The organism is Vreelandella zhanjiangensis DSM 21076 (genome assembly GCF_000377665.1).
GTDB classification, from domain to species: Bacteria; Pseudomonadota; Gammaproteobacteria; order Pseudomonadales; family Halomonadaceae; genus Vreelandella; species Vreelandella zhanjiangensis.
Map to the genome: position 1 here is coordinate 230,687 of NZ_KB898646.1, position 57,142 is coordinate 287,828.

General features: G+C 54.5%; 53 protein-coding genes (1 of these 53 only partly in view). 29 read left to right on the plus strand and 24 right to left on the minus strand.

The window, feature by feature from the left end; all coding sequences use genetic code 11:
* Window positions 1-76: 76 nt before the first annotated feature.
* The 3 genes from D467_RS0100905 to D467_RS0100915 are packed head-to-tail and all read right to left on the minus strand — an operon-like array spanning window position 77 to window position 2,818.
* Complete coding sequence (locus D467_RS0100905) at window positions 77-469, minus strand: RidA family protein (RefSeq protein ID WP_018915618.1); 393 nt, start codon at window positions 467-469, stop codon at window positions 77-79.
* Window positions 466-1,953, minus strand: coding sequence for an N-acyl-D-amino-acid deacylase family protein (locus tag D467_RS0100910; RefSeq protein WP_018915619.1), 1,488 nt, complete (start codon window positions 1,951-1,953; stop codon window positions 466-468). Before D467_RS0100910 ends, D467_RS0100905 begins: the two co-directional genes overlap by 4 nt.
* Window position 1,954: 1 nt before the next feature.
* A complete protein-coding gene (locus D467_RS0100915; protein WP_026285547.1) occupies window positions 1,955-2,818 on the minus strand; it encodes a MurR/RpiR family transcriptional regulator in 864 nt (287 codons plus the stop codon).
* Between the two features lie 122 nt (window positions 2,819-2,940).
* Here D467_RS0100915 and D467_RS0100920 point away from each other — a divergent pair, with 122 nt between their 5' ends.
* Window positions 2,941-4,149: an amino acid deaminase gene (locus D467_RS0100920; protein WP_018915621.1), complete on the plus strand. Its 1,209-nt coding sequence runs from the start codon at window positions 2,941-2,943 to the stop codon at window positions 4,147-4,149.
* On the opposite strand, the gene kduD is transcribed toward D467_RS0100920, so the two are convergent.
* The 5 genes from kduD to D467_RS0100945 form a co-directional block, all read right to left on the minus strand.
* Complete coding sequence (gene kduD, locus D467_RS0100925) at window positions 4,146-4,898, minus strand: 2-dehydro-3-deoxy-D-gluconate 5-dehydrogenase KduD (RefSeq protein WP_018915622.1); 753 nt, start codon at window positions 4,896-4,898, stop codon at window positions 4,146-4,148. The two genes, D467_RS0100920 and kduD, sit on opposite strands and share 4 nt — an antisense overlap.
* Before the next feature lie 68 nt (window positions 4,899-4,966).
* Window positions 4,967-5,656 carry an HAD family hydrolase gene (locus tag D467_RS0100930; RefSeq protein ID WP_018915623.1) on the minus strand — a complete coding sequence of 230 codons (690 nt, stop codon included), beginning with the start codon at window positions 5,654-5,656 and terminating at the stop codon, window positions 4,967-4,969.
* A complete protein-coding gene (locus D467_RS0100935) occupies window positions 5,649-6,626 on the minus strand; it encodes a 2-hydroxyacid dehydrogenase (protein ID WP_018915624.1) in 978 nt (325 codons plus the stop codon). The genes D467_RS0100930 and D467_RS0100935 overlap by 8 nt, the downstream gene beginning before the upstream one ends.
* A gap of 50 nt (window positions 6,627-6,676) precedes the next feature.
* Window positions 6,677-7,645, minus strand: coding sequence for a sugar kinase (locus tag D467_RS0100940; RefSeq protein ID WP_018915625.1), 969 nt, complete (start codon window positions 7,643-7,645; stop codon window positions 6,677-6,679).
* Between the two features lie 38 nt (window positions 7,646-7,683).
* Window positions 7,684-8,694: a LacI family DNA-binding transcriptional regulator gene (locus tag D467_RS0100945; RefSeq protein WP_018915626.1), complete on the minus strand. Its 1,011-nt coding sequence runs from the start codon at window positions 8,692-8,694 to the stop codon at window positions 7,684-7,686.
* Window positions 8,695-8,890: 196 nt separating this feature from the next.
* Here D467_RS0100945 and D467_RS0100950 point away from each other — a divergent pair, with 196 nt between their 5' ends.
* The 3 genes from D467_RS0100950 to D467_RS0100960 are packed head-to-tail and all read left to right on the plus strand — an operon-like array spanning window position 8,891 to window position 12,254.
* Window positions 8,891-10,399, plus strand: coding sequence for an amidase (locus D467_RS0100950; RefSeq protein ID WP_018915627.1), 1,509 nt, complete (start codon window positions 8,891-8,893; stop codon window positions 10,397-10,399).
* A gap of 44 nt (window positions 10,400-10,443) precedes the next feature.
* Window positions 10,444-11,253 (plus strand): methyltransferase domain-containing protein, encoded by an 810-nt coding sequence (locus D467_RS0100955; protein ID WP_018915628.1) that lies wholly within the window; start codon window positions 10,444-10,446, stop codon window positions 11,251-11,253.
* The gene (locus D467_RS0100960) at window positions 11,250-12,254 is read left to right on the plus strand and encodes a methyltransferase (RefSeq protein ID WP_018915629.1); all 1,005 of its coding nucleotides are present in this window, start codon (window positions 11,250-11,252) and stop codon (window positions 12,252-12,254) included. Before D467_RS0100955 ends, D467_RS0100960 begins: the two co-directional genes overlap by 4 nt.
* Before the next feature lie 20 nt (window positions 12,255-12,274).
* On the opposite strand, the gene D467_RS0100965 is transcribed toward D467_RS0100960, so the two are convergent.
* On the minus strand, window positions 12,275-13,030 hold the full coding sequence (locus tag D467_RS0100965) for a FadR/GntR family transcriptional regulator (RefSeq protein WP_018915630.1): 756 nt from the start codon (window positions 13,028-13,030) through the stop codon (window positions 12,275-12,277).
* 227 nt (window positions 13,031-13,257) lie between these two features.
* Here D467_RS0100965 and D467_RS0100970 point away from each other — a divergent pair, with 227 nt between their 5' ends.
* From D467_RS0100970 to D467_RS0101010, 9 genes are all read left to right on the plus strand, one after another.
* The gene (locus tag D467_RS0100970) at window positions 13,258-13,998 is read left to right on the plus strand and encodes an SDR family oxidoreductase (protein WP_018915631.1); all 741 of its coding nucleotides are present in this window, start codon (window positions 13,258-13,260) and stop codon (window positions 13,996-13,998) included.
* Between the two features lie 22 nt (window positions 13,999-14,020).
* A complete protein-coding gene (locus D467_RS0100975; protein ID WP_018915632.1) occupies window positions 14,021-14,863 on the plus strand; it encodes a fumarylacetoacetate hydrolase family protein in 843 nt (280 codons plus the stop codon).
* Window positions 14,864-15,069: 206 nt separating this feature from the next.
* The gene (locus tag D467_RS0100980; RefSeq protein ID WP_018915633.1) at window positions 15,070-16,107 is read left to right on the plus strand and encodes a zinc-binding alcohol dehydrogenase family protein; all 1,038 of its coding nucleotides are present in this window, start codon (window positions 15,070-15,072) and stop codon (window positions 16,105-16,107) included.
* Window positions 16,104-17,741 carry a UxaA family hydrolase gene (locus D467_RS0100985; protein WP_018915634.1) on the plus strand — a complete coding sequence of 546 codons (1,638 nt, stop codon included), beginning with the start codon at window positions 16,104-16,106 and terminating at the stop codon, window positions 17,739-17,741. The genes D467_RS0100980 and D467_RS0100985 overlap by 4 nt, the downstream gene beginning before the upstream one ends.
* A complete protein-coding gene (locus tag D467_RS0100990) occupies window positions 17,738-18,889 on the plus strand; it encodes a mannitol dehydrogenase family protein (protein WP_018915635.1) in 1,152 nt (383 codons plus the stop codon). Before D467_RS0100985 ends, D467_RS0100990 begins: the two co-directional genes overlap by 4 nt.
* 48 nt (window positions 18,890-18,937) lie before the next feature.
* Entirely contained in the window at window positions 18,938-19,924 is a 987-nt protein-coding gene (locus D467_RS0100995; RefSeq protein ID WP_018915636.1) for a C4-dicarboxylate TRAP transporter substrate-binding protein, read from the plus strand.
* Between the two features lie 58 nt (window positions 19,925-19,982).
* Window positions 19,983-20,456: a TRAP transporter small permease gene (locus tag D467_RS0101000; protein ID WP_018915637.1), complete on the plus strand. Its 474-nt coding sequence runs from the start codon at window positions 19,983-19,985 to the stop codon at window positions 20,454-20,456.
* Between the two features lie 11 nt (window positions 20,457-20,467).
* On the plus strand, window positions 20,468-21,751 hold the full coding sequence (locus D467_RS0101005) for a TRAP transporter large permease (RefSeq protein ID WP_018915638.1): 1,284 nt from the start codon (window positions 20,468-20,470) through the stop codon (window positions 21,749-21,751).
* Between the two features lie 184 nt (window positions 21,752-21,935).
* Entirely contained in the window at window positions 21,936-22,637 is a 702-nt protein-coding gene (locus D467_RS0101010; protein ID WP_244147790.1) for an SIMPL domain-containing protein, read from the plus strand.
* A gap of 454 nt (window positions 22,638-23,091) precedes the next feature.
* Here D467_RS0101010 and D467_RS0101015 read toward each other — a convergent pair whose 3' ends face one another.
* On the minus strand, window positions 23,092-23,961 hold the full coding sequence (locus D467_RS0101015; RefSeq protein WP_018915640.1) for an AraC family transcriptional regulator: 870 nt from the start codon (window positions 23,959-23,961) through the stop codon (window positions 23,092-23,094).
* 127 nt (window positions 23,962-24,088) lie between these two features.
* Between D467_RS0101015 and D467_RS0101020 the strand changes: the two genes are divergently transcribed.
* Window positions 24,089-25,234, plus strand: a complete 1,146-nt coding sequence (locus tag D467_RS0101020; protein WP_018915641.1) for an aminotransferase-like domain-containing protein — start codon at window positions 24,089-24,091, stop codon at window positions 25,232-25,234.
* Window positions 25,235-25,550: 316 nt separating this feature from the next.
* Here D467_RS0101020 and greB read toward each other — a convergent pair whose 3' ends face one another.
* On the minus strand, window positions 25,551-26,084 hold the full coding sequence (gene greB / locus D467_RS0101025) for a transcription elongation factor GreB (RefSeq protein ID WP_018915642.1): 534 nt from the start codon (window positions 26,082-26,084) through the stop codon (window positions 25,551-25,553).
* 189 nt (window positions 26,085-26,273) lie between these two features.
* Between greB and D467_RS0101030 the strand changes: the two genes are divergently transcribed.
* The 9 genes from D467_RS0101030 to D467_RS0101070 all read left to right on the plus strand — a co-directional run bounded on the left by D467_RS0101030 (window position 26,274) and on the right by D467_RS0101070 (window position 34,038).
* A complete protein-coding gene (locus D467_RS0101030) occupies window positions 26,274-26,918 on the plus strand; it encodes a tetratricopeptide repeat protein (protein ID WP_018915643.1) in 645 nt (214 codons plus the stop codon).
* Window positions 26,919-26,992: 74 nt separating this feature from the next.
* Window positions 26,993-27,667, plus strand: coding sequence for an NUDIX domain-containing protein (locus D467_RS0101035; RefSeq protein ID WP_018915644.1), 675 nt, complete (start codon window positions 26,993-26,995; stop codon window positions 27,665-27,667).
* A gap of 2 nt (window positions 27,668-27,669) precedes the next feature.
* Window positions 27,670-28,116, plus strand: a complete 447-nt coding sequence (locus D467_RS0101040; protein ID WP_018915645.1) for a DUF1249 domain-containing protein — start codon at window positions 27,670-27,672, stop codon at window positions 28,114-28,116.
* A complete protein-coding gene (locus tag D467_RS0101045; protein WP_018915646.1) occupies window positions 28,116-28,853 on the plus strand; it encodes a metallophosphoesterase in 738 nt (245 codons plus the stop codon). The genes D467_RS0101040 and D467_RS0101045 overlap by 1 nt, the downstream gene beginning before the upstream one ends.
* Window positions 28,854-29,028: 175 nt before the next feature.
* The gene (cysD, locus tag D467_RS0101050; protein ID WP_018915647.1) at window positions 29,029-29,991 is read left to right on the plus strand and encodes a sulfate adenylyltransferase subunit CysD; all 963 of its coding nucleotides are present in this window, start codon (window positions 29,029-29,031) and stop codon (window positions 29,989-29,991) included.
* Window positions 29,991-31,418, plus strand: coding sequence for a sulfate adenylyltransferase subunit CysN (gene cysN / locus D467_RS0101055; protein ID WP_018915648.1), 1,428 nt, complete (start codon window positions 29,991-29,993; stop codon window positions 31,416-31,418). Before cysD ends, cysN begins: the two co-directional genes overlap by 1 nt.
* Window positions 31,419-31,585: 167 nt before the next feature.
* The gene (locus D467_RS0101060; RefSeq protein WP_018915649.1) at window positions 31,586-32,149 is read left to right on the plus strand and encodes a type 1 glutamine amidotransferase domain-containing protein; all 564 of its coding nucleotides are present in this window, start codon (window positions 31,586-31,588) and stop codon (window positions 32,147-32,149) included.
* Window positions 32,150-32,211: 62 nt separating this feature from the next.
* The gene (locus D467_RS0101065; RefSeq protein WP_018915650.1) at window positions 32,212-33,282 is read left to right on the plus strand and encodes an App1 family protein phosphatidate phosphatase; all 1,071 of its coding nucleotides are present in this window, start codon (window positions 32,212-32,214) and stop codon (window positions 33,280-33,282) included.
* Window positions 33,283-33,363: 81 nt separating this feature from the next.
* On the plus strand, window positions 33,364-34,038 hold the full coding sequence (locus tag D467_RS0101070; RefSeq protein ID WP_018915651.1) for a zinc metallopeptidase: 675 nt from the start codon (window positions 33,364-33,366) through the stop codon (window positions 34,036-34,038).
* A 27-nt stretch (window positions 34,039-34,065) separates the two neighbouring features.
* On the opposite strand, the gene cmoB is transcribed toward D467_RS0101070, so the two are convergent.
* Window positions 34,066-35,058, minus strand: coding sequence for a tRNA 5-methoxyuridine(34)/uridine 5-oxyacetic acid(34) synthase CmoB (gene cmoB / locus D467_RS0101075; RefSeq protein WP_018915652.1), 993 nt, complete (start codon window positions 35,056-35,058; stop codon window positions 34,066-34,068).
* Window positions 35,059-35,802 (minus strand): carboxy-S-adenosyl-L-methionine synthase CmoA, encoded by a 744-nt coding sequence (gene cmoA / locus D467_RS0101080; protein ID WP_026285551.1) that lies wholly within the window; start codon window positions 35,800-35,802, stop codon window positions 35,059-35,061. It abuts the gene before it with no gap.
* Between the two features lie 100 nt (window positions 35,803-35,902).
* Between cmoA and pgi the strand changes: the two genes are divergently transcribed.
* The 4 genes from pgi (at window position 35,903) to serB (ending at window position 43,118) form a co-directional block, all read left to right on the plus strand.
* Window positions 35,903-37,600 carry a glucose-6-phosphate isomerase gene (pgi, locus tag D467_RS0101085; protein ID WP_018915654.1) on the plus strand — a complete coding sequence of 566 codons (1,698 nt, stop codon included), beginning with the start codon at window positions 35,903-35,905 and terminating at the stop codon, window positions 37,598-37,600.
* A 154-nt stretch (window positions 37,601-37,754) separates the two neighbouring features.
* On the plus strand, window positions 37,755-39,650 hold the full coding sequence (gene parE / locus D467_RS0101090) for a DNA topoisomerase IV subunit B (RefSeq protein ID WP_018915655.1): 1,896 nt from the start codon (window positions 37,755-37,757) through the stop codon (window positions 39,648-39,650).
* Window positions 39,651-39,656: 6 nt separating this feature from the next.
* Entirely contained in the window at window positions 39,657-41,909 is a 2,253-nt protein-coding gene (parC, locus tag D467_RS0101095; protein ID WP_018915656.1) for a DNA topoisomerase IV subunit A, read from the plus strand.
* 3 nt (window positions 41,910-41,912) lie between these two features.
* Window positions 41,913-43,118, plus strand: coding sequence for a phosphoserine phosphatase SerB (serB, locus tag D467_RS0101100; RefSeq protein WP_018915657.1), 1,206 nt, complete (start codon window positions 41,913-41,915; stop codon window positions 43,116-43,118).
* A gap of 73 nt (window positions 43,119-43,191) precedes the next feature.
* Here the strand turns inward: serB and D467_RS0101105 are convergent, their stop codons facing one another.
* From D467_RS0101105 to D467_RS0101135, 7 genes are all read right to left on the minus strand, one after another.
* On the minus strand, window positions 43,192-44,025 hold the full coding sequence (locus D467_RS0101105; protein WP_340139686.1) for a DUF6694 family lipoprotein: 834 nt from the start codon (window positions 44,023-44,025) through the stop codon (window positions 43,192-43,194).
* Window positions 44,026-44,199: 174 nt separating this feature from the next.
* Window positions 44,200-44,586 (minus strand): Na+/H+ antiporter subunit G, encoded by a 387-nt coding sequence (locus tag D467_RS0101110; protein WP_018915659.1) that lies wholly within the window; start codon window positions 44,584-44,586, stop codon window positions 44,200-44,202.
* A 40-nt stretch (window positions 44,587-44,626) separates the two neighbouring features.
* Window positions 44,627-44,896 carry a K+/H+ antiporter subunit F gene (locus D467_RS0101115; protein ID WP_018915660.1) on the minus strand — a complete coding sequence of 90 codons (270 nt, stop codon included), beginning with the start codon at window positions 44,894-44,896 and terminating at the stop codon, window positions 44,627-44,629.
* Entirely contained in the window at window positions 44,890-45,387 is a 498-nt protein-coding gene (locus tag D467_RS0101120; protein ID WP_018915661.1) for a Na+/H+ antiporter subunit E, read from the minus strand. The genes D467_RS0101115 and D467_RS0101120 overlap by 7 nt, the downstream gene beginning before the upstream one ends.
* Entirely contained in the window at window positions 45,384-46,895 is a 1,512-nt protein-coding gene (locus D467_RS0101125) for a monovalent cation/H+ antiporter subunit D (RefSeq protein ID WP_018915662.1), read from the minus strand. Before D467_RS0101125 ends, D467_RS0101120 begins: the two co-directional genes overlap by 4 nt.
* Window positions 46,892-47,224 carry a Na+/H+ antiporter subunit C gene (locus D467_RS0101130; protein ID WP_018915663.1) on the minus strand — a complete coding sequence of 111 codons (333 nt, stop codon included), beginning with the start codon at window positions 47,222-47,224 and terminating at the stop codon, window positions 46,892-46,894. The genes D467_RS0101125 and D467_RS0101130 overlap by 4 nt, the downstream gene beginning before the upstream one ends.
* Window positions 47,224-50,058 (minus strand): monovalent cation/H+ antiporter subunit A, encoded by a 2,835-nt coding sequence (locus D467_RS0101135; protein WP_018915664.1) that lies wholly within the window; start codon window positions 50,056-50,058, stop codon window positions 47,224-47,226. Before D467_RS0101135 ends, D467_RS0101130 begins: the two co-directional genes overlap by 1 nt.
* A 172-nt stretch (window positions 50,059-50,230) precedes the next feature.
* Here D467_RS0101135 and D467_RS18905 point away from each other — a divergent pair, with 172 nt between their 5' ends.
* A complete protein-coding gene (locus D467_RS18905; RefSeq protein ID WP_018915665.1) occupies window positions 50,231-51,115 on the plus strand; it encodes an ion transporter in 885 nt (294 codons plus the stop codon).
* Between the two features lie 29 nt (window positions 51,116-51,144).
* Here D467_RS18905 and D467_RS0101145 read toward each other — a convergent pair whose 3' ends face one another.
* The 3 genes from D467_RS0101145 to D467_RS0101155 form a co-directional block, all read right to left on the minus strand.
* On the minus strand, window positions 51,145-52,032 hold the full coding sequence (locus D467_RS0101145) for a ParB/Srx family N-terminal domain-containing protein (protein ID WP_018915666.1): 888 nt from the start codon (window positions 52,030-52,032) through the stop codon (window positions 51,145-51,147).
* 203 nt (window positions 52,033-52,235) lie between these two features.
* On the minus strand, window positions 52,236-54,302 hold the full coding sequence (locus tag D467_RS0101150) for a pyrroloquinoline quinone-dependent dehydrogenase (RefSeq protein WP_018915667.1): 2,067 nt from the start codon (window positions 54,300-54,302) through the stop codon (window positions 52,236-52,238).
* Window positions 54,303-54,312: 10 nt separating this feature from the next.
* Entirely contained in the window at window positions 54,313-54,678 is a 366-nt protein-coding gene (locus D467_RS0101155) for a hypothetical protein (protein ID WP_018915668.1), read from the minus strand.
* Window positions 54,679-55,000: 322 nt separating this feature from the next.
* Between D467_RS0101155 and D467_RS0101160 the strand changes: the two genes are divergently transcribed.
* Complete coding sequence (locus D467_RS0101160; protein ID WP_018915669.1) at window positions 55,001-56,116, plus strand: hypothetical protein; 1,116 nt, start codon at window positions 55,001-55,003, stop codon at window positions 56,114-56,116.
* Here the strand turns inward: D467_RS0101160 and D467_RS0101165 are convergent.
* On the minus strand, window positions 56,067-57,142 hold the 3' portion of the coding sequence (locus D467_RS0101165) for a four-carbon acid sugar kinase family protein (protein WP_018915670.1). The gene runs 136 nt beyond the window's last position; 1,076 of the gene's 1,212 nt are visible here — the last part of the coding sequence; its start codon lies beyond the right edge, outside the window; the stop codon is at window positions 56,067-56,069. The genes D467_RS0101160 and D467_RS0101165 overlap by 50 nt on opposite strands.

Consider the following 57,142-nt stretch of genomic DNA (forward strand, 5'->3'; position numbering starts at 1 on the left):
GCTGGGCTTTTTTTCTTGATCAGGCGGTAATCTGGCGCCGTACCCTTGCCGGGGTACGGCGCTTTTTTTGTGGTAACTAAACGCGATCAGCGCGGAAGCACTTCACGTCAACCTCGACCTTGCAATCCACCACCAGGTCTTGAACGCTGCAGATACGTGCCGGCGGGTTGTCGCCAAATATCTCCTTGAAGACCTTGTTGAAAGAGGTGAAATAACGCGCGTCCGTCAGCACGGTCGTTACGTGAACAACATCTTCAACGCCGTAGCCCGCTTCGTGCATGATGGCTATACAGTTGTTGAACGCCAGGCGGGTTTGCTCGACGATGCCGCCTTCAACAACCTCACCGTCGGTCATCGGCGTTTGGCCAGAGACATATAGCCAGCCGCCTGCCTCTACGGCGCGAGCAAAAGGTAGTTTCTGACCACCGGTGCCGACGCCGCCTTCGGTGCCATATCGGGTAATACTCATGATGTTTTCTCCTGCTTGGGTTGAGAGAGAGGGAAGTTTTGAGCAATACGCTCCGTGCGGCGTAACATTCGCCCTGAACGCTGGTCGGTAATAGCGCCCTGGTAATAGGCAAGCTTGCCATTCACTACGACCATATCGATGCCTTTAGCCGCCGCGATGGGGGCCTCGTAACTGGCTGTATCTTCCAGCACATCAAGATCAAAAAGGGTGAGATCTGCATAGGCGCCGATGCGTATGACGCCGCGATCCGTTAAACCAAAGTTGGCCGCTGAAAGGCTGGTCATCTTGCGCACCGCTTCTGTAAGCGGCATTAGGTTTAAATCACGGCTGTAGTGGGCCAGAACCCGTGGAAAGGCGCCCCACAGCCGCGGGTGTGGATGCGGATCATTAGGCAAGCCGTCGGAGCCCACCATGGAGAGCGGATGTGCCAACACTTGCTGCATATCCGCTTCGCTCATGTTGTGGTAAACCGCCCCAGCGGGCTGTAGCTGTTTGGCAGCGTCTAGAAGCGACATATGCCAGTCGGCAGCGATGTCTTTCAAGGGGCGACGCGCCTGCTCTGGATGGGGTTCTGACCAGGTGATCGTGATCTCGATCTCATCCGTTACCTGGCCAAGGTCCAGGGTCGAAGATCCTGCCGTATAGGGGTAGCAGTCGCAGTGGGCATGTTGATGTTGGGCGGCTATCTCAAGTTTACTCAGTGCTTGGCCTGCGCCTCCCCAGTTGCCAGCGCCTGCGCATTTAAGATGCGAAATGACTAAAGGAACCTGACCATCCCGAGCGGTTGTGAATGCCTCATCCATGGCCTCCAGTAGGCCCGCAAACTCATTACGCAGGTGAGTGGTATATACGCCCCCTGATTTGCCAACCGCCGCCACCAATGGCGCCATTTCAGTGGTTGGCGCATGTATGGCGTTGCGATACGCAAGCCCTGAACTAAGCCCCAGAGCGCCTTCATCCAGTGCCTGGCGTAGCAGGACCTCCATGGCAGAGATTTCATCTGCGCTGGCCGGGCGGGCAAAGCTGTCCATTACCTGGCTGCGCAAACTGGTGTGCCCGACCAAGGCCGCAACATTGATGCTCGGCTTGGCGGCGTCTACCGCATTGGCATAATTCGCGAAACTTGGGTAACGAAAATCTTCAAGGTTACCCAGTAAGTTCATTGGATCGGGGACGTGCTCGGCAAGTGTTACGGGGCTTGCACTGATACCACAGTTACCCACCACGACCGTGGTAACGCCCTGGGTTAGCTTTGGCAGCATTTCGGGCGTACGAATGACATTGGTATCATCGTGGGTGTGAACATCAATAAAGCCAGGGGCCAAATAACGCTCGTGGGCATCGATAACGGTGGTGGCCGTTGCATAGGGCATCTTGCCGATAGCGCAAATGCGCTCACCTTGAATGGCGATATCCGCACGAAAAGGCGGCGTACCAGCGCCATCCAGCACGTTGGCATTACGAATTAATACGTCGTAAACCATCTTAGTCTCCTAATGGCTGGCGGTTATCACCACCACGATGGTCATCCAGGCTCAGTTTGAGTCGGCGCAACTTAGTACGTGAGCGTTCGCGGTGTCGCATGGCAAGCTCAAGTGCTAATACGTCGATAACCGCGAGCATGGCGTAGCGTGAAGCCGAAGGGTGATAAATGAAGTCGGTTTCCCGCGAGGTGATTGGCAGCACAATGTCGGAGGTGGTGGCGAGCGGCGAATTCATCGCGGTGATAGCGATGACCTTCGCGCCGTACTGCTTGGCAATCTGCGCCGACTCCACCATTTCAGGGGTGTAACCGGTGACTGATAGCACGACCACTACGTCATCAGGCTCAAGCGTTGATGCCACCATGCGGGGCAAGAGTGCCTGAGGGTAGGCGCAGACCGCATAGCCAAGGCGCACCAGGCGAAACTGAAATTCCTGGGAAAGAATGCTTGAGCCGCCACCCGCGCCAAAAACGAGTATCTGGCGCGCGTTATCAAGCAGCTCAACGGCGCCTGCCACATCTGCCTGGGCGAGCAAGTCGCGGTTGAGCGCCAGCGTTTGGGTCGCAATGTCATACACCACGCTGGAGCTGTCTTCGGGCGTGGCTTCCTGAATAAACCGGCGTCCCGCGCCTAAGGCTTTCGTCAGGCGGGTTTTTAAGTCGCGTACGTTCGTACAGCCGATAGCGCGTGCAAAGCGAGTCACGCTAGCGTCACTCACTCCGGCGCGCTGGGCGATATCACCGATACTTGATTCGGTGACAAAATCAATGTCAGCAAAAATAAGCTCGGCGACTTTTCGTTCAGCGTCGCGAAGCGCGTTAAAGTCAGTAGTTATTCGAGACAAAATATCTATTTCTTGGCTCACCGTGAGCTCCTGATGGTTGCCTTGTTTAAAAAATATGTTAGTTTCTATCTTAAAGTCAATGTCTGTGAAAATAACTAACATAAGCGTGGTGAAACGCGCTTAAAATTCCAGGAGATGGGTATATGCAATCAATGGCGTCAGCAGTAGATAAAGGCAGCGTGGAGCTAGGCCCTAACCTGTTGGGGGGCGTCAGTCTGCCTGCCGCCGTGGTGCATGAAGGTCCGCTTGAACATAACGTGGCGTGGATGCAGCGCTTTGCCGAAGCCCACGGCGCCCGCTTGGCGCCCCATGGTAAAACCACCATGACCCCAGCGCTTTTTCATCGTCAGCTTCAGGCGGGTGCATGGGGGATTACCTTGGCGACGGCACCACAGTGCCGCGCAGCCTTTACTCATGGCATCACTCGGTTACTGATGGCTAACCAGTTGGTGGGGCAGGCGAATATGGCCATTGTCGCTAATCTGATAGAGCAAGGGGCAACGTTTTACTGTGTGGTGGATAGCCAGGAAAACGTACGCCAGCTTGGGCGCTTTTTTGCCAAGCGAGGTCTGATCTTACCGGTTTTGATTGAGGTGGGAGTGCCGGGTGGAAGGTGCGGCTGCCGTACCCAGCAACAGATACTCTCTCTGGCTGAGACTATTGCTGAAGAGCCCGCGCTGTCATTGGCGGGGTTGGAAGGCTATGAAGGCGTCGTGCACGGCGCTGATCCAGAAGCCGGTATTCGTGCTTACGCTAAATATCTAGTGGATGTGGCGGTAGAGCTTGAGGCAGCAAAGCGCTTTTCAGAACCTGAACCTATTGTCACGGCATCGGGTTCTGCCTGGTATGACTTGATTGCAGAAGCTTTTGAAGGAGCGCCGCTTCAAGATCAATTTACAGCCGTATTACGCCCAGGGTGTTACGTAGTTCACGACCATGGGCTGTATCGTGAGGCGCAATCCGCCGTGCTTGCTCGTCGACCTGATTTGCCGGAAGGCCTTGAGCCTGCCCTGGAGGTCTTTGCACAGGTACAGTCGCTTCCTGAACCGGGACTTGCCATCATCGCATTGGGCAAGCGCGATATCGGCCATGATCAGTTACCCATTGCCCTGCGTCGCTACAGGGAAGCCGGTACCCCAGAGCAACTGTTGCCGGTGACTGGTTGGGAAGTGATGAATATCATGGATCAGCACACGTTCGTGCGGCTTCCTAAAGAGGCGCTGGATGTAGAGGTGGGTGATATCGTTGCGTTTGGCGCCTCTCACCCCTGTTTAACGTTCGATAAATGGCGCCAGCTGTTGTTAGTCGATAATGACTTAAACGTTAAAGAGCATTTGACTACCTGCTTCTAGCGCGCAAGCCAACCACCATCCACGGCTAGCGTGTGGCCATGAACGTATCGGGCTGCGTCAGAGCACAAAAAGATGACTGCGCCCGCCAAGTCGTCAGGCGTTCCCCAGCGGCCAGCCGGAATACGGCCGAGTATTTCGTCATGACGTTGGGGGTCGTCGCGCAGCGCTTGGGTGTTATCGGTTGCCATGTATCCAGGGGCGATTGCATTCACGTTGATATCGTGGGCGGCCCATTCGTTGGCCAGCAGGCGAGTGAGGCCTTGAAGCCCGCTTTTGCTGGCGGTGTAAGAGGGGACGCGAATGCCGCCTTGGAAAGAGAGCAGTGAGGCGATATTGACAATTTTGCCGGGCGCTTTGCGCTCAATAAGATGCTTGGCAACGTGTTGAGCCAGGAAGAACGCGGCCTTTAAGTTAACGTCTAGCACTGCGTCCCAGTCTTCTTCAGAAAACTCAAGAGCTGGTGCCCGGCGGATAATGCCGGCATTGTTGACCAGGATATCCAGCTTGCCCGCTTGTGTGATGGCCTGGCTTACAATCTCGCTTGGCGCATGCTGACCAAGCTCCGCCTCAACCGCGTAAAAGCGCTGCCCTAGCGCTTCGACCTGGTGCTTTGTATCATCGGCAGGGCGGCGGCTAACGCCGACAATATCCGCGCCTGCTTGAGCCAGCGCCAGGGCAATACCTTGCCCCAGGCCTTTATTGCAACCGGTCACCATGGCGACCTGGCCGTGCAGCGAAAATAGTTTCATCGTGTCACTCCCTTCAACTGCTGTGTATACCAACAAACTGGCTGTATCAATGCTTTAAGCGTTTTGTGCTACATAGTGACTGCGCTACCAAGGCGGGCAATCACGTCAGGTAGCTCATGAGCATGCTGTATACCAATCGCGCCTTCAGGCGTGGTTTCCTCTTCGGGGAAGTGGTTGATATGGATAACATGCATGCCCGCCGCCAAGCCTGCTTCTATGCCCACCGCCGCATCGTCGATCACGATACATTGCTCGGGGGCGTAGCCCATTGCTGAGGCTGCCTGAAGGTAAAGTGCAGGGTCGGGCTTCCACACGTTCAGCGTATAAGCGCTAAAGATCTGCTCTCCAAAGTGCGGCGTTAAGCGCGTGCTTTCCAGCGCGCAGCGAATCTTGGGCTCTGGCCCGTTGGATACTACTGCCTTGGGGTAGGCGCTTAAGGCTGCCAGCGCCTCAGGAATGCCCGCTATCGGCTCAAGCTCTGCGCGCATGCGCGCCTCCATGCGGGCGCGCATTTGTGCTTCCATTGCCGGAAATTGATCTTCTACCAACACGCCAAAACGCTCTTCAAGCATTTGGACGATGGTGTAAAAGCGAATGCCGCGGAATTCTTCCATATATTGCCGGGCTGAAAACGGCAAGCCGAACTCAGGCAAGACTTCCCCAAGCACCTCGGCGAGTAGAATTTCGCTGTCAACGAGCGTGCCATCGCAATCAAACAGCAGGCAAAGCGGTGCAGGTGCCGCGAGCGGATTATGCATTAAGCACCGTTTCGTTAACGACGTTAATCGGACGCTCACCCTGGAGCGCTAAACGAATATTATCCACGGCGCGTTGGGCCATTGCCTGGCGAGTTTCATGGGTGGCCGAGGCAATATGCGGTAACGCGACCACGTTGTGCATATGGGGAAGCGGTGATGAGGCGGGAAGGGGCTCCTGCTCGAATACGTCAAGGCCTGCCGCTCGAATCGTGTCGTTTTCCAAGGCTTCGATCAGAGCGGCCTCATCAACTACTTTACCGCGTGCGATATTGACGAAAACAGCGGAGGGCTTCATTAACGAGAATTCATGCTTGCCAATCAGCTTTTCCGTCTCTTGGGTGAGGGGGACGGTAATACACACATAATCGGATTCTGCCAAGAGCGTTTCTAGCTCGCAGCGTTTTGCGCCTAGCTCTTTTTCAAGCTCCGGCTTCGGTGAGGCGTTGGAGTAGAGAATCGGCATGCCAAAGCCCAGCGCGCCGCGTCGAGCAATTGCCGCACCGATACGGCCAAATCCGACCATACCGAGCGTTTTGCCGTGTACATCGTTGGCGAATAAATCAGGACCGATACTGGACTTCCATTTGCCTTGTTTGACTACTTCCGTAAGCTCGATCATGCGTCGGCCAGCCGCCATGATCAGCGCAAAGCCAATATCAGCCGTTGTTTCGGTAAGTACATCTGGGGTGTTGCACAGCATGATGCCGCGCTTGGTTAGTTCATCCACGGGGATGCTATCGTAACCTACAGAAACGGTCGAAATAACTTCAAGCGCGGGCGCTGCATCCAGCAGCTCGGGGGTGACAGGTAACCCGGAGCCGATAATGCCATGCGCTTTGGCAAGTACCTCAGCCACACCCGGCTGGGTCAGATTCAGTGAGCCTGAATGCTCAAGTAACGTAAAGTCCTGTGCTAGCTCTTCCTGCTGAGAGTCACTGAGTCGACCCATTACCATGATATTCTTTTTCATTTTGTCTCCTGTTGTATTGATGTTTTTATTAAATGAAACATTAACTGATTTTACTGTTCAAGCTCACGAAGCTTATCCCGTGTTGGCAAACCTTCCATATCGCCAACGACCTGAATAGCCTGAGCACCTACCAGATTACCGCGATCAAGCGCCTGTTGCGGCGTACGGCCATCCAGCAAAGCGCTAATCACGCCCACCGCAAAGCCATCGCCTGCGCCGACCGTATCAACAACTTCAGCGACCGGCTGGCCGGGTGCCAGAAGGCTTTCCAGCGTGCCGCCCAAAGTGCCACGGTAATAGCTTCCTTCTGGCCCCAGCTTGATGATAACGGCCTTGGCACCTCGAGCGAGGTAAAAGTCAGCAATCGCTTCGGGTGTCTCGCAGCCGGTCAAAAGTCGCCCTTCAGAAAGCCCTGGTAGTACCCAGTCAGCAAGACTTGCCAGCTCATTCAAGGTATCACGCATGACAGCTTCGCTGGGCCAAAGTGACGGGCGCAAGTTGGGGTCGAAGGAAATACTGGCGCCGCTTTCGCGCGCCTTCTGCATCACGTGGCGGGTTAGTTCCAGGGCGCTTTCAGAAAGCGCGGGGGTAATGCCGGTGGCATGCAGATGAGTGAGCGACTGAAAGTCGATGGCAGCGGCGTCTTCCACGCTCAAGTGGCTGGCGGCACTGCCGCGCCTGAAATACTCAACCCGTGGGTCGGCACCGCCCTCGGCACGCTCTTTGAACATCAGCCCGGTGGGGTGGTGCGCATCTAGGTGAATATATCGATCATCAACACCTTCGGCTTTTAAGGCCTGCTGAATAAAGCGGCCCTGGCTGTCGCTGCCTACCCGGCTCAACCAGCCAACGTGAAAACCCAGGCGTGAGAGGCCAATGGCGACGTTATTGTCAGCGCCTGCCAAGCGGCGATGAAAGCGGTCTACGTCAGCCAAGTCGCCTGGTAAATCGGCCACTAACATGGCCATGGCTTCGCCAAAAGTGAGTATCTGGGGGGAGGAGGTTGGTGCATTTGCCATAGCGTTATTCTCTTGTTTAAACGTGTTTTGAGTCGTGCTTAGGGGGTCGTGCTACCGCGGACCTGCAAGCGCGGAGCGTGGCGGTGGCGTGTGGGCGATGTCTGCGCTAGGCCATTAAGCTGGTTGAGCAAACAGCTGACCGCAGCCTGGCCGATATCATTAGTAGGCTGGGCCAGGGTAGTTATGCCGGGGGTTATCAGCTCACACCACGCCAGCTCATCAATGCCCATTAAACCGGTGGGGCCTATGGCGATTCCCTGCTTTTGAAAAATGCGTGTCATAGTGAGCGTGATGTTACCGTTAGCGCATAGCACCGCGCCTGGAGCTGAAACAGAACGCCTGGCAAATGCGTTTAACGTTTGCGTGTGATCCAAGGCATTGTTCAGTATCAACGTCTGGCCGTTTATGCCTAAGGTTGCTGTCTGTTGAGTAAAGCGCTGCAGTCGCTCTTGGCGGGCGCTGGCGTAATCAGGTGACTCACTGGCATAGAGAATCGATCGATACCCTTGCTCCATCAAATGCTCCAGCGCCATATCAATGGCCAAGGCGTTATCAAGCCCAATCACCGCGGCGTCAAGCTGGTGAATATCGCGGTCAAGCAGTACCAGTGGCACCCCGCTGCGCCTTATTGCCTGTAGCTGTGCTTCAGGCTGCCCGGAAGCATTAATAATCAAGCCCTCTACCTGATAGGCCGACAGCAGGCGTAAATGCTGCTGCTCTTGTTTTGGGTCGTTATCAGTATTGCAGACGATCAACGAATAGCCGCTTGCGCGGGCAGCCTGTTCCACGCCGTGAACAACGGCCACTGAAAAAGGGTTACGGATGTCGGCTACCAGCATTCCCAATAAGCGTGAACCACCGCCTTTAAGGCCCCGTGCCATTAAGTTGGGCTGATAACCCAAGGTATTAGCGGCTTCGGCAATGCGCGTTTGAAGCTTGGGCGTTAGCCGCTCGCGCTCTGGGCCAAAAAAACGCGATACGCTGGTTTTAGAAGTGCCCGCCAACTTGGCGACTTCAATAAGCGTGGTGCGAGATGAGGTAACGGGCATGGGGGAATCCGTTGAGTAATCTGTTTAACAACCAAAATGGGAACGTTCCCAGTTTGTTTTCCAACATAGTGAGTTTTGAATTTAAAGGCAATACGCCTTAAGGCTCAGTGAGAAAGTGCAGAGAAAATGAGAGCGTTAAGAAAAATTAATTAAAGCCCTCTGCTAGGCTGAGGGAAAAGCATAATAGGCGCACGCAATGCAGCTACATGAATACCAGCAGTACGATGCCACTGGCTTGGCCGAGTTGATTCGCCGCCGTGAGGTGAGCCAGGAAAACGTTTTAGAGGCTGCCTTTAACGCCATTGAAACGCTGAATCCTATTCTGCATGCGGTCGTCAGAACGCGTTTTGAGAAAGCCCGGAAGGAAAGCAGGGACGTCTCCGATAACGCGCTCTTTAGCGGCGTGCCCACCTTGAGTAAAGACCTGTTGATGGGGCTGGCCGGAGAGCCATTGGCTTTCGGCAGCGCCGCGCTATCGCAGTGGTGTCCCAAAGAGGACGCTTTGCTTATCCAGCGCTCAAGAGCCGCAGGCCTGGTAATCGTTGGGCAAACGGCGACACCTGAATTGGGGTTGATGGGAATAACCGAACCTAAGGCCTTTCCGCACCCGGTTAACCCCTGGCGGGCAGGGTATTCCCCCGGTGGTTCAAGCGGCGGGGCGGCAGCCGCCGTGGCCAGTGGAATAGTACCTTTGGCGCTGGCCGGAGATGGCGGTGGTTCGATCCGTATCCCTGCCAGCTATTGCGGTCTATTTGGGTTTAAGCCTACTCGTGGCCGGGTGCCGCTTGCTCCTGGTCATGGTGAAGTATGGCAAGGTGCGGTTATTGAGCATGCAGTGACCCGCAGTGTGCGCGATAGCGCGGCGCTATTGGAGCAGGTGAACGGCATGGCGCCTTCTGGTCCTTACCCGGTGCCCCGTGAAACGGGTTATGTGGCGGCGCTGGCTGCCCCACCTAAACGGTTACGTATTGCCGTGTCGCTTGGCGAGCCCTTAAGTCGTGATTTGGGCACGCAGTTGAATCCGGAGGTCAAAGCAGCAGTTGATAAAGCGGCCGCCGCGTTAACGGACATGGGGCATGAGGTGGAGTGGTGCGACCCGCCTGTAGATGGAGAAGCTTTGGCGGATAGCTACCTGACGCTTTACCTTGGCCATTTAGCGGCGGACCTTCGCTGGATTAGCCAACAGACTGGCGTGCCGGTTCGACGCTTGGCGATCGAGCCTGCCACACGCGCCATCGGCCGGTTGGGAAGCAAGCTTTTGGCTCAGGACTACGAGCTGGCTAAACGCCATTGGCATGTGGCCGCTGAACAGATGAGCCATTTTCATCAACGCTTTGACGCGCTGGTGATGCCGGTAACCGCCGATACCGCGCCCCAAATTGGTGAGCTCTACCCGTCAGCGGCACGTGAGCGATTAATGTCTATGCTAGCGATTCCAGGGGTATCGTCGCTGGCGCTAAAGGCAGGCTTGTTAAAGCGATTGGCAGTGGATGCGCTTGGCCGCACACCGTTCACGCAATTAGCCAATTTGACGGGCCAGCCCGCCATGTCAGTGCCTTTGCATATTGCCGCCAACGGGCTGCCGGTGGGCGTGCAAATAGTCGGGCGGCTTGGTGAAGATAAACAGCTTTTAAAGCTTGCTGCGGCATTAGAACGTCACGATGTCTGGCAGCATCAATTACCGCGGCAAGCGTTCCGCTCTTAGTCAGGTTAAACTACGCGGCCTTGATTCGCCGCCTGGCCTTATGCATGCATCCAACCTATGAATTAACCGACGCTGGGGACCGCTACTTCGACGGTCTGGTCGATAAGTTTTCGCGCTCGCTCTATCAGGCGCCCCGCGGCGAGCTGCGCTTGGCGATGCTGGATTATCTGTTGCCTCAAATGCTTGAACTAACCCAGCAGCCGGTGCTGGATATCGGCGGCGGGTTAGGTCAGCAGGCTGCCTGGTTTGCCGAACGCCAGCACCCGGTCACCATGGCGGAGCCTTCCCTGGATATGCTCACCTATGCCAGGCACTGGCACAGTGAAGCTAAGCGGCTGCCTAGCGAGGCGATGGCCTACGTGCACGCCCCGCTACAGGATTTAGGCCAGCAAGCGCCGGGGCCCTGGCCTTTGATTACCTGCCACGCGGTGCTTGAATGGTTGGGTGACCCGCGCTCAGCGATAGCTCACTTGGCCAGCCTGCTTGCGCCCGGTGGCCAGTTAAGCCTGATGGTGTTTAACCGCGATGCGCTGCGCTTCTCCAATGCAGTGAAGGGCAATCTGGAAAAGGTGCTAAGTGATCGCCTGGAAGGCAAGGGCAAGCGGCAGCGCTTAACGCCTATTTCGCCGGTCACCCACGCTGAGGTAGTTGAGTGGGGGGCGGAAAACAGTCTTGAAGTGGCAAGCGTCGCGGGTATCCGCGTGTTTCAGGATTACCTGCGCCAGCCACCCGCCAGCGATAAAGAGCGTGAAACGCTGCTGGCGCTTGAAAAGCAGTACTGCCAACAAGACCCGCACTGGCGGCTGGGTCGTTATTTACTTTATACGCTGATCAAACCGGAGGCTTCCCAATGAGTGCCCAAACGCCCGCCTGTCAACTGCTGGAACGTCAACAGGATGACTACACGGCACTTATGGTCGTAGCGCCACCGGCTGATGGCTGGTTAATCGCACAATCCGCAGGCGTTATCAGCGGTGATCTTGGTGTGCTAAGCGAGTGGCAAGCGGTAGGTAAACAGGCTTACAGTCCTTTCACGCTGCCTGAAAATGCCGTTATCCACGGCGAGATAGTATTGTTCTGGCCCAAGGCGCACCAACTAGGCATTTGGTGGCTTGAGTGGCTATGCAGCGTTTTACCGGCGGGTACGGCTATTGAGATTGTCGGCGAGCACAGTGGCGGCGTAAAGCGCGTGCCTAAAGTACTCGCAGAGCGGGGGATGGTTTGTGACAAGCGCGATAACGCGCGGCGCTGTTCACTGTTTGCTACGCGCACCGTCGCACTTGAGAACACTCTGCAAGACGCCTGGCAGCGCTTTGAGGCATTGGGCTTAACGCTTGTCAGCCACCCCGGCGTCTTTGGGCATGGCAAGGTAGATGAAGGCACGTTGCTGCTATTGGAAAGCCTGGAAAAAGAACTGCCCGAAACGCCTCAGCGTGTTCTCGATATGGGCTGTGGCGATGGCATTATCAGCGCCTGGCTTGCCAAGCGGGGCCACGCGGTAACCGCGGTGGATGTCAGCGCCTTTGCCGTTGAGGCGACGCGCCGCACGCTGGAGGCCAATCAGGTCGATGGGCACGTTTTGCAAAGCGATGTGTATAGCGCGCTGGAAAGCCAGACCTTTGATTTTATTATCAGCAACCCGCCGTTTCACCAGGAGCGAGATGTTAGCTACGGGCCTAGTCAACGCCTGATTCGCCAGGCACCGGAGCATCTTGCCAACCGTGGGCGGTTGGTCATTGTGGCGAATGTGTTTTTGCCTTATCCAGATGTTCTGACGGACGCCTTTGGAAGCTTTGAAGCATTTGCCGATAACCGGCGTTTCCGGGTTTATGGGGCAAGTAAATTAGGCCGTTAATGCTTATTTTTAATCGAGCATTACTCGGCAAAGAAAACATTTAGAACATGGTCTAAATGGGCTTCCATTGCATGGCGAGCAGCGGCCGGATCACGATTTTCAATCGCGTTAACGATTTGCTCGTGATCGCCCTGGGAGCGCTTTGGCATATCCGTTTCCATGTATAGATCCTGAAGACGACGGAACATAGCGCCATACTGGTGACCAAGCAGATGCTTGATGATAAGCGCGTAAGCGGCATTGTTTGATGCTTCTGCTATACGGATATGCAGCAATCGATCCCCAGCACAGTTACGTCTACCGTTGGCGTTATCAAAGAAATTGCGCTCAAGGGCTAGTCGGATCGACTTTATGTCGTCATCGGTCGCATTCATAGCCGCTAACGCCGCAATTTCCGGCTCTAGATAGCGGCGTGTCTGAAGAAGGGAAAACGGAGGGATTTCTTCGTCTAGGTTAAGCTCAATTTCACTCTCGAATTCTGGATCCAGTGCCCATGGCTCTGTACGTGCCGCTGCACGCATCACCGGCTCCAAAGGCACTGATCGGGACTCAAGTACAACGACACCGTGCCCGACTCGTACGGCAACCTGACCAACCACTTCCAAAGCAATCAAGGCTTCTCTTACTGACGCCCGGCTGACGCCAAGGGATTGTGCAAGCTCGCGCTCGGGTGGAAGAAGGGTTCCAGGGGGAAACTCTCCATTATTGATCAACTGCTGCAACTGGTCAGCGATCTGGCGATAAAGTCGTTGTGAGCGGATGGCTTGAATGGGCATTCGTGGTCTTTCCTATCCGTATCTTTAATATTCTCGATCAATATTCATTGCGACTAAAGTTCATCCCAAAAAGCCCATGATTGGCCTTTTTGAGGATTGCCAGGATCAATATCTCTCGCTCATACTCGATTCATTGGTCAGGCCATTGTATATCTGGACGACCTGACCCTAAGTATGTTCCCACGATTTCCAGAGGCGTGCCATCGCTATTAGGGAAGTGACATCGTATGAGACTTAAAAATAAAACTGCATTAATCACCGCCGCCGCGAACGGCATTGGGCGTGCAAGCGTCGAGCGATTTGTTGCCGAAGGCGCACGTGTATTCGCCACCGATATTGATATTTCTACCTTACAAGATATGCCGGGCGTTGAAGCCTATCGCCTGGATGTAACGGATAGTCAGGCAATCAACGAATTGGCCGCTACGCTGCCAGACTTGGACATACTGTTTAACTGTGCGGGGATGGTGCCGGGTGGCACGGTACTTGAGTGCGACGAGGCGACCTGGCAACGGTCTATGGATCTGAACGTCACTTCCATGTTTTATACGCTCCAGGCTTTTTTACCCGGCATGTTATCAAAAGGCGGGGGCAGCATTATCAATATGGCGTCTCTGGCATCAAGCGTTAAAGGTGTTGCCAACCGCTGTGCTTATGGGGCCTCCAAAGCGGCGGTTATCGGTCTTACCAAGTCGGTAGCCGCCGACTTTATGACCCAGGGTGTTCGCTGCAATGCCATTTGCCCAGGTACCGTCGAGTCTCCCTCGTTGAAACAGCGTATTGCAGAGCAGGCCGGTCGAGAAGGGCGCAGCGAAGCTGACGTGCTGGCATCTTTTATTGCACGTCAACCGATGGGCAGGCTAGGGCGGGTAGAGGAAGTGGCGGCATTGGCCACTTTCCTGGCCAGCGATGAATCACAGTTCATTACGGGTACCGCACAGTTGATTGATGGCGGCTGGGCTAACTGATTACTTTAGGAGGTATAACAATATGAAACTATTACGCTTTGGACAGCCGGGTCAGGAAAAGCCAGGCATTGTGGATAGCCAGGGAAAGGTACGCGATCTTTCCTCTATCGTTGATGATATCGCGGGCGACGTATTGAGCGACAGTAAGTTGCAGCAGCTACGCGATATGGATTTAACAACGTTGCCGAAAGTAGCTGATGATGTTCGCTTGGGCCCCTGTGTGGCTCGCGTAGGCAAGTTTATCTGCATCGGTCTCAACTACTCGGATCACGCCGCTGAAACCGGTGCTGAAGTGCCGCCTGAGCCGGTCATTTTCAATAAATGGACCAGCGCTATCTGCGGGCCTAACGATGATGTGGAAATTCCCCGCGGCTCGGAAAAGACCGACTGGGAAGTTGAGCTTGGTGTCATTATCGGCAAGGGCGGTCGTTACATCGACGAGGCCGACGCCATGTCTCATGTGGCGGGCTACTGTGTTGTGAATGATGTCTCTGAGCGCGCGTTCCAGCTTGAGCGCAGCGGCACCTGGGATAAAGGCAAAGGCTGCGATACGTTTGGCCCGCTAGGCCCTTGGCTGGTAACCCGTGATGAAGTAGCGGACCCACACCAGTTGGGCATGTGGCTTGAAGTGGATGGCAAACGTTATCAGGATGGCAGCACCCAGACCATGGTGTATCAGGTGCCTTTTCTTATCAGTTACCTAAGCCGTTTTATGAGCCTTCAGCCGGGCGACGTTATTTCGACCGGTACGCCTCCGGGGGTCGGTATGGGCCAGCAGCCTCAAGTGTATCTGCGGGATGGCCAGCGCATGCGATTAGGTATTGATGGCCTGGGCGAGCAGAGTCAGCGTGTAGTTCAGGCATAGAAAATTTAGATAGTAGAAATATAGATAGTAGAAATATAAACAGTAAGAAAATAGGTATTGGCGGCTCTATTCGCCGCTAATACCTAATTTACCGAGAGCGGCAGGCCTTGAAGGATTTTTATACCTCCAAAGGACTGACCAATAGACCAAAGCACCTGTCAGGCTGGTTCTATAGTGGCCTGTGCTTGGCGGAAAGGAGCACATTAATGCAAGCGCTTGTTTGTTCAAAGCCGCATCACCTTGAACTGCGTCACTACGCTAAGCCTGAATGTCCGGCAGGACATGCCCTGGTACGCATTCGGCGCATTGGCATCTGCGGCACGGATATCCATGCCTATGGGGGTAATCAGCCCTATTTTGAATATCCACGCGTGCTTGGTCATGAGCTCGCAGGAGAGGTCGTTGAGGTGGCGGATAGCCCAGCTCAACATCTGCTGGGCAAGCAGGTTTACGTTATTCCTTATTTACATTGCGGCGAGTGCCGCGCCTGCCAGCAGGGCAAGACAAACTGCTGCCAGAGTATGCAGGTCATTGGGGTGCATAAAGATGGTGGAATGGCGGAGTACTTGGCTGTTCCCACTACACACCTGGTAGTTTCCGAAACCCTCTCTATCGATCAGCTTGCATTGGTAGAGTGCATGGCGATTGGTGCCCATGCGGTAAGACGTAGTGCGCTGCAAGCGGGTGAGCTGGCGGTGATTGTCGGAGCAGGCCCGATTGGCATGGGCGTTCTTCAGGTGGCAAAAAGCCGAGGCGCACGCATATTGATGGTGGACACCAATGCTTCGCGATTAGCGTTTTGCCGTGATGTGCTGGGGGCCGATGCTGTCGCGAATCCACAAGACGTTGAGGTGGCAGCCCTGATCAGCACACTAAATGATGGAGCGTTAGCGGATGTGGTGTTCGATGCCACCGGTAATCCCCGCGCCATGCAGGCAGGGTTCGGTCTTGCAGGCCATGGTGGGCGCTATGTGTTGGTTAGCGTAGTGAAAGCTGATATCACCTTTAACGATCCTGACTTCCATAAAAAAGAACTGACGCTGATGGGTAGCCGCAACGCCACGCGTGAAGACTTTGATTGTGTGGTGTCACTAATGGAGAGTGGTGCTATCAACGCCGATGCGATGATTACTCACCGGGCACCGCTTGCCGATGTTCCTTTAAAAATGCCTCAGTGGTGTGACCCCGCCAATCAGGTCATCAAGGCTATGATTTCCATCGATACTGAGGAAGCGCATTCGTGAGTAATCTGATTACAACTCAAACGCCCCATCTCACGCTGCGTGTCCACGCACTGGATAATGTTCGAGTTGCTTTGACCGACTTACCAGCAGGCGCAGTGATCGAGGATCAAGACGTTAACATCACGCTGCCTGGCTTCGTTCGCCACAAGCATAAGTTTGCGCTAAGCGATATGGCGGTTGGCGATATTGTCATCATGTACGGCGTAAGGGTGGGTAAAGCAACACAACCCATTGCGGCGGGTGGCGCGATTACGACCGAAAACGTGGTGCATGCAACGGACGAGTTATCCACGAAGATTAGCCAAAAAGCCTGGCAGCCACCTGAGGTAACTGCGTTCGAGAAGACGACATTTGCTGGCTACCACCGCCCGGATGGCAAGGTGGGAACGGCCAACGTGTGGCTAGTGGTGCCTCTGGTTTTTTGTGAAAACCGTAATATTGAAGTGTTGCGCCAGTGTGTCGCGGATGCCTTGGGCGACGACCCCTTTTATGATTATAAGCGCATGGCTAGACAGCTGTTACATGGACAAGATATTGCCGAATCAGCGGCTCCCGCTGGGGAGCGTCTGTTTCCTAATGTTGATGGCGTGCGCTTTCTGATTCATCAGCAAGGCTGCGGTGGCACAGACGGCGATGCTGACGCGCTATGTGAACTGCTCGCAGGCTACATCTGTCATCCAAATGTTGCTGGCGCAACGGTGCTCAGCCTGGGCTGCCAGAAAGCACAGATCACCATGTTGCAAGAAGCCATTGCAAAACGTGACCCAAGCGGCCACAAGCCAGTCAGCTACTTCGAGCAGCAGCGGTCTGAAAGCGAAGAGGTGCTGATTCGCGATGCATTGACAGCGATTTTTGATGGTCTCAAGCAGGCCAATCAAGTGACTCGGCAGCCAGCGCCGCTTTCTGAACTTACCTTGGGCGTTGAATGCGGCGGGTCGGATGGCTTTTCCGGACTTTCCGCAAACCCTGTGGTAGGTGCTGTTGTGGATCGCCTGGTGGCGCTGGGTGGTAGCGGTATCCTAAGTGAGTTCCCTGAACTGTGCGGTGTAGAGCACGAGCTTTTGGCGCGCTGTCGTAACCCGCAGGTGGCTGAACGTTTCACCGCATTAATGGCTGCTTATCAGCGTCATGCCCACGCGGTGGGCGCTGACTTCTCCATGAACCCTTCACCTGGAAATGTGCGTGATGGTCTGATTACCGATGCCATGAAGTCAGCGGGCGCTGCCAAAAAAGGCGGAGACAGTCCCGTGGTTGATGTACTCGATTACACCGAGCCCATGACGCGTAAGGGGCTGAACCTGTTATGTACGCCGGGTAACGATGTAGAGTCGACTACCGGCCTGGTTGGGTCCGGCGCTAACCTGGTGCTATTTACTACAGGTCTAGGGACTCCAACCGGCAACCCTGTGGCGCCTGTGATTAAGATTTCAAGCAATAGCGAACTCGCAAGCCGCATGAGCGATGTGATCGACTTCGATGCTGGGCCGATCATCCGCGGTGAAGCGAGCATTGCCCAATTGGCCGATGAATTGCTAACGCTCTGTATTGAAACAGCGTCTGGGCGTTATATATCGAAGGCTGCACGGCTTGCACAGTTGGACTTTATTCCTTGGAAGAGAGGGGTGTCATTGTGAGGCAGCCTCTCTCCCAGGCGAGCATTGTTCAGTTTGGTACTAGTCGGTTTTTACTCGGCCACGTTGCTGCCTTTGCAAGCTCCGCTATCGTGGAGGAAGGAGGCCGTGAAGCGGTGCTTGTGGTGCAGACTTCCGCGCGCCCTGAAGGCAAAGCCAAGGCAAATGCGCTGGCTCAGCAGGATAGCTATCCGCTGCATATTAAGGGGTTGCGTAATGGTGTACCCATTGAGGAGCACCTTTCCGTTAGCAGTGTCGCTGGCTGCCTTGTGGCACAAGACGACTGGGAAGCATTAGAACGTCACTTTATTCAGACGGCTCGCTGGGTGATTTCCAATACGGGTGATAGCGGTTACGACGTGACCGGTGATACCAGTCTTGCTGCTGTTCCCGCAAGCTTTCCAGGCAAGTTGACTAAGCTGCTTTATGCACGTTTCAAGGCACAGCGGCCAGGCCTTACGCTACTGCCCTGCGAATTGATCGGCAGCAATGCTCAAGTGCTCAAAGAGATTGTTTCCAAGCTAGCGCGCCAGGACTACCACAATGCTTATTTCAGTACTTGGCTGGATGTCGAATGCTGCTGGGTCAATACATTGGTAGATCGGATCGTCTCGGCACCCCTGGAACCGGTTGGCGCGGTCGCTGAACCTTATGCACTCTGGGCCGTTCAGCAAACCCCATGCCTGATTATGCCTTTTGAGCATCCTGCCATTGAGGTCGTGAGTTCATTGCAGCCTTATGAGTTACGCAAGCTGCATATCCTTAATCTGGCGCATACGTATTTGGTTGATCAGTGGCTCAAGCTTGATTTGACCGATTCCATTACCTATGTAAGAGAGGCCATGCGAGAGCCAAAGCTGCGCAAGGCGCTCAGTGAGGTTATGGAAAAAGAGGTGCTGCCTGTCTTGGCTTTTGAATTACCGGATATGGATTTAAACGCCTACTGGCAGAGCACGCTGGAACGTTTTGATAATCCTTTCTTGAATCACCCTCTAGAAGATATTGCTCAGTACCACAGCGATAAGCTTAATCGCCGTCTAAAACCAGTGGTGTGTATGGCAGAAAACTACGCAATACCCACGCCTGGGCTTAGTGAGGCGCTTAAACGAACAGCAATACCAAAGATTAACGATAAAACAACACTGCTTTAAAGCAGACACCACACCTACGGTTAAACACAAGAAGAAGAGGAGTGCTTAATGCGCCTGAATAAACTGTCTATGGCTATTACGCTTGCAACTGTTACAACGCTTAGCGTTGCTACGACTGCTCACGCCAGCACTGAGATCCGCGTTGCGTACGGCAACCAGCCCGGCGAGCCGGTGGATGTAGCCGTTAAGCAGTGGGCCGAATGGGTAAGTGAGGCGAGTAATGGTGAGCTGGAACTGAAAGCGTTTCCCGCAAGCCAGCTGGGTTCGGAAACTGAGGTGATGGAACAGGCGCGCTTTGGTGCGCCGATTATCTCAATTACTGCTTACAGTAACTTTCTCGATTCAGTTCCCGACCTTGCCGTATTGGATGCGCCTTATCTGAGTGAAGATTTTGAGTCGAAGCTCAAGATTTTTGACTCGGAATGGTTTGCTGAGCAAATGGCAAAGGTAGATGGATCTGGCTATCACATCGTTATCCCAAATGCGGTATATGGTGCACGCCACCTGCTATCACGCGAGCCAGTTAGCAGTCCTGCTGACCTTGATGGTATGCGTATCCGCGTTCAAAACTCGCAAATGTATGTGGAAGCCATACGTGCCATGGGCGCCACACCCACGCCGATGTCACTGGGTGACGTTTATCCTGCGTTGGCGCAGGGGATAGTCGACGGCGTTGAGAATCCTACAGCGGTACTTTACGGGGGCAAGTTCCACGAGGTGGTGAAACAACTTAGCTTGACGTCTCATATGCATACCGTGGCGCCTTTTGTTACCGGAAAGTCTTTTTGGGATCAGCTCAGTGAAGAGCAGCAGCAAATTATGACGGATACCGGCCAGCAGATGGCAGAGTATCTCTCTGAGCTGGTAGCGGATAACAGCGAACAGGCACTAGAGAGTTTACGTAGTGAAGGCGTGGAGATTCATGAAGTTGATATCGCGCCTTTCCGCGAGCGGGCTGCACAGCAGATTCCATCCGCCTTTCCTCAATGGAGCGATGGTCTGTACGACAAGGTTTACGAAATCATTAACGGCTGATCATCCTGTGATCGCATGGTTCCCCGGTTAGCCGGGGAACCAAGTTGAGGTGTCTGATATGCAGCGTATCTTCACGTGGCTAGATCGATTCATGCGTCTTGATGAAGTCATCGCGACCGCCGCCATTTTTGCGCTCTTCCTGGTGGCGATTAGCAATATATTCATGCGCTATTTGTTTAACAGCCCCTTGGCCTGGACGGAAGAGATTCTTCAAATGCTTTTAGTGTGGGCCTCATTCCTGGGCGCCAGCGCCTTGGTGCGCCGCAGGGAGCATGTGTTTATTAGTTTTGTGACCGATAAACTCCCACCACGATTGGCGCATTGGAACGAACAAATATTCAGTGTGGGCATCATCTTAGTGAGTGCCGCGGTCATGCTTTATTGGGGGACTCAGCTACTCAGCTTTTCAGCGTATCGCAGTACACCGATGCTGCAAATTCCCTATTACTGGATTCATGTGGCGATCCCCGTTAGTGCAGTGGTAATGATTTATCACTGTGTCGTGCGGCTGGTTCGGCAACATTCATCTTAGGAGCTAACCACATGGCTGTCAGTATTGCGCTTGGCGCACTGTTTTTACTGTTTCTATTAGGTACCCCCGTCGCGTTTGCACTGTTTTTTTCGACGTTTCTCTATTTCATCGTAGGGGCTGACCAACCCATGATGCTGCTTATTCAGCGTCTGGCCGGTGGTCTGGAGTCGGTTTCTTTACTCGCCATTCCATTTTTCATTATGGCGGGTGTTTTCATGAACTATTCAGGCATTACCGACCGGTTGCTGAAGCTTGCTGAATTGCTGACACGCCGTATGCATGGTGGATTAGCACAAGCCAATGTGTTGTTAAGTACTTTCATGGGTGGGCTATCGGGCTCTAATATTGCCGACGCAGCCATGAATGCCAAACTGTTGGTGCCTAGCATGACTGCTAAAGGTTACCCCGTACCTTTTTCTAGTGCGGTAACCGCAGCTTCGTCACTCATTACCTCGACTATTCCGCCCGGCATCGCCTTGATCGTGTATGGCTACGTCAATAATGTTTCCATTGGACGGCTTTTTCTTGCTGGTGTGGTTCCTGGCGTTTTGATGGCAATCAGCCTAATGGTGCTGGTGTCCTTCTTGTGTCGGCGTTACGGCTACCAGCCACCCCAGCGAGCGAAAGTAGCGCGTAAGGAGTGGATTAGCGTGACGCGTGCCGGTCTTATCGCTTTGATGCTGCCTCTGGTCGTTATTGGCGGTATCCGAATTGGCGTTTTTACGCCAACAGAGGCAGGGGCTATTGCGGTGCTTTATGCTCTCATCGTGGGTGTTTTCATTTATAAGCAGATGACCCCCAAAACGATAGCGCTGGCGACCAATGAATCGCTCTTGGCATCGGTTAATGTGCTTTTCATCATTGCCGTCGCATCAGGTTTTGCACGTTTTCTTACCTGGGAACAAATTCCTCAGGAGATCGCTATGATGTTGTCTACCCAGGTTGGCAGTGCTGTCGCCTTCCTATTGCTAGCGAACGTGTTGTTATTAATCTTAGGCATGTTTCTAGAAGGCAACGCCATTTTGATCGTACTTTCACCGCTGCTGGCGCCGGTAGCTGCTCAGTTTGGTGTGGATCCCGTTCACTTTGGCATCATTTTCATTATCAATGCCACCATTGGCACGATTACGCCGCCGTTAGGCACGGTGATGTTTACTACCTGCAGTATCACGGGTATTAACGTTTCATCCTTTATTCGCGCTGTCATGCCTTTCTGGCTGGTAATGGTAGGCATTTTGCTACTGGTAACCTTTATTCCAGCGCTTTCATTGATGTTGCCTACGCTTGTTTTCTAATCGCGGTGGTTTCTATGCACAGCAGGGGCAAGGGTGAAAAGGCTAGCTCAATATTTCCTCACACTTGCCACATTCGGCTGCCGACGTCATAACGTTTCACCGCTATGATGCTAATAAGCATTGGGCAATTTAATGAACGTTGTGCGGGGTGGCCGTGATGGTTAGAAACAGCAGAAATATCGTGATGTTAGGTAGTGCTGTGGTGCTGGGTGGCTTGCTGGCGGTGGGGTTGGTTGGGGGCGGTAGCTACATTAAGCAGGCGGCCGAGGTATGGCAGCAGTCTTCGCGCAATGTCACGGTTCGTGGGTTGGCTGAACGTGAAGTGGCGGCAGATTTGGTACTGTGGCCGTTTAATTACAGCGTTAGTGCTAACAGTTTAAGTGACTTGGAAGAGCAGCTTTCCAATAACAACCAGGCAATTCGCCGCTTTCTGGAAACCCAGGGGTTTGCTCCTGAACATATCAGCACCACGCCACCCAGGATTACCGATCAGTTCAGTAATCTATATGGCGGGCAGCGCCCTGATGAGCGCTACCGCGCAGAAGCCACGCTACTGCTGCGTTCGCCGGATGTAGAAGGGGTGATGCAGGCGATCCCCAGCACCACATCGCTGGTGCGCCAGGGTGTTTTACTCTCGCCAGGCTACGAGTATCAAACCGAGTTTCTGTTTACCGGGCTGGATGCGATCAAGCCTGAAATGATTGCCGAGGCCACTGCCGATGCGCGCAATGCCGCCCAGCAATTTGCTGAAGACTCGGGAAGTCAAGTAGGGCAGATACGCCAGGCGACCCAAGGCTACTTCTCTATTGAGGATCTGGACAGCTATACGCCGAATATCAAGCGTGTGCGTGTGGTGACCACTATCGACTATGCATTAAAGGATTAGGATTTAAAGGCTCAGTTTTGAAGGGCTAGAGTCTAACCCTTTCCACGATCGCTGAAGCGTATGGAAACGTGAATGGTCATGCTGTTATTTCTCCTGCCGCTATTTCGGTGGATACTATTGGTTGGTTTGGGCCAATGTCTTTATTACCTGAGTTTCAAGAGTAGGGCGTTAGGCTCAGGCTCATAAGGAGTGCTCTTACCGACCTTGAGGCGAGAGACGTTGCAAGTTGTGTCGTCCTCGGAGCCCTGAGTATTATGGACGCTTTGGGCTCCAAGTTGTTGAAGCGCTAACTTTCCCAGGTGATCCGCTGGAATATTTTCAAGCTATATCTTTTAACGATCGCTTTTCAAAAGTTGGGTTGACATATCATGAGGCTTTGTTGGCGCAAGATTAATTGCTTAAGATAATGTCCTCGTCGTTTTGAACCTCGTGAGGTTTATATCTGAGATGCTAGCTAGAAAAAGCTGATTGGCAAATAAAACTCTAAATCAAAGGTCTCATCTTCGCTCAAAAACTGATTTTTATGATAGCGAACATAGCCTGGGGTGGAGCGCAGCTTAAATTTGGATGTGGGTAGCCAGGTTTTAAATACTTGACTGATTTGTGGCAGTAACTCTCCGTATTTGCCTGTTAAATGAAACACTGCATGAAGGCCTTCGGGTATCACAAGCTGACTGATGATTGAGTGTCGCGACACTGGTGTGTCGATCTCCAGACACGCGACATAGTGGCACTGCTCAAGTTCAACCCACGCAGGATTGGAGTGATGAAGTCCGTATTGCCGGTTGGTATCTCGCTGTTCCGCTTTGGCCCAGGCAATTAACGTCATCCAAGCCTCTTGAATTGAGCGGTTATAGCCATGATGGCGTTTATAAGCCACGAATCGAGTCGGCGTTTCTATAATTCGTGGAGAAGGTAATGCCTGGCCCGCGATAGATTGAAATCCGAGTGCGACATCAGGATCTTTCAGATAGTTTTTTTCCAACGAGGGTTGCTCTTGTTGCCGCCAGGTCGTGGGGGAGCAATGAAAAATACTATTGAAGGCTTTATTGAAAGATGAGGCTGAGCTAAATCCACATCGGTTGGCGATATCCAAAACCGAAGAGTGGCTATCAAACATGAGCTGATTGGCAGCGTACTCCATGCGAACGCGCCGAATGTATTGATGAATCGACTCTCCAACCACGCGTTTAAACAGTCGATGAAAATGCTGCTCAGAATACGCTGCAACATCTGCCAACGCTTTGGCGCTTAGCGGTCGACTAATATCCCTATGTATGTGAAATAGAACTTCGTTGATGCGGTTCTGATGCTGAATAGACACGGGGTACACCTGAATAAAGATTTCAATGCAGCATATATGGACAACATCTATAGCATAAACGGACAACTAAAGTCCCGTATGACTTTGTAGGATAAAGGTTCTTCAATACTGGCTCAGGACATTATCCATGCAGCTCGCCACGCCGTTCACACGAATGAAATCCTCCTTTATCCGGGAAATTCTGGCAGCTGCCCAGGATCCTGACGTCATTTCGCTTGCTGGCGGGTTGCCTGACGAAAAAACGTTTCCAGTTGAGCTTCTTAAGCCGACAATTGATCAGCTCACCAGCGACCTAAATCTATTTCAGTATGGCCCGACCCAAGGTTACGGGCAATTGGTAGGGCATCTAAATAAGCGATATCAATTGCCTGAACATCATAAGTTGCTAGTGACTACGGGATCTCAACAGGGGTTAGACCTTATTGCCCGGGCGTTTATCAATCCTGGTGATAAGGTTGTTTTAGAGGCACCCAGCTATTTGGGAGCCATGCAGGTGCTTAATTTTGTACAGGCCGACATTGTCCCTATTGCACAGAATGTAGAAGGACCTGACCTGAACGTACTGGAGCAGTGTTTTGTGCGTCATCAGCCGAAGCTGTTTTATGCTGTTCCTGACTTTCATAACCCGACAGGATTAAGCTGGCCGTTGGCGACACGCCAGGCAGTGGCGAAATTATGCCTTCGCTATCAGGTGACATTCGTTGAGGATGCCCCTTATCGCCCATTGCGTTTCACTGGAGACACGCTACCAATGGTATCGAGTTTTTGCCCGGATCAGGCATTGGTGCTGCGCTCATTTTCCAAGATTGCGTCACCGGGTATGCGTGTTGGGGCTGTATCTGGACCGGGACACTGGATAGACCCGTTGATTAAGGTAAAGCAGGGCGCTGATCTGCATTCTAGCCTACCTATTCAAGCCATGTTACTTGGATTGTTGGAGCATCCTGGTTTTGAGCAACATGTGGCAAACGTGTGCCAGTTGTACCGAGGCCGCTATGCAGTGCTTCATAACGCATTAAAGCACCTAGAGACATTTGGGTGTTTTACCCAACCAATTGAAGGGGGAATGTTTGTTTGGCTAACTCTGCCCGAGTGCGACACCTTTACGCTGGCAAAAACACTCCTCGATCAAGGGGTGGCAACCGTACCCAGTGATGTGTTTTATTCCGGACAAAAAGGGGTATCTGCTTTGCGCCTCAACTTTACTAATAGCTCTCCAGAGAGCCTGAAAGAGGCAGTTGATAGAATGGCTGACGTCATCAAATTACTTTAGAGGTATGTTCGCGCCATGCGTAGGAATAATTACACAACCTGGCGTACCTCTGACTACAGAGTGGTCTATACGGTTTAAATACTTAAGCAATGAATTTTCCAGAGAAATGCCAAGGCCTATTGATCTTTCACATGGGAGCCCATAAAAAGCCGTAGATCAAAGCCTCCATGCTGTCATCGTTTCGCTTTAGCTTGTTGTAACGCGTCACGATGGTGCGATATGGCTTCTGTTGGTGTGAGAATCCTTTATTCTGAGAGCTTGCCCCTATCCTGCCAAATTCCAAACGTCAGAGCTCTAGGCGGTGTAGCGTCATGCACTAAAGCGAAGCATAGCGGATCGCGGTAACGGTGTAGAACACCTTCCCGTTTGGAGTAAGCACTTCTGCATCGTCATCGACTCCTTTGCCGAGAAGCGCCTTGGCCATGGGCGCGTCGATGCTGATCCAGCGCTTTTGGGTGTCGATCTCGTCGTGACCCACAATGCGAAGTTGCAGCGCTTCTCCCTCTTCATCTTCCAGATCGACAAAGGCGCCGAAGAAGATTTTATCCAGATTCGCCGGTAGCCGGTCGACCACCTGTAGTTCATCCAAGCGTATTGTCAGGTAGCGAATCCGGGCAATCACGCGGTTCAGCTCTTTCTTGTTATACGTGTAATCAGCGTTTTCGGAACGATCGCCCAGTGCGGCGGCTTCGCCTACTTTTGTTGAGAGTTCGGGGCGTTTGACTCTGGACAAGTGATCCAAAATGCCGCGTAAACGCGCGGCGCCCTCAGCGGTAATCAAATTGCTTTTGGGTGCCTGGCGTGGATCTTTTGCCGGATCGCGCCAGCGGGTCATATTACGGCCTTTCATTCGCGTGCTCTCATTTCGGTAGGGGCGGCACTTTTAAGACACTTACTCTACGTGAAAAAAAGCCTCTTAGGTAAAAGCATGTTGAATGACCGGAGTCACTAGCGAATCATTCAAACGTTCGTTACATTGTCGGGGTGGGCGATTTAACCCTTAAACGCTACGCTGATAAAAATAATCCAGGAGACTGTCATGCGCGCCATACCCGTTTCACGTTTACTGATTGCCACCGCCCTCAGCGGTACGCTGGCGCTTGCCTCGGCAACGGCCTTTGGCTACGAGAGCGAGCTTTTCTCGCTGAAGAATCGCTGGGAACATACGATGAGCGATCTGCCTGCCAACCAGCGCGAAAGCACCCTTAAAACCCTGGCGGATGAAGCAGCTACCCTGGTAAATGCGAACCCTGATCAGGCTGATCTTCTGGTCTGGCAAGGAATTATTCTGGCCTCTTATGCGCGTGAACGTGGTGGGTTTGGCGCATTGGGTGTAGCTGGTGATGCACGCGATGTGCTTGAGCGGGCCATTTCCCTCGACCCCCAGGGTGGCAACGGTTCTGCGTACGTCACGCTGGGCGCGCTTTACGACAACGTGCCGGGGCGCCCGATCAGTTTTGGCAGCAGCGATAAAGCCCGGCAAATGTTCCAGCGCGCCGTCGAGGTTCGCCCTGACGGCATCGATGTCAACTACTACTACGCTGAGTTCTTGCTTGATGAAGGCGATACCGATGCGGCCCGCGAACACGCCGAACGTGCGGTAAACGGTACCCCGCGTGCCCAGCGCGAGCTTTCTGACGAAGCGCTGCGCCGCGATGCCCAGGCCATGTTGAGCCGTCTATAATCCCTCCTGACCAGATTGGCATTCCCGGTAGCAAGCACTGATAATAGAACGATTGTTATCACCGGGAGTGCCTCATGGCGTCCAGCGTTGAAAAAGTATCATTAAACACACCGCTTCTGAGCCTTGACGATGTTGAGCTGCTCAAGCGCGAGACGCTCTATGAGGGGTTTTTTCGCCTTGAAAAGATGGAGCTTCGCCATCGCCTTTTTGAAGGTGGCTGGAGCAAACCCATGCATCGCGAAGTGCATAGCCGACACGATGCGGTGGGGGTATTGCTTTATGACCCCGCACGCGATGCGCTGGTGCTGGTTGAGCAGTTTCGCGCGGGTGCAGTAAACGACCCCGTTTCCCCCTGGAAACTTGAATTCGTAGCGGGCCTGATTGATAAAGATGAGTCGCTTGAAGATGTTGCCAGGCGTGAGTCACTGGAAGAAGCAGGCTGCAAAGTAGGGCCGTTAACCCTGATTCATACCTATTACCCAAGCCCCGGGGCCTGCAATGAGCGTGTAACGCTGTTTTGTGGGCTGGTTGATACGCAGGGTGTAAGCGGTATCCACGGTCTTGATGAAGAGCATGAAGATATTCGCGTTCACGTGGTGTCTTTTCCTACCGCTTGGGAACTCTTGGCGCAGGGGAGACTCGACAACGCCATGTGTTTGATAGGACTGCACTGGCTCAATGGCCAACGCGCCTCCTTGCGCGCGTCGTCCCAGCGAGCCCTCACCTCAAGCGAAAACCACGAGGAGTGAGCATGGCAAGAACAGCCTATGTCACCGATTTAAAGTCGCTCCAAGGGGAGTGCAGCGCCAACTATCTGCGTTTATTGCGCCTGGTTGGTGATATGGAGAGCGGGCAACGCCGCGAGATCGCTTTAAGTAGCCATGAACAGCATTTTGGTGATTTGCAGCTCACGGTATTAGAGCATGCCCCTTACACCACGATGATCGAAGTGACTCAAAGTGGCCCCCTGGATGCGATTATGGAAGGCCCGCGCATGCGGGTGCATCTTTACCATGATGTGCGTATGGCAGAGGTCACCGATTTTCAGCGCGAGCGCCATTTCAGCGGCCGCTATCGCTATCCGAATGCGCGCATGCATCAGCCCGATGAAAAGCTTCAGCTTAATCGCTTTTTAGGCGAGTGGTTGGCCCACGGGCTATCGCATGGCCATGCCTACGATTTACCGGAGATGCGTTAATGCGGCTGGTACAGATAACCGATGCCCACTTGTATGCTGATATCAATGCACGCTCGCGCGCCGGTGTGCCGTGGCTGCATTTTCAGCGCGTTCTCGCGGCAGCGGTTGCCGAGCGCCCGGATATCATCGTATTGACGGGGGATGTCAGCCAGGACGAAACCGCCGCGTCGTACACGCTTGCCAACAACGTATTGACGAGTTTGCCCTGCCCGTGGTTTTGGCTGCCGGGCAATCACGACCAGGTTGATCTGATGCGCGCCGAGCATCCGCTACTCGAAGCGGTTGATATGCAGCAATGGCGCCTGCTGTTGCTTAATACACAGGTGGCAGGCCAACCCCATGGAGAGCTGGGCAGCGAGCGGCTGAGGGCGTTGTCTGCACTACTTGAAGAGGACGACCGTCCCGTGCTGATCGCCATGCATCATCCGCCGGTAGACGTTGGCGCTAGCTGGATGGATGCTATCGGTTTGCAGGACCGGGAGGCGTTTTGGCAGGTACTGAGCGCTTACCCGCAGGTCAAGATCGTACTGTTCGGCCACGCGCATCAGGCGTATGCCCAGCACATCGAGTTAGCGGATGGTGGCCGTGTAGGCGTCTATGGTTGCCCGGCGATGTCGGATCAGTTTATGCCGGGTGCCGAAACATTCACCATCGATGAAGCCTCAAGGCCTGGTTATCGAGTAGTGGATTTTAATGGTGAAGAGTGGCAAACCTGGGTAGAGCGCGTTGATGTCTAGTCGATATCACGCTTTCTATGTTGCTTATTTCATAAAAGAATAAAAAGATAGTTATTAATTCTTTTGGGTTATTATTGACTCGGCGTTACTCTACTCACAATCGAGCGTATAACGTTTTAATTCAGCGTGTACTGCAAGCTTATAAGAATCGGCTTGTTTTGTGAGGTAGTAGACCATGACTCAGTTCTCCACACTCTCTTCGACGCCGCGGCGTGAGGTGCCTGGCGCACTTGATGCCGCGCGTCAAACGCACCTAAAACAGCTAGAAGCCGAGTCCATTCACATCATTCGTGAAGTGGCGGCTGAATTCAGTAACCCGGTCATGATGTATTCGATCGGTAAAGACTCCTCGGTGATGCTGCATCTGGCGCGTAAGGCATTTTATCCCGGTACGCCGCCGTTTCCCCTGATGCACGTGGATACCACCTGGAAGTTTCGCGAAATGATCGAGTTTCGTAACCGCATGGCATCCGAGGCGGGCATGGAGCTGATCGTGCACACCAACGAAGAGGGGCGGGCAGCCAATATCAACCCGTTCGACCATGGCAGCGCGAAATATACCGATATCATGAAAACCCAGGCGCTTAAGCAGGCGCTGGACAAGTACGGTTTTGATGCCGCTTTCGGCGGTGCCCGGCGCGATGAGGAAGCCTCGCGCGCCAAGGAGCGTGTCTACTCTTTCCGCGACAAGTACCACCGTTGGGACCCCAAAAATCAGCGCCCGGAGCTTTGGAACGTTTACAACGCCAAGGTCAACAAAGGCGAGTCGATTCGCGTGTTCCCGCTCTCCAACTGGACCGAGCTTGATATCTGGCAGTACATCTATCTGGAGTCGATCCCGATTGTACCGCTGTATTTCTCCGCTAAGCGCCCGATAGTCGAGCGTGACGGCATGCAGGTCATGGTGGATGACGACCGTCTGCCGCTGGCGCCAGGTGAAGTGCCCGAAGAGAAATCAGTGCGCTTTAGAACGCTTGGCTGCTATCCGCTGACCGGTGCGGTGGAATCAGAAGCCGCAACGCTTCCGGAAATCATTCAGGAAATGCTCCTGACCCGGACTAGCGAGCGCAGTGGCCGCGCCATCGATCGCGATCAGGTAGGTTCCATGGAGAAGAAAAAGCGCGAGGGGTACTTCTGATGTCTCACCAGTCCAATTTGATCGCCGACAATATCGAGCAGTACCTGCACGAGCATGAAAACAAGGACCTCTTGCGGTTCATTACCTGCGGCAGTGTCGACGACGGCAAGTCAACGCTGATCGGCCGCTTGCTGCACGACTCCAAGATGATTTTTGAAGATCAGCTCGCCGCGATTACCCTGGCCTCCAAGACCAGCGGTACTACTGGCGATACGGTGGATCTGGCCCTGTTGGTCGATGGTTTGCAGTCCGAGCGCGAGCAGGGCATTACCATTGATGTCGCCTACCGGTTCTTCTCCACAGATAAGCGCAAATTTATCATTGCCGATACGCCAGGGCATGAGCAGTACACGCGTAACATGGCCACCGGCGCCTCTACGGCAAGCCTTGCGATTATCCTGATTGACGCGCGTTACGGCGTGCAGACCCAAACGCGCCGGCACAGCTTTATTGCTGACCTGCTGGGTATTCAGCACTTGGTAATTGCCGTCAATAAGATGGACTTAGTCGGCTTTTCCGAGCAGCGCTTTGCAGAAATCAAAGCGGAATACCACGCGTTTGCCACCAATTTGCAGGCACGCGACATTCAGTTTGTACCCATGTCGGCGCTAAACGGCGATAACGTAGTTAACCGCAGTGAACATACCCCGTGGTATAGCGGTGAAACGCTGATTGAATTACTCGAAAATACCCAAATCAGCCAAGATGACAATCTGACGGATCTGCGTTTGCCCGTACAGTACGTCAACCGGCCGAACCTGGATTTTCGTGGCTACTGCGGCACGCTGGCTGCTGGCGTTCTGCGCTCAGGTCAGTCGGTAAAAGCCCTGCCTTCAGGCAAGATGTCAAAAGTGGCGCGGATAGTTACTTTTGATGGTGATTTGAGTGAAGCCTACCCGGGGCAGGCCATCACCGTGACGCTTGAAGACGAAATCGATATTTCCCGTGGTGACTGGCTGGTGAGCGCAGAGGCCGACGTACCGCTTTCCAATGCGTTTACCGCCGATGTAGTCTGGATGCACGAAGAAGCGCTGAAGCCGGGTAAGCTCTACGACTTTAAACTCGCGACCCGCGATCTTTCCGGGCAGGTCAGTGCGATCGAGTATCAGGTCGACGTCAACACGCTTGAAAAGCACGCCACTGACGCATTAGAGCTTAATGCGATTGCGCGCTGCGAAATTGAGCTTACCGCTACGGTGCCGATCGATAATTATCGCAACAGCCCTAAAACGGGTAGCTTTATTATTGTCGACCGACTGACCAACGTTACAGTAGGCGCGGGGATGATACGTGCGGTAGCCGCACATAGCGCCACCGATGCATCCACTACCGATTGGGCTGCCTTTGAACGTGACCTGAACGCGCTGGTGCGCAAGCATTTCCCGCACTGGGAAGCTAAAGACATTAACGCCTTATTCAAACGCTAAATTAAGTTTGATCAATGCCTTAGCCCGCTTCGTTAGAAGCGGGCTTTTTCGTATCTGTTAAATTAAGAAAGGCTAAACAATAGGGCCATTCGCTTGACGCTCACTCAGGATGCGCCACACTAATAGGGCGTTTTTAACGCACACCTCATCACGAAAAGGAGAGCATGATGAACCAAGCACTGAATGGTAAACGTGTCGCTATTGTCGCCGCCGACGGTTTTGAAGAGGCTGAATTAAGCTCACCGCGCGATGCGCTCAAAAAAGCCGGTGTCGAAGTACACATTGTGACGCCTGACGGTAAAGGTATTCGCGCCTGGGCTGAAACAGATTGGGGCGATACTTACGAGGCTGATAAAGCGCTTGCCGATGTTAACGAATCCGATTACCACGCTTTGGTATTGCCGGGTGGCTTGTTTAACCCAGACGAGCTGCGAGTTAATGAAGACGCGTTAAGCTTCGTAAAAGCATTTTTCCAGGCCGGTAAGCCCGTAGCCGCTATTTGCCACGCTCCGTGGATTTTAATCAATGCCGGTGTGGTTGATGGGCGCCGCCTGACGTCGGTGCCTAGCATCGCGCAGGATTTACGTAATGCTGGCGCTGAGTGGGTCGACGAAAAAGTCGTAGTGGATAGTGGTTTTGTCACCAGCCGAACGCCTAAAGACCTAGACGCCTTTAATGCCAAACTCTTGGAAGAGCTTCAAGAAGGTCGTCACTCTGGTCAGCACGCTTAATGTCGTGGTTTAGTCCGTGGGCAAGCTTTGTAAAAAGGCTTGTCCATACTGCTGCAAAACCCATGAAGCGAGACCGTGGCCGCGGCGGGATGGTTGTTCATCCTTACCGCGGCTACGGCTCGTCTGAAGAAGTGTTCATAATGGGGCGGGTATTTCGCCAAGCTGCCCTTGGTCGTGCTATTCCGCGGCGCGGTATGTTGCGTGATACGGCCGACGTGACCCGACGAATTTTTCGCCGCGGCCTTGCTGACGCGCAGGTGGACATTAGTATCGGTCAAAATCAGCTAACGTTGATGACTGACCGGGACGGCTATTTTGATGCGCACCTTCCGATTGCCCATTCGCTGCCTATCGATGTTTCCTGGCATCGAGCGGATATCATGGTGCATGCGGAAAACCAGTCGCCTGTACGTACTAACGTTGAGGTTTACGTACCGCCACCGGAAACAGACCTGCTGATCATTAGCGATATTGATGACACCGTCATGTTTACCGGCGTTGCCGAAAAGCTCAAGATGCTTTATCGCCTCTTTGTACGTAAACCGCATCGGCGCACGGCATTTCCAGGTGTCGCCTCGCTATATCAGGCCCTGCACCGCGGCGAAAGTGAGAAGGCCGAACGACCCATTTTGTATGTATCCCGCGGGCCCTGGGCTATTTACGAAATGCTCGAAACGTTCTTTCAGCTCAACCGGATTCCGGTTGGCCCGATCCTGTTTCTACGCGAGTGGGGGATTTCATTACGTCACCCCTGGCCGCGTCGTGCCGAGGATCACAAGCGCATGTTAATTGATCGAATGTTGACGCTGTTCGATGAGCTACCGTGCATTTTGATTGGCGATAGCGGGCAACACGACCCAGAAGTGTATGCCGAGATCGTCAAGGCCTACCCCGGGCGTATCAAAGCGATCTATATCCGCCGCGTGGATAAAGACCCTGAACGCGAACAGGCTATTCAACGGCTTCGCGATGAGCTGGTAGATTCCCAGTGCGACTTGGTACTCGCCCCCGACAGCGTATTGATTGCTGAGCACGCCCACGCCAATGGCGATATTTCGGCGCGTGGCCTACAGGCAGTCAAGCGCGATGTAAAAGAGCATCTCGAAGAAGAGCGCCGTGAAGCGCAAGGGTAAGCCTTGCCTTAACGTCGTTGTTGTCTGACCATGATAAAACGAAGCTTTCCACTATCTTCCCATTTCGGGTGCTAAGTCATCATGGTCGTTCTACTCATCGTGCTGTTACTCGCGGTTTTTATACTGCCCAACGTATGGGCAAAGTGGGTGCTTAAGCGCCACCAGCGCGGCCGCGACGATTACCCAGGTACCGGGGCCGAGCTTGCCGAGCATTTGCTGCGGCGCCTGGGGGTCGATGAAGTAACCGTTGAACGTACCGAGTTTGGCGATCATTACGATCCTGAAACGCGCTGCGTGCGCCTTTCGCCCGATCATTACGATGGTCGCTCACTCACAGCGGTAACCGTTGCCGCCCATGAAGTGGGTCATGCCATACAGCATCATCAAGGCTATGCGCCGCTGCTGGCGCGCAGCCGCTTAGTGGGCGTTGCCCAAAAGGCAGAAAAGATGGGGGCCATTCTAATGATGGCCGCGCCGTTTTTATTCTTGTTGACGCGCGTGCCGGGCGGTTTGGCGTTAGTGATTGGCATGGCGGTGATTAGCTTCGGTACCGCCGCGTTGGTTCACCTGGTGACGCTACCAGTTGAATTCGATGCCAGCTTCAACCGCGCACTGCCGCTTTTAAAAGATTATGTCCCACCCTACGACATGGCGGGCGCGCGGCACGTGTTAACCGCCTGTGCGTTTACCTATGTCGCGGCTTCACTTGCCAGCATGTTGAACCTGGGCCGCTGGCTGGTGATCTTGCGCCGTTAAGCGCTAATCTCAAACGCTGTTTACAGCTTATCCCGGCTTGTTAGCCATGATCACCGCCCGCCGTGGCGCAGGGTAACCTTCAATGGTGCGGGTGCGGTCATCGGGGTCGAGAAAGTCCGCCAGCGACTGATAGGTCATCCACTCGGTGGAGCGCTGCTCGTCAAGCGTGGTGACTGCTTCATCGACCACGCGGATATTGGTAAAGCCGCAGCGGCTAAGCCAGTGGCACAGCGCTTTGGAGGAGGGCAGAAAGTAGACGTTGGGCATCGCGGCGTAGCGCTCGCCGGGCACAAACACCGTTTGCTCATCGCCTTCCACTACCAGCGTTTCCAATACCAGTTCGCCACCCGGCGCCAGGGCCGCTTTCAGCTGCTGAAGATGTTCGAAAGGGGAGGCGCGGTGATACAGCACGCCCATGGAAAATACCGTGTCGAAAAAGCCGAGGTTTTCCGGTACGTCCTCGATACCCACGGGAAGGAACTGAGTACGCCCCCCATCGGCATCGCCCACAAAATGGCGCACCGCCTGAAACTGCCAGTAAAAGCGCGGCGAAGGATCAATCACCAACACGAATGCAGCCCCAGCACCGGTCATTCGCCAGGCGTGATAGCCGCTGCCGCCGCCGACATCCAGCACCTTGCGGTACTTGAGCGGCGCTAGATGAGGGGCGACGCGCTGCCACTTCCAGTCGGAGCGCCACTCGGTCTCGATATCAATGCCGCCCAGCTGAAAAGGGCCTTTGCGCCACGGAGCCAGCTTACGCAGCAGGTTAAAACACTGGCGCTGTTGGCTATCGCTGAGCGCAAGCTCCACCGTTACCGTATCGCTATCGAGCTGAACGTCGCGCTGTGCAGGTAGGGGTGGCAGTTTGGCCACGGCTTTTTCCCAGGCCGGCAGGTCGCCATGGCGCTGGCGGTCAAGCCCCCGGGCCAGCTGCTCGGGTAATTTAGCCAGCCAAGTGGTTAAGCCCTGGTCTAAAAATGCCTGATAAAGTGCACGGTGATCATCAGGGAGTTCCACTTAGCTCTCCTTAAACGCAATGACAGAGGCAAAGTTCAGGTACTGGAACCACGTTACCGTACGTGGGAAGCCTGCCTGCTGTAAGCGCTGATGCAGCGCATCCAACGTATCGGGCACTAACACGTTTTCAAGCGCGGTACGCTTTTGGCTGATCTCCATCTCGCTGTAACCGTTGGCGCGCTTGAAGTCGTGGTAGCGCTCGACCCGCCATGCATTATCCCGCTCATCTACATCAACGGTTTTTTCGGATAACACCAGCACGCCGCCGGGCTCAAGGGCGTCAAACAGCTGCTTTAATAGCGCATCCCGGTCGGCGGGGGGCAAAAACTGCAACGTAAAGTTAAGAATGATCATGCCTGATGGCGCATACTCGAGCGTGCGAATATCGGCTTCTTCCACGCTCATGGCATGTTCAGGGCACTCTTCACTGAACGTTTGCCGGGCACGCTCCACCATGGCGGGCGAAAGATCGACACCCGTATAGCGAAACGCATTAGGTTTCAGCGCGCCTGCCAGAGCGAGGCCCGAGGCGCCGAGCGAGCAGCCCAGGTCATAGACGTGACCGCCATGGCGAAGGTGGCGCTGGGCAATCAGGCTCAGCATACCCAGGATCTGACCGTAGCCCGGTACCGAGCGGCGGATCATGTCAGGGAAGCAGGCAACCACCTGCTCATCGAAAGAGAAGCGCGCCACTCGATCAAGGGGTGTCGAAAAGATAGCGTCACGGTAAGATGCATTACTCATTGGCAAGCCGGGGGTCATCAAAAGGGGGTAATAGTTTACGCGCCCTACTTTGACCAGAACAGACCCGAGCTGCATGGTTCGACGCCACAGGAGACGGCAAATGGCCTCAGCATCACGCGCTACCCCCGATAAACTGCCCGCTTGGCAGACACTAAAACAGCATGCCGAGGAACTTAAAAGCGTTCATTTAAAGACGCTGTTTGGCTCGGATCGCAGTCGTTGGTCACACTTTACCCGTCATGTGTCAGGTTTGACGCTGGATCTTTCCAAGCAGCGCTGGGATGACGATACGTTAGAGCACCTGTTGGCCTTGGCCCAGGATGCCGGCGTGCCGGGTGCCATCGATGCTCTGCTGAGCGGTAAGCGGGTTAACGTCAGCGAGAACCGCCCGGCGCTGCATACCGCGCTGCGGTTACCGGCCGATGCGACGCTGAACGTTGAAGGCGAAGACGTAGTGGCGGGGGTTCAGGAAAGTCTGGCGCAAATGGAGCGCTTGGTTTGCCGTTTGCACGCCGGGCAGTGGCGCGGGGCGACGGGCAAGCCCATCCGCCATGTGGTGAATTTAGGCGTCGGCGGCTCGGACCTAGGGCCGTTAATGGTGACGCACGCACTGGCTGACTACCGGCCTGAGAATATTCATCCCGTTGAGGTGCATTTTGCCTCGACAATGGATGGTTCGCAGCTGGCCGATTATTTAGGGCGTCTAAATCCCGAAACGACCATCTTTGTGCTCTCCTCAAAGTCGTTTACCACCATTGATACGCTTTCCAACGCCAATACGGCCAGAGACTGGCTGTTGGGCCGTTTAACTCAGCATAGTGATTTTGTCAGCGCTCCACCGGTGAGCGCTGAGCTTATCGTACGTCAGCATTTTATCGGTGTGTCGGCCAGCCCCGAGAAAATGAGCGAGTGGGGGATTGCGCCAGACCACCAGCTTAAATTCTGGGAGTGGGTAGGCGGGCGCTACTCGCTGTGGGGCACGATTGGTTTGCCGATTGCCCTGGTCGTGGGTATGGCGCATTTTCGCGAACTGCTGGCCGGTGCCCATGCCATGGACCGCCACTTCAGTGAAGCGCCCATGGAGGACAACCTGCCCGTACTGCTGGCCCTGGCCGGTATCTGGAACGTTAACTTTCTGGATATACGCGCCCACTCGATCCTGCCTTACGATGGCCGTCTGGAATATTTTGCCGCCTATCTTGAGCAGCTGGAAATGGAGTCCAACGGCAAGTCGGTCACCCGCCAGGGCCAGGCGGTCAGCTATTCGACCTGCCCGGTACTTTGGGGGCAGCTGGGGCCCAACGCCCAGCACGCGTTTTATCAATTGCTTCATCAGGGCACCCAGTCGGTTGTGTGTGACTTTATCGCCCCGCTCAAGCGTTATGATGAGGTAGAAGACCCGGACACCCGCCGCCACCTCAAAGCACAGCACCGGCTGGCGCTTGCCAACTGCTTCGCCCAATCCCGCGTTCTAATGCTGGGCGATGACGCCTTAGAAGATGATGGACCACGCCCTGAGCACAAACGCTACCGCGGCAACCAGCCATCGACCACAGTGCTGCTGGATAAGCTTACCCCTCACAGCCTGGGCGCTTTGATTGCGCTTTATGAGCACAAGGTGTTCGTGCAAGCGGTCATCTGGGATATCAATCCGTTTGACCAGTGGGGCGTGGAGCTTGGCAAGCAGATTGCCACCGACACCCAGGCGATTATCGACGGCGAAGGGGACGTCTCGCGTATGGATGCCTCCAGCCGCGGCTTGATCGAAGCTTTCTGGGCCGCCGAGCAGGATAAGTAGCTGCTGCGGCCGATATAACTGCACGCGGCACTTTTCTTAATCAAGTAAAAGGCATGGCTGGATATACAGCTTTTTGCTATTCTAGCGATCTTTGTCGGCTGCCTGTACGAATCACAGGCAGCTGCCAGCTTTACCCTTCAGGAACCGACGTTACATGACCCAGTTTGATGCCTCTCAGTACGGCGCGAGTTCTATCGAAGTCCTGTCAGGGCTCGAGCCGGTACGTAAGCGTCCCGGTATGTACACCGATACCTCACGGCCCAATCACCTGGCCCAGGAAGTGATTGATAACAGCGTTGATGAAGCGCTGGCCGGCCACGCCTCTTTTATTCGTGTCATGTTGCACAGCGATGGGGGCATCGAGGTTCAGGATGACGGCCGAGGTATGCCGATTGACCTTCACCCCGAGCACGGCGTTTCAGGGGTAGAACTGATTCTTACCAAGCTGCACTCAGGCGGTAAGTTCTCCTCTTCGAGCTATCGGTTTTCCGGTGGCCTTCACGGCGTGGGCGTCTCGGTCGTCAACGCGCTTTCACGGCGCCTGGAAGTAGAAGTAACTCGTGACGGCGCGCGTCATGCGATCGCCTTTGAGCACGGTGAAAAAGTCGAAAATCTGCATGAAATAGGCAAGGCTGCCAAACGCGCCACCGGGACGCTGGTGCGGTTCTGGCCCGATGAAAGCTATTTCGACAGCCCCAAACTTGCGGTTTCAAGGCTTAAACATCTGTTACGTGCCAAGGCAGTACTCTGCCCAGGGCTTGCCGTTACGCTGGTTGAGCCAGATGGCACTAAAACCGAGTGGGCCTACGCTGACGGCCTGCGCGACTATTTGGCGGAAGCCACCGATGGCTATGAAGTATTGCCCAACGCGCCGTTTGTCGGTCACTTCAGTGATGACGAGCATGGCGTGGACTGGGCCATTCAATGGCTGCCGGAAGGTGGTGAATCGTTGCTGGAAAGCTACGTTAACCTGATTCCCACGCCGCAAGGCGGCACTCACGTTAATGGCTTTCGCTCTGGATTACTGGATGCGCTGCGCGAGTTTTGTGAATATCGCAGCCTGTTGCCGCGCGGTATAAAGCTCACCGCAGATGATCTTTGGGAGCGCGCCTCTTTCGTACTCTCAGTAAAGATGCTTGACCCCCAGTTTGCCGGGCAAACCAAAGAGCGCCTCTCCTCACGCACCATCGCAGGCTTTGTATCGGGCGTTGTAAAAGATGCGTTCTCGCTTTGGCTAAACCACCATATTGATCACGCCGAGCAACTGGCGGAGCTGGTGATCAGCGCCGCCCAGCATCGCCAGAAAAAGGCCAAGAAGGTCGCCCGTAAAAAGGTCACGTCAGGCCCGGCGCTTCCGGGCAAGCTTGCTGACTGCTCGGGGCAGGACCCGTCGCTTAGCGAGCTGTTTCTGGTGGAGGGTGACTCGGCCGGGGGCAGCGCCAAGCAGGCCCGTAACCGTGAAACTCAGGCTATTCTTCCGCTGCGCGGTAAAATTCTGAATACCTGGGAAGTTGAGACCCACGATATTTACGGCTCTCAAGAAGTTCATGACATTGCGGTTGCCATTGGCGCGGACCCCAGTAGCGCGAATCTTGAAAAGCTGCGCTACCACAAAATTTGTATTCTTGCCGATGCGGACTCTGACGGGCTGCACATTGCCACGCTGCTGTGCGCGCTGTTTGTACGCCATTTCCCCGCGCTAGTGGATGCCGGCCACGTATTTGTCGCCATGCCACCCCTTTACCGCATCGATTTAGGTAAAGAGGTCCACTACGCCCTCGATGAGAGCGAAAAAAATGCCATTCTCAAACAGCTGTCCAAAAAACGTGGCACCCCGAACGTGCAGCGCTTCAAGGGCCTGGGTGAAATGAACCCGCTACAGCTGCGAGAAACCACCATGGCGGTCGAAACCCGCCGCCTGGTACAGCTAACGCTGGAAGAGGGCGACGGCACCATGGAAATGATGGATATGCTGCTCGCCAAGAAGCGCGCCAGTGACCGCAAGAAGTGGCTGGAAGATTACGGCAACCTCGCAGACATTGAGGTATAACCCCAGATGACCATGGATATTCAGGTAGCGGAAGGCGACGTCGAACGTCTCTCCTTGCGCGACTATACCGAAAAAGCGTACCTCGACTACTCGATGTACGTCATTTTAGACCGTGCCTTGCCCAATATTGGCGACGGCATGAAGCCTGTGCAGCGGCGGATCATTTACGCCATGCGTGAGTTGGCGCTTCACGCCAACGCCAAGTACAAAAAGTCAGCGCGTACCGTTGGCGACGTACTGGGTAAGTTTCACCCGCATGGCGACAGCGCCTGTTACGAAGCCATGGTGCTGATGGCGCAGTCGTTTAGCTACCGCTACCCCTTGGTCGATGGCCAGGGTAACTGGGGAAGCCCGGACGATCCCAAGTCGTTCGCGGCCATGCGCTATACCGAAGCCAAACTCTCCAAGTTTTCCGAAGTGCTGTTGGGCGAATTAGGCCAAGGTACTGTCGATTGGGTGCCCAATTTTGACGGCACCATGCAAGAGCCTCTCGTGCTGCCTGCCAAGCTACCCCATGTATTGCTCAATGGCGGTACCGGGATTGCGGTAGGGATGGCTACGGATATTCCGCCGCATAACGTTGGTGAAGTGGTCGAAGCCACTTGCCATTTGCTGCGCAACCCTCAAGCGACCACGACCGACTTGATGGCGTTTGTGCCCGCGCCTGATTTTCCGACAGACGCAGAAATCATCACTCCCCCAGCCGACCTGCGTAAGCTTTATGAGTCAGGCCGCGGCTCGGTAAAACTGCGTGCTCGCTATGTTCGCGAAGACGCCAATATCGTGATCACCGCGGTGCCTTACCAGGTCAGCGGTGCCAAAGTGCTTGAACAGATCGCCGCGCAGATGCAGGCCAAGAAGTTGCCCATGGTGGCAGATCTTCGCGATGAGTCGACCCATGAAGAGCCCACGCGCCTGGTCATTGAGCCGCGCTCCAGTCGGGTGGACGTTGAGTCGCTCATGGCCCACCTGTTTGCCACCACGGATCTGGAAAAGAACGTGCGGGTGAATATGAACGTGATCGGCCTGGATGGCCGTCCGCGGGTCATGTCCCTGCCCGACATGCTGGGTGAGTGGCTACGCTTTCGCCGCACCACGGTGCGCCGTCGGTTGGAGCACCGCTTAGGTAAGGTTGAAGATCGTCTGCATATTTTGGAAGGTTTGCTGACAGCCTATCTCAACCTTGACGAAGTGATCCGGATTATTCGCGAGGAAGATGACCCGAAAGCTTCGCTAATCAGCGCCTTTAGTCTCTCAGAGCGTCAGGCGGAAGCGATTCTCGAGCTACGCCTGCGTCATCTTGCCAAGCTTGAAGAGATGAAGATTCGCGGCGAGCAGGATGAGCTGGAAAAAGAGCGTAAACAGCTCCAGGGGCTGCTGGGAAGCGAAGCAAAACTGACCACGCTGATCGAAAAAGAGATCCGCGCGGCGGGTAAAGAACACGGCGACGAGCGCCGCTCACCGCTGGTTGAGCGCAGTGAAGCCAAGGCGCTTTCGGAAGTCGAGCTGCTGGGTGCCGACCCGATCACCGTGGTGCTGTCTGATAAAGGCTGGATCCGCGCCGCCAAAGGCCATGATATTGATCCAGAGGGGCTTTCCTATAAAGCCGGGGATAGCTTCCATCTGGCGGCCCGGGGTAAAACCAATCAGCCTCTAGTACTGCTGGATGATACGGGGCGCGCTTATACCTTGGCCGCCCACAACCTGCCCAGCGCGCGGGGCCAGGGTGAACCGGTGACCGGGCGGGCGAATGTATCGGCAGGGGCGCAAATGGCAGGGCTAATGCTTGCCCCGCCTGAGCGGCGCTTTGTATTGGCAAGCGACGGTGGTTACGGCTTTATGGCTCGCCTGGACGCGCTTACCGGCAAAAATAAAGCCGGTAAAGCGGTGCTCAGCGTACCCAAAGGCTGCAGCGTAATGGCGCCGATCGAGGTGCCTGATGGTGAAGAGCTTTGGGTAGCGTCGGTGTCTAACGAAGGCCGGTTACTGTTGTTTCCGCTTGAGCAGCTGCCTGAAATGACCAAGGGCAAAGGCAATAAGATGCTCGATATCCCCGGCCCCAGGGCTACACGCCGGGAAGAGTTCGTACGTGATATTACCGTTCTCAGCGCAACCGATGCGTTGCTGATTCACGCCGGTAAGCGAAAACTCACGCTCAAGGCGGATGATTTGGCATATTATCGCGGCGAAAGAGGTCGGCGAGGCAGTAAGTTGCCGCGCGGCTTCCAGAAAGTTGACCGGCTAGAGGCGGGAGAGTAACTCATGACAAAACGTTGTTTGATTCGCGCAACGGGTGTGGCACGCCCCGGCCAGCTAGAGGGCCTGGGCAAAGCATTTGCCAGCACGGGGGCGCAGCTTTTGGATATCAACCAAAGCGTGACGTTTGGCATGCTTTCCCTGGAAGCTCTGGTGGGGCTTGAGCACGATAATGCCTTGGAGGCGACGCTAAGTGAAGCTGGCGACGCGCTAGGGCTGGATGTGCAGGCGATTAAGGTTAACCCCGATGATTATCAGCGCTGGAGCAATGAAGCAAGCCAGCCTCGGCTGATTTTGACGCTGCTGGCGCCGCATTTACCGGCAGGCATCCTGGCCGAAGTCGGCATCCTGACGGCCGAGTTTGGTTTAACGGTCGAGCTGATTCATCGGCTTTCAGGGCGTGAGTTGCTGGATGGTAGCGCGCCTGCTGGCGGTGCCTGCGTCGAGTGTTGGCTTCGTGGCGATGATGCCAATATCGAAGCGCTGCGTGAAAAGGCATTGGCGCTAGGCGCTGAGCATGGCGTGGATATTGCCATTCAGGAAGACTCGATCTGGCGTCGTCATCGTCGCCTGGTGTGCTTCGATATGGATTCCACGCTGATCAAAGCCGAAGTGATCGATGAGCTGGCCCGGCATCACGGGGTGGGTGATGAAGTTGCCGAAGTGACCGAGCGCGCCATGCGCGGCGAGCTGGACTTCCAGGAAAGCTTTCGTGAACGCATGAGCAAGCTTAAAGGCCTCGATGAGTCGGTGTTGATCAAGATCGCCGAAGAGCTGCCGTTGATGGACGGTGTTGAACGCTTAATGGCTAACTTAAAGCGCTTTGGCTACCGCACCGTGATTCTGTCCGGCGGCTTTACCTATTTTGCCCGTCATTTACAGGAGAAGCTTGGCTTTGATGAGATTCATGCCAATGAGCTGGTAATTGAAAACGGTAAGGTCACCGGTGAAGTGAAGGCACCTATCGTTGATGCCGAGCGTAAAGCAGAGCTTTTGGAGCAGATCGCACTGCGTGAAGGCTTTACGCTGGAGCAGACCATTGCCGTGGGCGATGGGGCCAACGATCTCAAAATGTTGGCTAAGGCGGGGTTGGGCATCGCGTTTCGGGCCAAACCACTGGTGCGCGCCCAGGCGCGTCAAGCCATCTCTACGCTGGGCATTGACGCTGTGCTGTATCTGATTGGCTATCGTCAAACGGATTTGATCGATTAAGTATTTTGCTCGTAATCAATGAGTCGGTGCGTAACGTACCGACTCATGGTTAATGGTCTGATGAATCTATCAGTTACATGATCGAGGAGAGCGCCACGCCTTGATACTCGTGACTCAGGTGTTCAAGCCTTGCCGCTTCGCTTTCGCTAAGTGCCGGCGAGTCCCATAGCGGGTTACCTTGTGCATCTTTAAGGCCTTCTACCGTTACGGTAAGCGTGGCATTGCTGGGTATCTGCGTATTTCCCCATGCGCTGAAGCGGTTAGGCGCCAGGCGCCACGTGGCCGTTTCACCTGCTTCAAGGCCGCCTGCGATCACGTAGTAGAACGTTTCATCAATCCAGGGAACGGATCGCTCAGTGCTGGTCACCACACCTCTTAAAAATACCTGCGAGACGGCCTGTTCAGTGTTATTGGTAACCTCAATATCCACTGCTGGCTCCGGCGTGCCGTAAGGGCTTTGGCTCATATAGTAGCGCGCGCTATCAATACTAAAGCGCTCCCGATGCTCGCGGTCTTTTTCAGCCTGCGTTTGCTTTTCAGTCAACCTGGCAAGCGTTGTAATAGCCTGTTCGCGCTCTCTGGCGCGCCTTTCACGTAAAATATCGTCGGCGCGATCAATCACCTGATCGCCCGTTAAACCATGCATGCGCACGTTGGCAGACTCAGCGATTTCCGCTGCATTCATGCGCTGAGGGCTAAGTAGGGCCACGCTGCTAAAGTTGGGCATTGCCATGATCGCGAGCGCTTTATCAAACTCATCGCGCTTATAAGCAGGCATTGCCTCACGTACATTCTCAATCGAGACAACTGCGGCCGGCATCGAACTAGTATCTATTTTGGGGTCTGAGCAACCGGCGACCATAACCAACGAAAGCGTTATGGCAGAAAGGCGTAGGAGGCTCCACATACATTCACCTCAAGATGGTCAAAATCGCAGTGGAGCTTACTGGAAAGTGCCGCCGCTCACTACTGTTCATAACTAATGTTTTTAATCTTCATCATGCTTCCCCTGGCTTTAAGCATGGCTGAAAAAAAAGCGCTGGCAGTTGGCCAGCGCTTTGTCGGTCAGAGACGTGCTTTTTTAGCCGTGGCCTTTATCGGGGTGGGGGACCGGCTTATCACCGACTTCCTCATCGCGTAACTCAAAAGGCTTGCCGCCGGTGGTGTCCGTATGGCGAAGCTGCATATGCAGCCCCGTTTTGGCCAGCAAGTGCGCGCTAACCGGCGCGGTAATAAACAGAAACAGCGTAATCAACATTTCCTGAATATCCGGCTTGCCGTCAACACTCCAGAAATACAGCATTGAGGCAATCAGCATACAGCCAATGCCCAGCGTGGTGGCCTTGGTAGGTCCGTGTAAGCGCATATAAAAATCGCGCAAGTGCGCCATGCCCAACGAGCCGATAAAGACAAACACACCGCCTGCAATCAGTAATAGCGAAGTAATCGCTTCTACGAGTAGCGACATTGAAATGCCTCCTTATAGCGGGCCGTCATTAATCGCGTCATCATTCGATAATGTCTCCGCGCAGAATGTATTTGCACACGGCCACGGTGCTGATAAAGCCAAGCATGGCAATCAGCAGTGCCGATTCGAAATAGGTTTTGCTGTTCAGCCAAAGCCCAAGCAGTACGATCAAGGCGATGGAGTTGACGTACATGGTATCCAGCGCCAGCACTCTATCCGGCATGTCCGGGCCCACGGTCAAGCGGAACAGGTTCATCAGCAACGCCAGCACTACCAGCGTTAAGGTGATATACAACGCAGCATCTAACATTCGTAAATCTCCTTAAGCGGCCGCTCGTAACGCTCGCGAATTTGTTCGATCAAAGCTTCTTCATCATCCACGTTTAACGCATGAATCAACAGCGATTTGCCGTCCAACCGCAGGTTCGCTGATACCGTACCCGGCGTGAGGCTAATGGTGCTGGCCAGCAGGGTAATGGTAAAGCGCTCCTCGAGCATTAAAGGGTATTCGATGAAATGTGGTTTCAGCGTGCGCCAGGGGTTGGCAATTAAATAGGCTACTTCGAAGTTGGCGGTGACAATATCACCTAGCACGCGAAGCACGTAGCGCAGCAGTTTGAAGGGCTTCTTTATACGCGGCTTTGAATCCCAGAAGCGGTAGGTCAGCAGGGGAATCAGAATCGCCAGCGCACCGCCTAGTACAAACTGTCCAAATGCATAGCTGCGCGCTAGCAGCAGCCATACGATGAGTAGCAGAATCGATAGAACCGGTGTTGGTAACCAAGAACGCGGCGCAATCATGGTGCCTCCCCAGCGTTAGAAATTAACGTATCAATCAGGCGTTGCGGGTGGCTTAGCTGTTCGGCTGTAGCTTGAGTGTAGTCGCTTATCGGGCCTGCCAGAGCGACCAGAATGGGCGCCGCGCTAAGTAGCCAGACGACCCCAAACCATTGGCGACGCGCCAAAGGACTGCCGCTAAAACTACCGCGGTGGCTTCTCCAGAACAGGGTAGAACCTGCCCGGGAAAGAGCGACGAGCGATGCCAGGCTTGCGAGTAACAGCAGTGGCCATAACCACAGGCGTTGGGTGCCTTCTGCTGCGTTAAGCATCAATGCCTTACCCACGGCCCCTGATAGCGGCGGCATGCCAATAACCGCGATGGCCCCGATAAAGAACAGCAGCGCCAAGGCATTGCCTTGCACCATAGGGCGGCCTTTGACGATACGAGTACCCGCTTTGCCCCGCTGCAGGCCGATCATTTCCGCCAGCAGGAAAAGCCCACCGGTGATTAGCGTGGTATGCATCAGGTAATAAAGCAGGGCCGAAATAGCTTGAGGCGAGCGCATGCCGACGCCAGCAAGCAGCGTACCCACAGAAATAAGCACCAGATAGGCAACCAGAAGACGCAAATCACGCGCGGCAATAACGCCTATGCCAGCCACCGCAAGGGTTGCCAATGCCAGCCACCAAATCCAGGACTGTTCGAGCGCGTCAAGCGTGCCTGCGCTTTCGCTAAAGATAAGCGAGTACACGCGCAGGATCGCGTAAATGCCGACTTTGGTCATGATGGCAAACAGGGCCGCCACCGGCGCGGGCGCCGCTGCGTAAGCACGTGGCAGCCAGAAATACAGCGGTACGATAGCGGCCTTCAAGCCAAACACCACCAGCAGCATGAGTGCACCCGCCGTCACCAAACCCTGGCGCTCGGCAGGCAGGTCCACTAAACGCTGCCCCATATCGGCCATGTTGAGCGTGCCGGTGGCGCCATAAAGAATGCCCACGGCAATCAGGAAAAGCGATGAACCCGCCAGGTTCAAAACCACATAGTGAACGCTTGCCTGAATGCGCGCCTTGCCTCCGCCATGCAGCAGCAGGGCATAAGAGGCGAGCAGCAGTACTTCGAAAAACACAAACAGGTTGAACAGGTCACCGGTTAAAAAGGCGCCGTTAATACCCAGCAGCTGCCACTGAAACAGACCATGGAAGTTACTGCCTTTTTCATCGTCCCCGGCGCAGGCAAACACCACCGCACCGACCGCCAATAAAGCGGTAATCAAAAGCATCAGGGCCGAAAGACGATCAAGCACCAAGACGATACCAAACGGTGGCTGCCAGTCGCCCAGGGCGTAGTAAACAATCTCTCCCTGTGCTGCGGTTTTTACCAGACTAATCGCCGCCAGCAGCATCAAAACCGTCGCAACGACGCTGACAATGCGCTTATAACGAACCAAACCTTGGCGTTGATAGAGCAGCAAAATACCTGCCACCAACGGGACTACTACGGGTAAAACGATTAAATGTTGAATCATTCACGGTCTTCCTTTCTGCCGTCTACGTGGTCGTTACCCGCTTCACTGCGGGCACGCATGGCAAGAATTACGACAAACGCGGTCATGGCAAAACCGATGACGATGGCCGTGAGCACTAACGCTTGGGGTAGCGGGTCGGCATAAGCGCCGTCCCCGTTGACAATGGTGGCACCATCAGTGGTAAGGCCGCCCATGGAGAAAAGAAACAGGTTCACCGCGTAAGACGTAAGTGTTAGCCCAACCACGACGGGAAACGTGCGCCCGCGCAGGGTTAAATACAGGCCACATGCGGTTAATACGCCGGTGGTAATCGCGTAAAGGGTTTCCATTAATTAGGCTCCTTGGCGGGTAACTGAGCGGCTGGAGTCTCCGGCTCTTTAGGGTCGGTGACCGGGCGGTGCGCGGTAGTTACCTTGCCCAGGTTGGCAAGGATCATCAGCGTGGCGCCTACCACGGCCAGGTAAACTCCAAGATCAAATAATAACGCAGTGGCCAGCTCAAACTTGCCGATTCCCGGCAAGCTGAAGTAGCCAAACGCCGAGGTAAGGAAGGGATAACCAAATAGCCAGCTGCCCAGGCCGGTTAACGTGGCGATTGCCACTCCGACTACGGCAACGGGCTGGAAGGGGAAGTCCAGGCGTGCCTGGGCCCATTCAACACCGCGTGCCATATACAGCAGAATAAGCGCAACGGCGGTAATCAGGCCGGCAATAAAGCCGCCGCCAGGCTGGTTGTGGCCGCGTAGGAAAATAAATGCTGATACCAATAACGCTAAAGGTAATAACGTCATTGAGATCGAGGTCAAAATGGCCGGGTAGCGATCGGGCGACCACACACGGCCTTCGCCATCACTATGAGGCATAAACAGGCGCAAGCGGTTAAGCAGCTTAAAGATAGCCAGCCCTGCCAATGCCAGTACGGTAATTTCACCGAGGGTATCGAAACCGCGGAAATCGACCAGGATTACGTTGACGACGTTATGTCCACCGCCACCGGGCACGCTGTTTTCCATAAAGAAGTTGGAGATCGACAGGGTGTCGCGGGTCATGACCGCGTAGTTAAGGCTTGCCACGACCAGACCCAGCGAGCCTGCCAGCAGCATATCGCGCACGTTGCGCATAGGGCTCGACTCGCGCGGCGTTTTTTGCGGCAGGAAGAACAGTGCAAGCATCAGCAGGATCATGGTCACTACCTCAACGGAAAGCTGAGTAAGCGCCAAGTCAGGGGCTGAAAAGCGGGCAAAGGTAAGGGCGACAAAAAGGCCTACCACTGACAGCATTAACAGCGAAATTAGCCGGTAGCGGTGGGTGGCCGCCGTCGCAATACCCCCAAAAATCAGCATGCCGGCCCCAAGCACGACAATACCATCCGTCGGCTGGTTGCCTTTAGCGCCCGTGAGTATGTCGATTTGCACGAGCCCCAGTACGCCCATGCACAGCGCCGCCAACAGCAGCCAGCTCATAAATCGCTGTAGCGAATTGCCATCCAGAGCCGCCATGATCTGCTCGGCACGATAGCCGATCGCAACTAACGAGCGCTCAAACACTCGCCGGGCATCGACACTTGCAAAGGGCTGAAGGAAGCGGCGCAAGTCGGCATGGCGCCAATACAGGAGGAGGCCTACCGCAAAGGCGATCATGCTCATCACGAGCGGTAGGTTAACGCCGTGCCAAATGGCCAAATGGAAATCCAGCGGCTCGCCAAGCACCGCTTGAGTTGCCAGGCCCAGCAGGTTGGTTGCAAAAAACGCCGGTAAAACGCCGACTACAACACAAAGTGCTACCAGTATTTCAACGGGCAGACGCATTAAATGCGGCGGTTCGTGAGGCGTTTTGGGTGAGGCTTCCTTGGGTGCTTTATAGAAAACCGCATGCACTAGCCGGATTGAGTAAGCGACCGAAAGAATGCCGCCGACGGTCGCAAGCGCCGGGATAAGCCAGCTAAGCCCGCCGAGTACCGGCGTGGCAAGCGTTTCGGTAAAGAACATTTCTTTGGATAAAAAGCCGTTGAACAGCGGTACGCCTGCCATGGCGGCTGAGGCAAGAATCGTCAGCAGCGCGGTGACCGGCATGGTTTTACGTAAGCCGCCCAGCTGTTTCAATTCGCGAGTACCTGTCTCGTGATCAATAATGCCCGCACTCATAAACAGAGCCGCTTTAAAAGTCGCGTGGTTAATAATGTGGAAGAGTGCCGCGAGTACCGCCATAGGGCTGCCAATACCTAAGAGTACGGTGATCAGGCCCAAATGGCTGATAGTCGAAAACGCCAGGATGGCTTTGAGGTCGGTTTTAAACAACGCAAACCAGGCACCGTATAGCAGCGTAATGGAGCCCACTAAGGGCACGATAACGCTCCAAAGTTCGCTGCCAGCAATGGCTGGATGCAGGCGCGCCATTAGAAAAATGCCGGCTTTTACCATCGTTGCCGAATGCAGATAAGCCGATACCGGCGTAGGCGCCGCCATGGCATGGGGAAGCCAGAACTGAAATGGGAACTGGGCCGATTTGGTAAATGCCCCGAGCAGGACCAGAGCCAGCATGATGGGATAACGAGAGTCGGCCAGAATACGTTCGCTGCTGGCGAGAACGTCATCCATACGGTAACTGCCGGCCATATCACCTAGCAGCAATAAGCCTGCGAGGAGCGCTAAACCGCCTGCACCGGTCACGGTCAATGCCATGCGTGCCCCTTTACGTGCATCGCTGCGATACGACCAAAAGCCAATCAACAAGAAAGAGGAAATACTGGTAAGTTCCCAGAACAGCCACAGCAGTATGAGATTGTCGGACATCGAAATGCCGACCATGGATGCCATAAACAGCATCATAAAGGCATAAAAACGTCCATGTGGCTCATCTTTGGCAAGATAGAAATGGGCATACAGCAAGATCAATAAGCCGATACCTAAAATCAGCATATTGAACAGTAACGAAAGCCCATCAAGGCGAAAGGCCAGCTCAAGCCCTAGTTCAGGCATCCACGTGAAGCTAACGCGTAACGCCTCACCATCGAGCATTGCAGGTAACTGCATCAACGTTAGCAGTAAGGCAATTGCCGGCATTATGCCTGTTGCGAGTGAGCACAATGTGCGTCCGCGGTGGGCAGTGAGTGCCGGCACCAATACGCCCAGCAAAGGCAGTAAGGCTATCCACAGCAGTATCATGGGGTCATCCAGCGCTATTAAATTCTAAAAAATGCCACCAAGTCGCCTTAGGGCGTACTGGTGGCGCAGGCTACGTTATAGGTTATATGGAACAAGAGGATATCACTTGTATGGTCGGTATGTGATTTTAGTATAAAGTGTGGCTGAAAACCGTTTAGAGACCCCTTGCTCCATGAGTGAACCGTTCAATACTTGGCAGTCGCGCTTTGAAAAACTGCGCAGCAACAAAATTTTTGAAAGCATTGTTATCTCCATTATTGTTCTTTCCGCGCTGATGATTGGCGCGAAAACCTATGAAGAAACAACGCGTATAGAGCAGTGGCTGCTCTATCTTGATATAGCGGTAACCGTATTCTTTCTGGTCGAGATTTTGATCAGAATGGCCGCTGAACGCACCTTGCTGAGCTTTTTCAAGAAAGGCTGGAACATCTTCGATTTTATCATTGTTACAGCCAGCCTGATCCCCATGGATGACTCAGAAATGGTGCTGCTGGCGCGGCTTTTACGGATTTTCCGGGTGCTGCGCCTAGTGTCCATGATCCCTGAGCTGCAAATGCTGTTAGGCGCATTGCTGAAATCCATCCCGCGGATGGGCTATGTCGTTCTGCTGATGTTTATCATTTTTTACATCTACGCCGCGATTGGCAGCTTTCTCTTCCATAACGTCGATGAAGGGCTTTGGGGCAACATTGCGCTGGCGATGCTGACACTCTTCCAGGTGGCTACCTTTGAAAGCTGGGCAACCGCCGTGCTGTATCCCACGATGGAGGTTTACCCTTACGCCTGGATCTATTTCCTTACGTTTATCTTTTTGAATGCTTTTATCTTCCTGAACATGATGATTGGTATCGTGCTTGATGTAATGCAAAAAGAGAGCGCGCAAATGGCGCTGGATAACGGTGAGGGTGAAGAGGCCGAGTTAAAGGCATTGCGCAATGACGTACGTGGGCTGCAGGCGCAGCTTGATCGTATGGAATCGGCGCTGATTCAGAGTAATACGCCCTCATCACAACAGGCGGCGGTCAGCCCGCCTGTTGATACGTCCAAAACCGTTTGAAATAAACGTGTGCTTGCTTTGAGTGAGGGTTATTCGAGGGAGAATGCGTAGGTTAGTTTGCCGCGGGGCGACAGCAGTTTATCAAGCTCTGCTGCGTTAAATGCTGGCAGCTGGCCCATTTCCTGAGCAGTCAGGCTGCCCGTGGCGGTATCGGCGATCAGTGTGTCGGGTGATACCTCAACCATTAACGTGGCCGCCTGAGTAACCGCGTCGGTATAGCCTTCAAGAGTGGTTAAATCTAGCGTGTCGAGGGGTAGCTGTTCGGCGAGCCATTGTCCCCAATAAAACTCCAGAAATGGCGGCGGTGTGTCAGGCTTTTTATAACCTACCCCGCGTGTGAAGTAGACCAGTGAGCGGTAAGGGTCGTCGACCTGATGGTCACGGCCCAGCTGTTCAGGCAGTTCTTCTGATGTGATCGGGCCTTCTGGCGCATCAAGCCAAACCAGCCGCTGTTCTTCCATGGTGGCCCAAAAACGTTCCATATCCGGCAGTTCGCTGAAATCATGCGTGATGAGCAGCGGCATGCTCAGCTCAGGACCTTCCAATGCCAGGTAGTTACCCAGGGTATGATGGCCATCGGTAAGATAAAAACCGCCATTGGGCGCAATCACCGCGGTTTTCATATCTTCTGGATGCGTGCCGACAGGGTTGGTGCATGCAAAGCTATCGATAGCGTGCAGAGAGGAAGCCTCATCAAACTGTGCAATGCCGCCTTGACCGCCCGTTTCACAAAATTCATCGAAAAACTTCTCACGATCGACGGCAAAACGGCCCTGCTTATAATCCATCTGCCGGTAGCCAAGCGCTGGCTGTGTAGGGTGTAGCTCGCCCAGCGCAATCTCACGAATATCGGCAGAAGGCGCGGCCAGTGCGGGCGTCATGGGAAGAAGAGCCAGCAGCATTAGAGCTTTTTTCATCAATGTCTCCAAAGAGTTATCGTTGTTGCAGTGCCAGCAGGCAACCATACGGGGCAACGATGACAATTTTTTGACGCTAAGTGGCATACCGCTTAATCAGAACGTGGTGTTGCGTATTTATGGGGATGTACTCCTCATGCAAACGGGGCGACCTTTAGCATTCAGCTAAAGGCCGCCCCGTAGATTGCCGCTTTTAAACGCTGTTATTCGGGTAGCGCGTAAACCGCGATTTGATCGCCGACCTGATCCTTGAGAATCGTATTGCCACCTGCGATAAACGCAACGTATTGGCGGCCTTGATACTCGTAAACGGCAGGGTTGGAGACGGAGGGCGCCTGGGCCTGGTCCGACCAGAGCTGTTCACCAGTTTCCAGCGAGTAGGCGCGTACCTTGGCGTCCATAGAGGCGCCGATGAAGATCAAGCCTCCTGCAGTCACCGCTGGGCCGCCGATGGTGGGCGAGCCCCAGCTTTCGGGCATAAAGAAGCCGAACTGCTGTGAGGCGCCTACCGGGCGTCGCCATTTTACATCGCCTGTGGTCATGTCAAGCGCCACCAACTCACCGAAAGGCGGCTCCCAGCAGGGCATGCCCAGCCAGTTCAGCGCCACTTCCAAGCGCATACCGTAAGGCGCGCCTAATTGGGGCGAATAGCCGCTTTCGTTGCCTGAACCGCTGTCGGCTTCATCGAAATCTTCGCGGTTGAAGAGCTTGATGTACTGCACAATGTGCGAGGTATTCACCACCGCCGTCTGGCTGACGGGATCGAAGGCAACGCCGCCCCACTGAACGCCGCCGGCGCTATCTGGGTAGGCGAGCGTACCTTCGCCGCGCGTGGTGGGTGGGGTGTACATGCCCTCGTACCAAAGATCGTCCCAAAGCGCGGAACATTGACCAAAGCTTGCCGCGTCCGCCAGCGCCCACACTTCGGGCTTTTCAGACTGATCTAGAAGCGGCGCAGGTACGGTGGGGAAAGGTTGGGTGGGTGAGTAAACCTCGCCTTCCACGGTGCCGTCGCCGCCGGGCACTTCGCGTTCTTCAATCGGCCAGACATCTTCGCCGGTCTCACGGTTGACCACGAACAGGAAGCCCATTTTGGTCGCCTGCATCAGCGCCGGGATTTCCTCGCCGTCGACGGTAATATCCATTAGCGTCGGTGCGGCGTTGATATCGTAATCCCAAATATCGTGATGCACCCACTGGCGCGACCAAACCACCTCGCCGGTTTCAATATCCAGCGCCGTGGTAGAGGTTGCCAGCGGCGCCTCCTCGGTGCGGTTTCCACCCCAGAAGTTGGGCGAGGGCGAGGCGACGGGTAAGTAAACGAGACCCAGCTCTTCATCGGCGGCCATATGCGTCCAAACGTTGGCGGTGCCGCTGCGCTGGCGCATCTCTTCGGAGAGCGCCTCGAACGTCCACTCGCGCTCGCCGGTACGTGCGTTAATGGAGAACACCGTACCTGCCGGGGCCACGCTCTCTTCCCAATCCTTGCCCGCCCAGCCCAGAATCAGCCGGTCGCCTACGACGGTGGGCGGCTGAAGCAGCGACAGCGGCCAGTTTTCGGGCATGTTGTTCCACTCGTTGACGTTCAGTACGCCGCCGTCGGCGAAGCCTTCGCACAGCTCACCGCTATCAGCGTCCAGCGCAAAGAGCTGAGCATCCATTGTGCCGAAGTAAACGATTTTTTCGCAGGCGTTGCCAGCAACGGGCTCGTCGGCTTCCCAGTAGGCGACGCCGCGGCTTTTGAGCGCTGGCTGCGTCAGTGCTTCCTGAGTGGATTGAGTATCAAAGCGCCAGCGCTCTTCGCCGGTGGCCGGGTCGAGAGCGAACACCCGGTACATGGGCGTGCCGATATACACAGTGTCATTGGCGAACACCGGGGTGGCCGACCAAACAGTCGGGGCGGTGTCGCCTGAACCATCCGACACATCGCCGGTATGAAACTCCCAGGCTTTTTCGAGCTCGCCTACGTTGTCGACGTTAATTTGATCGAGTGGACTGTACTTCTGCGCGTTGAGCTGGCCGTGAAAGCTATCCCAGACCGCACCTTCAGGCACTAAAGGAATAGGCGCGCGGTCGGACGCTTGTTCTGCTTCGCCTGATTGCTCAGCACTTGTTTCCTCAGCACTGGATGGCTCTGCTGGCTGATCCTGAGCGAGTAGCGTCAAGGGCGCTATAAAAAGTGCCAGCGCTAAGCCGTGTCTGACGGGTTTGAACAAAACCGGTGCGGATAAAGTGGCAAGGCGCTGCTCGGTAAAACGGGGTATTGGCACGGACGGCTCCTTATAAATGAGTGGGACGGATATTGTGAGCCGGGCGGCAAAGATCGATGATCAATCCGATCAAGCCAAGTACCATGGCAACGCAAAGCCACCACTGATGCAGCAGCAATCCGGCAAAGCATGTACCGGCAAGGCCTATCAGGATTAACACGCGCAGAGCAATACGGGCGCCACGGCCTTGAAGCGCCGCCAGCATAAGCGCCAAAATAATCAGCACGATACAGGCCGCGATAGCCACGAGTGCACCGAGCGATCCGGTAACGCCTGTCAGTGGCGTGAAGTAGGCATAAAGTGCGGTAATAAGCCCGATAACAGCGGCGGCCAATAACACAAAAGCGCCTAGCTTAGCCCTGAGTGATTGCGACATGGCGTTCTTGTCTCCAGGTGGAAAATATTAAAACGAAACAAATACTAAGAAAAATAGTTAGCCTGTTAACATTAGCAGAAAAATATGTTTTTTCGAGCTGGATAAAGCAATAGAAAGTAATTTGCTGGCTAGAGCATTATTTATAGCTAATAGCCTGGCTTTATAGCCAATCGCTCAGCACCCATACTTGACGTTTTGTTTAAGATATCTCGGTTAAAAAGAAGTTAGTGGTGTGATTCCTGAGGTTGTGGTTTAGGTGAGTTAACGCAGCAGCAGCGTTTTTAATAATGACGCGGGAGCGCGCACAGGGAGAAAGTAAGGCATGCGACTCTGGTTAACGACGCTAGCGATAGCAACCGTATTGGCGGGTGGGCTATCGGCGCTGGCCTCCAGCGAAGCTTTTGAGCCACGACTCGTGCGACTTGAAGCGCAGCGAACATTGCCCGCCATTGAAGCTTCGCTGGCTCAGGAGTCGGCTGAACTTAACGCGATCTTTCTCCATTACGCTGAAGATCAGGCGCTCTGGATGAGCGCCCATTTGGCCATCCTGCGCTACGGCGATATCGCCCGTGTAGCGTTACTTGAGTATGCCGCATTGCCTGAGTTTCAGCAGGTGCTGGTGCGTTTTGGTCCCGATGCCGTGTTGCCGATCATTTACTATCGAGATAACGATATTGCCACGCTGCGTGCTCAGCACTGGGTGGGTGAGCATTATCAGCAGCTGAGCCGTTGGTGGAGTGAGGAAACTGAAGATGTGCAGGAGCAAGGCGGCCCAACAGACATAGCCGAGTGGAACCCGTACCGGCGAGGCCAAATGGGTATTGCCCTGCTGGATACTGAAGGCCATGGCTTGCTCAAACAGTTTGTGGTGGATCGCGAGGGCGATGTGCACTGGCTGCAAAGTGAGCGTGTTGTGGCAGGCCTCAGCGATTTCTTTACCAGCGGTATTCGCAATCTGGAAAACCAGTGGCGTCGCGATGCAGCGATTGGTGCCGCGGACGTGGGCTGGGCCGGTGTCGATCTTTTACTGATGGCAAGTACCGTTAAGGTGCTGCGAGCAGGGCGTGTCGCACGAGGTGCACGGGTAGGCAGTATTGAAGCCCAGGGAGCACGCACTGGATTACGTTCGGGCATCGTGGCAGGCAGTGGGCGTTTTGCCAGCCTGTCGCGTATGGCCAAGGTGGTGGCGGTTGCCACCACGGCTTATGTAGTGGTTCGCCACCCGTCGCTGGTAAGCGCACTGGGCGCCAATGTAGCGAAATGGCTTGGCTTGCCGGTGTGGCTGGGGCAATTCGTTATCTGGCTGCTGGTGTTGCTGCCGTTTCTACTGATCGCACGTTTTGTCTGGCGCTGGCTGCTGGTACCTGTTTTATGGCTATTGATGCCGCTTATTTATCGTTGTGGCAGGTTAGCGCGCAAACGCTATCAAAAAGCGTAACTGAACCCATTTGGCCGCCCTTCATAATCACCGGTAGCTGATGACCATCGGCAAAATTTGCCGCACAAACCGACACACCTGCCTCGAGCGGGCCGAGATAGTCAATGCTTTGAGGCCGCAGTTGGTGGATGGCCAGGCTTGAGGTGTCACCCCCGGCAACAAGCAGCGTACCGATACTGTTGGAGTGAATGAGTGAAGCGATCAGCTTGGCGCAATGCTGGGCGATTTCCAGTGCCGTAAGACCATGTGTTGTATCTTCATCTAATACAGCAAGGGTTGCTTTGCCTTCGCGCAGGTGGCGCAAAATCTGCTCATACTCGGCGTGTGAATGGGTGGCCAGCTGGCGGGCCGAAATCGTCACTTTGATCATGCTGCTAGTGGCTGCCACTTGAGAGGCCGTGACAGAAGAGCGACTGCCCGCAAAGACGAGAAGCGGGCCGGGCAGGCTGCTGGGTGGTTCGATAGTTTGAGCGTTGGGATAAAGCGCTTCCACCACGCTGCTGGCGCCAATCCACAGCTGTGGCTTCAAAGCATGGCGAAAGCGTTCGCCGATACGTTTGAGGTCGTTGTTATCAAGCGCATCGCATAGTACTGGGCTACTGGGGGAGTCGCCGTCAGCGTGAAGTGTAGTTCTATCCAGAAGGTTAATGTTGGCAAGGCCCATGGCGCTAAAGTGTTGGCGCAAGTCGGCTTCCAGCATGGGGGTAACCGGGTGCTGCTGCATGACCGGGTGACGGTCGATGCGGTATATCTGCCCATCAGCGCTTTTAGCAAATAGATTGCCAAACACGCAGTAACGCCCAAGGCTGGGCTGGCCGCCCACAATCAAGGTGGTAGCCGGTTTTAGCTGTGCAGAAAGCGCAGTAATGGCGGTTGCGATATTGCCAGTGGCTGGGCTGCTATCAAAAGTGGAGCAAACCTTTAGATGTAGAATGTCCGGCTGATGCAGCAATAGCTGATGGCCGATACGCTGCATTTCTGTGGCTAGGGCTTGTTGATCCATACTGCGTGCCGCCGTTGCGATAC

Excerpts from the sequence above, each read along its gene's own strand:
- D467_RS0100935 (WP_018915624.1), bottom strand. The coding sequence starts at position 6,626 with ATGAAAAAGAATATCATGGTAATGGGTCGACTCAGTGACTCTCAGCAG.
- D467_RS0101035 (WP_018915644.1), top strand. The coding sequence starts at position 26,993 with ATGGCGTCCAGCGTTGAAAAAGTATCATTAAACACACCGCTTCTGAGC.
- D467_RS0101155 (WP_018915668.1), bottom strand. The coding sequence starts at position 54,678 with ATGTCGCAATCACTCAGGGCTAAGCTAGGCGCTTTTGTGTTATTGGCC.
- D467_RS0101105 (WP_340139686.1), bottom strand. The coding sequence starts at position 44,025 with ATGTGGAGCCTCCTACGCCTTTCTGCCATAACGCTTTCGTTGGTTATG.
- D467_RS0100965 (WP_018915630.1), bottom strand. The coding sequence starts at position 13,030 with ATGCCCATTCAAGCCATCCGCTCACAACGACTTTATCGCCAGATCGCT.
- kduD (WP_018915622.1), bottom strand. The coding sequence starts at position 4,898 with ATGAAACTATTTTCGCTGCACGGCCAGGTCGCCATGGTGACCGGTTGC.
- D467_RS0100950 (WP_018915627.1), top strand. The coding sequence starts at position 8,891 with ATGCAGCTACATGAATACCAGCAGTACGATGCCACTGGCTTGGCCGAG.
- D467_RS0101005 (WP_018915638.1), top strand. The coding sequence starts at position 20,468 with ATGGCTGTCAGTATTGCGCTTGGCGCACTGTTTTTACTGTTTCTATTA.
- D467_RS0101040 (WP_018915645.1), top strand. The coding sequence starts at position 27,670 with ATGGCAAGAACAGCCTATGTCACCGATTTAAAGTCGCTCCAAGGGGAG.
- D467_RS0101060 (WP_018915649.1), top strand. The coding sequence starts at position 31,586 with ATGAACCAAGCACTGAATGGTAAACGTGTCGCTATTGTCGCCGCCGAC.
- D467_RS0101110 (WP_018915659.1), bottom strand. The coding sequence starts at position 44,586 with ATGTCGCTACTCGTAGAAGCGATTACTTCGCTATTACTGATTGCAGGC.
- D467_RS0101070 (WP_018915651.1), top strand. The coding sequence starts at position 33,364 with ATGGTCGTTCTACTCATCGTGCTGTTACTCGCGGTTTTTATACTGCCC.
- D467_RS0101045 (WP_018915646.1), top strand. The coding sequence starts at position 28,116 with ATGCGGCTGGTACAGATAACCGATGCCCACTTGTATGCTGATATCAAT.
- D467_RS0101130 (WP_018915663.1), bottom strand. The coding sequence starts at position 47,224 with ATGGAAACCCTTTACGCGATTACCACCGGCGTATTAACCGCATGTGGC.
- D467_RS0100980 (WP_018915633.1), top strand. The coding sequence starts at position 15,070 with ATGCAAGCGCTTGTTTGTTCAAAGCCGCATCACCTTGAACTGCGTCAC.
- D467_RS0100975 (WP_018915632.1), top strand. The coding sequence starts at position 14,021 with ATGAAACTATTACGCTTTGGACAGCCGGGTCAGGAAAAGCCAGGCATT.
- cmoA (WP_026285551.1), bottom strand. The coding sequence starts at position 35,802 with ATGAGTAATGCATCTTACCGTGACGCTATCTTTTCGACACCCCTTGAT.
- D467_RS0100945 (WP_018915626.1), bottom strand. The coding sequence starts at position 8,694 with ATGCCCGTTACCTCATCTCGCACCACGCTTATTGAAGTCGCCAAGTTG.
- D467_RS0101125 (WP_018915662.1), bottom strand. The coding sequence starts at position 46,895 with ATGATTCAACATTTAATCGTTTTACCCGTAGTAGTCCCGTTGGTGGCA.
- D467_RS0101065 (WP_018915650.1), top strand. The coding sequence starts at position 32,212 with ATGAAGCGAGACCGTGGCCGCGGCGGGATGGTTGTTCATCCTTACCGC.
- D467_RS0100930 (WP_018915623.1), bottom strand. The coding sequence starts at position 5,656 with ATGCATAATCCGCTCGCGGCACCTGCACCGCTTTGCCTGCTGTTTGAT.
- D467_RS0101120 (WP_018915661.1), bottom strand. The coding sequence starts at position 45,387 with ATGATTGCGCCGCGTTCTTGGTTACCAACACCGGTTCTATCGATTCTG.
- D467_RS0100955 (WP_018915628.1), top strand. The coding sequence starts at position 10,444 with ATGCATCCAACCTATGAATTAACCGACGCTGGGGACCGCTACTTCGAC.
- cysD (WP_018915647.1), top strand. The coding sequence starts at position 29,029 with ATGACTCAGTTCTCCACACTCTCTTCGACGCCGCGGCGTGAGGTGCCT.
- D467_RS0101020 (WP_018915641.1), top strand. The coding sequence starts at position 24,089 with ATGCAGCTCGCCACGCCGTTCACACGAATGAAATCCTCCTTTATCCGG.
- D467_RS18905 (WP_018915665.1), top strand. The coding sequence starts at position 50,231 with ATGAGTGAACCGTTCAATACTTGGCAGTCGCGCTTTGAAAAACTGCGC.
- pgi (WP_018915654.1), top strand. The coding sequence starts at position 35,903 with ATGGCCTCAGCATCACGCGCTACCCCCGATAAACTGCCCGCTTGGCAG.
- D467_RS0100970 (WP_018915631.1), top strand. The coding sequence starts at position 13,258 with ATGAGACTTAAAAATAAAACTGCATTAATCACCGCCGCCGCGAACGGC.
- cysN (WP_018915648.1), top strand. The coding sequence starts at position 29,991 with ATGTCTCACCAGTCCAATTTGATCGCCGACAATATCGAGCAGTACCTG.
- D467_RS0101115 (WP_018915660.1), bottom strand. The coding sequence starts at position 44,896 with ATGTTAGATGCTGCGTTGTATATCACCTTAACGCTGGTAGTGCTGGCG.
- D467_RS0101135 (WP_018915664.1), bottom strand. The coding sequence starts at position 50,058 with ATGATACTGCTGTGGATAGCCTTACTGCCTTTGCTGGGCGTATTGGTG.
- D467_RS0101010 (WP_244147790.1), top strand. The coding sequence starts at position 21,936 with ATGTTAGGTAGTGCTGTGGTGCTGGGTGGCTTGCTGGCGGTGGGGTTG.
- D467_RS0100940 (WP_018915625.1), bottom strand. The coding sequence starts at position 7,645 with ATGGCAAATGCACCAACCTCCTCCCCCCAGATACTCACTTTTGGCGAA.
- D467_RS0101000 (WP_018915637.1), top strand. The coding sequence starts at position 19,983 with ATGCAGCGTATCTTCACGTGGCTAGATCGATTCATGCGTCTTGATGAA.
- D467_RS0100960 (WP_018915629.1), top strand. The coding sequence starts at position 11,250 with ATGAGTGCCCAAACGCCCGCCTGTCAACTGCTGGAACGTCAACAGGAT.
- D467_RS0101030 (WP_018915643.1), top strand. The coding sequence starts at position 26,274 with ATGCGCGCCATACCCGTTTCACGTTTACTGATTGCCACCGCCCTCAGC.
- D467_RS0101160 (WP_018915669.1), top strand. The coding sequence starts at position 55,001 with ATGCGACTCTGGTTAACGACGCTAGCGATAGCAACCGTATTGGCGGGT.
- parE (WP_018915655.1), top strand. The coding sequence starts at position 37,755 with ATGACCCAGTTTGATGCCTCTCAGTACGGCGCGAGTTCTATCGAAGTC.
- D467_RS0100920 (WP_018915621.1), top strand. The coding sequence starts at position 2,941 with ATGCAATCAATGGCGTCAGCAGTAGATAAAGGCAGCGTGGAGCTAGGC.
- D467_RS0100995 (WP_018915636.1), top strand. The coding sequence starts at position 18,938 with ATGCGCCTGAATAAACTGTCTATGGCTATTACGCTTGCAACTGTTACA.
- D467_RS0101145 (WP_018915666.1), bottom strand. The coding sequence starts at position 52,032 with ATGAAAAAAGCTCTAATGCTGCTGGCTCTTCTTCCCATGACGCCCGCA.
- D467_RS0100910 (WP_018915619.1), bottom strand. The coding sequence starts at position 1,953 with ATGGTTTACGACGTATTAATTCGTAATGCCAACGTGCTGGATGGCGCT.
- greB (WP_018915642.1), bottom strand. The coding sequence starts at position 26,084 with ATGAAAGGCCGTAATATGACCCGCTGGCGCGATCCGGCAAAAGATCCA.
- serB (WP_018915657.1), top strand. The coding sequence starts at position 41,913 with ATGACAAAACGTTGTTTGATTCGCGCAACGGGTGTGGCACGCCCCGGC.
- D467_RS0100905 (WP_018915618.1), bottom strand. The coding sequence starts at position 469 with ATGAGTATTACCCGATATGGCACCGAAGGCGGCGTCGGCACCGGTGGT.
- parC (WP_018915656.1), top strand. The coding sequence starts at position 39,657 with ATGACCATGGATATTCAGGTAGCGGAAGGCGACGTCGAACGTCTCTCC.